The sequence below is a fragment of the Deinococcus sp. Leaf326 genome, assembly GCF_001424185.1.
Lineage (GTDB): Bacteria > Deinococcota > Deinococci > Deinococcales > Deinococcaceae > Deinococcus.
In genome coordinates, this window is record NZ_LMOM01000032.1 from 171,604 (window position 1) to 226,524 (window position 54,921).

The following is a 54,921-nucleotide window of genomic DNA, read 5'->3' on the forward strand; positions in this document are numbered from 1 at the left end:
TCAGGCGAACAGGGTTAGGCGACGCTTGCACCAGTGACATGGGCCGTGACCTCCTCGAGAGAAATGGGGGCGTGAAGTTCCTTGACGACCGCGCCGTCCCGGAAGACCAGGACCCGCCCGGCGAGGCCCAGCACCTCGGGCGAGTCGCTGCTCGACAGCACGACGGGCAGACCCGCGCGGCTCAGGCCGGCGATGACCTCGTAGATCTCCTCGCGCGCGCCGATGTCGACGCCGCGCGTGGGCTCCTCCAGCACGAGGACCTGCGGGCGCGTGGCCAGCACCCGGCCCAGCACCACCTTCTGCTGGTTGCCGCCCGACAGGGCGCCCACGCGGTACTCGGGGTTGGCGGGGCGGACGTGCAGGTCCTCCATCCAGCGCCGCACCAGGGCGCGTTCGGCCCCCGGCTGCACGACGCCCAGGCGCGTGACCTGCCCGAGGCTCGACAGGGCAATGTTCTCGCGGATGGTGCCGTCGAGGACCGCGCCCTCGGTCTTGCGGTCCTCGGGCACCACCCCGATGCCCACTCGCCGGGCGTCCTGGGGCGAGCGTACCCGGCGGCCGTTCCAGGTACTGCGGCCCCCCACGCCCATCAGGGCGCGCGTGGCGGCGGTGCGCCCACTGCCGATGATGCCCACCAGACCCACGATCTCGCCGCGCCGCAGCGTCAGCTCGAAGGGGGGCTGGGTCTCCGGCGCCACCTGCACGGTAAAGGCGACCTCCGGCTGCGCCGGATGCACGCGCGACTGCACCTCGACGTGGCGGCCGACTATCCACTCGATGATCTGGGCGGGTGTGGTGTCCCGGACGGCCGCCGTGGCGACCTTCCGGCCGTCGCGCAGCACGGTGACGCGGTCGGCGATGCGGAAGACCTCGGCGAGGTGGTGCGAGATATAGACCACCGACACGCCGCGGGCCCGCACCTGCCCGATGAAGGTGAAGAGCTGCTCGATCTCGTGACTGGTCAGCGGCGCGGTGGGTTCGTCGAGAACCAGCACCTGGGTATCCCCGATCAGGGCGCGGGCAATGGCGACCATCTGCCGCTCGCCGACGGTGAGGGTCCGCACCGGGCGGCCCAGCGGCAGCCGGAGACCGAGGTCGCCCAGCTGTGCCTGCGCCCGCGCCCGCAGCTCGCGGTCGTTCGCCACTGGCCGCATGCTGCCGAGAAACAGGTTTTCCTCGACGGTCAGGTCGGGAGCGAGGCTCAGTTCCTGGAACAGCATCCGCACGCCCTGGCGCGACGCCTCGGCGACGCTGCGGAAGCGCACCGGTTGCCCGCCCAGGGTGATCTCGCCCCCGGTCGGCGGCTGCACGCCCGCCAGAATCTTCATCAGGGTGCTTTTGCCTGCTCCGTTCTCGCCCAGCAGCGCGTGGACCTCGCCGGGGAGGATGTCGAGGTCAATGCCGTGCAGCACGGTCACTGGCCCGAACTGCCGGGTGATGCCCCGCATACTCAGCCGGGGGGTAGGTAGATGGGGCGCCGTCATCAGAAATTCACCCCGCAGTGCAGGATCACGTTGGCGTAGGGCGTCGCCTCACCCGTGCGCACGACCGCGAGCGCGCTGGGCAGAGCCGCCTTGAGCTCCTCGTGCGAGATCTCCGCGGGCCTCTTTGCCGGCGCGCCGTCCAATACGCTGCATAGCTCGGCGTACCACCCGGGAGACTCCTGGCGGGTCTCGGCCGCCACGGTCGCGCCCTCGATCACCAGTTCGCTCAGTACGGCCCGCAGCACGTCCAGCAGCGCAGGCAGGCCCGCCGTGACCCCCAGTTCGATGCACGGCGTTCCAGCAGGAATGGGCAGTCCCGTGTCGGCCAGCACGATGGTCTGGGTGTGCCCGGCCCGCGCGACCAGGGCGCTGAGTTCCGGATGCAGGAGGCCGCTGCGCTTCACGCCGCGCCCCCTTGCAGACCCCGTTCGATCTCTTCACGCGAGGGCATGCTGGGCTGCGCGCCCTCGCGGGTGCAGGCCAGCGAGGCGGCCACGGTCGCCCGGCGCATCGCCCCTTCCAGCGGCTCGCCGCCCCCCAGTGCTCCGGCCAGCACCCCCACATACGTGTCGCCGGCACCGGTCGAGTCGACGACCTTCACGGCCGGCGCCGGGACCCGGATCAGCGCTGCACCGTCCAGATCGCTACTCAGGGCCGCGCTGCCTTCACCGCCCAACGTGACGAGCACTGTACGTGGCCCCTGGGCCTGGACGCGGCGCAGCTGTTCCTCCAGGTCGCCGGGGCCGCTCAGCGTCTCCAGCTCGCCCTCGTTGACGACGAGCACGTCCACGTCGGCCAGCAGGCCTACGGGCAACGAGGCGGCGGGCGCGGCGTTCAGGATGACCCGGACGCCCTGCGCCTGTGCCGCACGGGCGTAGGCCTGCACCGTCTCCAGAGGAATTTCCAGTTGCAGCACGAGCACGTCGGTGCCCTGGAGGGGCGGGAGCTGAGTGGAGGTCAGGCCCGCGTTTGCCCCCGAGGCCACGGCGATGACGTTCTCGCCGGACTCGGCCACGGTGATGAAGGCCGCGCCGGTGGGCAGGGGCAGCGTAAGGCAGAGGTCCTGGACACCGCTGGAGCGCAGCGAGTCGCGTAGGACGCCGGCGTAGGGGTCATCTCCCAGAGCGCCGAAGAACTGGGTGGGGAAGCCGGCCCGGGCGCAGGCGACGGCCTGGTTGGCGCCCTTGCCGCCAGGGGCGGTGCTGAACCCCGGCCCCAGGACGGTTTCGCCGGGGCGAGGAAGGTGAGAGACGCGGGTGATGAAATCGAGATTGGCGCTGCCTGCGACGAGAATCAAGGGGACCTCCGGGAGGACGCGGGGGCGGTGGAGCCGCGCACGATCAGTTCGGTGGGAATGCGGGCCAGAGAAACGGGAGGGTGGCCGGGGTGGAGGGCCTGTTCGACCGCCTGCCGGGCGAGCGCCTGCGTGTCCTGGCGCACGGTGGTCAGGGCCGGCGAACTCAGGGCCGCCCAGGAGATGTCGTCGAAACCGGCCAGCGAGAGGTCGCTGGGCACCCCCAGGCCCCGGCTCTGGGCGGCGCTCAGCGCTCCGAGGGCCAGGGTGTCGTTGGCGGCTAGCAGGGCGGTCGCGCCCGGGTGGGCGTCGAGCAGGGCGTGGGCTCCGGCGCGGCCGTCCTCGACGCCGTAGCTGCTGTAATGCAGCGCCGTGGGCGGAAGCTGGACGCCGGCGCGGCGGATTTCCTCGAGCATGCCCTGAACCCGCTCGCCCGGCTCGCCGTGACGGTCGGGACCGGCCAGAATAACCACCTCGCGGTGTCCCAGAGCCATGAGGTGGGCCGCGGCCAGACGCCCGCCCTGCACCTTGTTGCTCTGGACCGTGAGATGGCCCCCGACCTCGCGGTCGATCAGGATCAGGGGCAGGGAAGCCTGGAGGCGCTCGGCAGTCCCGACCGCCGGCACCACCAGTAGAGCGTCGACCCCCCGCCGCGCGAACGTGGTCAGGGCCTCGGCCTGCACCCCAGGATCGTCGTGGGAGTCCGACAGTAGGACGGCGTAGCCGCGCCGGCGCGCTTCCTGCTCAATGCTCTGGGCGAGTTTGGGGAAAAAGGGGTTCGTGAGATCTGGAATCAGCAGTCCGAGGGTCGAGCTTTTGCCCGTCCGCAGAGCCTGGGCGGTGTGAGACGGCTGATAGCCCAGGGTGCTGATAGCCGTGCGGACGCGCTGCTCGACCGCCGGGCTGACCGGCTTGGTCCCGTTGACGACGAACGATACGGTCGCTGTCGAGACGCCGGCCGCACGGGCGACCTGGACCAGAGTGACGGCGGATTTGGGGACCATAGACGACCTCAAAGTGGGTTAAACGTTTAACCCGGATAGAGAGCATGGTTTCATCTTTCAAACCGCCGACAGACGCGATAGACAAGTGGAACGAGACCCTTAAGGTCACCAGAGGTTTAAACGTTTAACTGGAGTTTACGGACCTGGGCCAGCGTCGTCAAGACCCTGGGAAGCGCAGATCCCAATGACGTTGAGTGCGCTGGGATGGGGCGGCAGTGAACAGAGATGAACTGCGCCCCTCCAGGCCTTGCAGGGCTCATCTTGAGAACCGGCAACCAGCGGCCAGACGGCAGAAAATGGAGACGGTAGGGCGAGATACCGTCTCCAGCACAGGTTGTGACTACGAATTGTCAGGAATTCAGCTCAGACGCGGGCAGGGAAGGCCAGGTAGCCCTCGAAGAGGCGGCGGTGGAACTGCCGGCCCTGGCGCTCGACGAGCGTGCCCTGCATCAGGCCGTTCTGGGTGGTGACCTGAACTTCGCAGCGGCCGTCGTTCAACAGGCAAGCCTTGTTCAGGGCTTCCAGGTCCGCGAGCGACCCCCCCTTGGGAAGGCCAGTCGTGTCGGCCGAAATCGTGAGCCGCTTGTTGGGTGCAACATGGTACCGGCCTTCGAGGATAAGCATCCGTACACTCTAGACCCTCCCGGCAAAAGCAATTGGTGCCCTCCACCTTCTCGGCCAGCCCTAGACCGGGTGCCGTGCCTTCACCACTCTGCTTTCAGATCAGGCCGGCCGCGGGCAGCGCTACGTCAATTGGCCTGGTCGCTCAGCATTATAGCCGGGTAGAATTGACGAGCAGATTTTTATCCAGGTAAAATACAGCCATGCAAAACGATACCTACACAGCGTTTCAGGGTCACCGTCTTCTCGTGCAGGGTCCGCTTGGCGAGGTGTTGCGGCAGGCCAAGCCCTGTCTCGACGCAGGCGAAAACCTCCTGATCTTCGAAGACCGGACGGGGAAGCAGGTCGATTTCGACGTCCGGGGAACGGAGGAGGAGATGCTGGCCCGCGAAGCCCCCGAGGCGCCCCGTCCGGGTCCCGGTCGGCCGCGGCTGGGCGTCACCGCCCGCGAGGTCACCCTGTTGCCCCGGCACTGGCAGTGGCTCGACGAGCAGCGTGGCGGCGCATCGGCGACCCTGCGCCGCCTCGTCGACGAGGCCCGCAAGGGAGACGCTCAGCGGTTCCGCGCCGGGCAGGCGGCGGAGGCGGCGGGCCGGTTCCTGACCGCCATAGCCGGGGATCACCCCCACTTCGAGGACGTGACCCGCGCCCTCTACGCCGCAGACCGGCCCCGGTTCACGGCGCTGATGGCCGACTGGCCCACCGACGTCCGCACGCATGCCCTCACCCTGGCATACGACGCCTTCCCCCCAGTCGAGGATGGGTCGGCGGCACTGGCTGATTCCTGATCTTTCCAGGGTAGCGGGGACGCAGGTAGGCGATCCCGAGAGAAGGAAGCGCGCCGGCGCAGCGGCCTTCGGGCATAGTGGGGCGCATGTCTGTGCTGAAACTGAGCAGTGAAGTCTGGGGCCGCAGTCCGGCCGGCCGTGACGTGCAGCAGTTCACGCTGGCCTCGCCCACCGCCGAGGTCCGCGTCATGACCTACGGCGGCGTCATCACCAGTGTCCGCACGCCCGACCGCCGGGGCGAGTGGGGCGAGATCACGCTCGGGCACAGCGGCGCGGCCCCCTACTTCGACCGGGCCACGGCGTCCTTCTTCGGGGCGCTCATCGGGCGCTACGGTAACCGTATAGAGGCGGGGCGCTTCACGCTGGACGGTCAGGCCTATCAGCTGCCACTCAACGACGGCCCCAACACGCTGCACGGCGGGCCGGGCGGGTTTGACCAGCACGACTGGGACGCCCGGACCGAGGTGGCGGACGACGCCCTGAGCCTGGTCCTCACGCGCCGCAGTCCCGACGGCGAGGAAGGCTTTCCCGGCGCGCTGGACGTGTCGGTCACGTACCGCCTGAGCGCCGACGGCACCCTGGACCTGCTGTACCGCGCGGCGACCGACTGGCCCACGGTGGTCAACCTGACCAACCACACCTACTGGAACCTGAGCGGCGACCGGGACGTGCTCGGACACGTGCTGGAGCTGCCTGCCCGGCGCTTTGTGCCCGTGCGCGCCGACATGATTCCGACTGGAGAGGTCGCGGAGGTGCAGGGAACGCCGCTGGATTTCCGGGTGCCGCAGGCGGTCGGCGCGCGCATTGGGGAGGCGCATGAGCAACTGCGCCTCGCAGGAGGCTATGACCACACCTTCGTCCTGGAAGGCGAGCCAGACGCCGTGGGCCTGCGCCGGGCTGCCCACCTGAGCGAGCCGGTGGGCGGCCGGACGTTGGAGGTCTGGACAAGCGAGCCCGGCGTGCAGTTCTACAGCGGGAACTTCCTGACCGGGCAGCCAGGACGCGCGGAGCAGCCGTACCCCAAGCACTGGGGCCTGTGCCTGGAAACCCAGCATTACCCCGACAGCCCCAACCAGCCGCAGTTTCCCTCAACGCGACTAGACCCGGGGCAGGTCTACCACTCGCACACCCGCTACCGTTTCGGGACCACCGGAGGCTGACCCGGCCCGTCCGGAGTCCGTACTACACTGGGGCCACGATGAACAAGGAATATGGAAGCGGCGCCGAGGCGCTGCGCGGCGCCGTGCAGGACGGCCAGACGGTGGCCGTGGGGGGCTTCGGGCTGTGCGGCATTCCCGAGGCCCTGATCGTGGCCCTGCGTGACAGCGGCGTGCGCGACCTGACGGTGGCGAGCAACAATGCGGGCGTCGACGACTTTGGGCTCGGGCTCCTCCTGCGCACCCGTCAGATTCGCCGCATGATCTCCAGCTACGTCGGCGAAAACAAGGAATTTGAGCGCCAGTACCTCGCGGGCGAGCTGGAGCTTGAATTCACGCCCCAGGGTACCCTGGCCGAGAGGTTGCGGGCCGGCGGCGCGGGCATTCCCGGCTTCTACACGAAAACCGGCGTGGGCACGGTCGTCGCCGAGGGCAAGGAGCACAAGGACTTCGGCGGCCAGACCTACCTGCTCGAACGCGGCATCGTGGCCGACCTCGCGCTCGTCAAGGCCTGGAAGGCCGACCGCGCCGGGAATCTGGTGTACCGCAAAACCGCCCAGAACTTCAATCCGGTCGTGGCGACCTGTGGCCGCCTGACCGTGGCCGAGGTCGAGGAGATCGTCGAGGTGGGAGAACTGAACCCCGACCACATCGTTACTCCGGGGATCTACGTGCACCGCATCGTCGTGAACGCGCAGCCCGAGAAGCGTATCGAGCAGCGCACCGTGCGCGCCGCGGCCGCGGGGAGTGCGGCGTGAGCTGGTCGCGCGACGAGATGGCGGCGCGGGCGGCGCGCGAACTGCGCGGCGGGATGTACGTGAATCTGGGGATCGGGCTGCCCACCCTGGTCGCCAACCACATTCCGGCGGGGATGGACGTGACGCTGCAATCCGAAAACGGCCTGCTGGGGATCGGGCCTTTTCCGACCGAGGCGGAGGTGGACCCGGACCTCATCAACGCGGGCAAGCAGACGGTGACGGCGCAGCCGGGGGCGAGCTTTTTTTCGAGCGCCGAATCCTTCGCCATGATCCGGGGCGGGCACGTGGATCTGGCGATTCTGGGGGCCATGCAGGTGAGCGAGCGCGGCGACCTCGCCAACTGGATGATTCCCGGCAAGATGGTCAAGGGGATGGGCGGCGCGATGGACCTCGTGGCGGGTGTGCGGCGGGTGGTCGTGCTCATGGAGCACGCGGCCAGGGACGGAGCGCCCAAGCTGCTGCGCGAATGCACGCTGCCGCTGACCGGCCAAGGCGTGGTGCACCGAGTCATCACTGAACTGGGGGTTCTGGACGTGACGCCGGCGGGATTCGTGCTGGCCGAGCTTGCGCCGGGTGTCACGCGGGCCCAGATCGGGGCCCGGACCGGCGCCGAGATCCAAGATTCCTGAAGGCAGCACACATCACATACATCTTTCGGTGGATGCGATGAGAGAGAATTAATGCACAGATAAAGTGACTTGTGGCAGACTTCCGGCGATGCCCAGCCAAGCCGAAGTTCGCCCGCCCTCCGGAAGGTCCGAGTAATGCGTCTCCGCCCCCTGCTGGCGGTTCTGGGGCTGGCCCTGGGGGGCCTGGCCACAGCCGCCGGCTACACGGTGCAGACCGGCGATACCCTCTACAACGTGGCGCGGCGCAGCGGCAGCACGGTCGAGGCCATCATGGCCCTGAATCACCTGAACAACAGCAACCTGCAACTCGGGCAGGTGCTCACGCTGCCCGGCGGCCTCACGTCCCTGCCGCCAGCGCCTCCTTTAGGCAGCCTGGGGCCGGTCGCCCTGCCGGGGTCGATCGGTCTCGCCGAGGGTCCGGCCGCGCCGGTGACGAGCGTGCAGGGAATGGGCGCGGCCCAGGCGGCCCCGGTGGTCCTCTCGGCCGCGCCCATCCGCACGCCCCAACGGCCGACGAGCACGCGGCTCGAACGCGGCCTGTTCACGCCCTCACGCCTGCCGGTCGCCGGGGGCACGACCCTGCGCGCGGCCTCGACCGGAGCGGGATCCGGCGCGCGGCCCCAGAGCGTGTACCTCCAGGTGGGCTACGAGGCCCAGACCTTCAACAACTGTGGCCCGGCCAGTGTGGCGAGCGTGATGCGCGCCTTTGGGCGTCCGGTGTCGCAGCGCGATTACCAGCAGGTTCTGCGGCCCACTGGCGGTTACACCCAGACCCGCGACGTGTCGGACCTGCTCGTCCGTCAGGGCCTCCAGGCCCCGCTGCGCCGCAGCGGCACGGTCGAGGCGATCAAGGACGAGCTCGCCGCCGGGCACCCGGTCATCGTGTTGCAGTACCACAGCGTCTACGGCAAGACTCCACACTTCCGCGTGGTGCGCGGATACGACGAGACGCAGGGCATCCTGATCATGAGCGATTCGATCAGTGGCCCCAACGTCGCTCTGACCGAGCGCGACTTCGACGTGCTGTGGAATATGCAGGGCCGGCAGTACATCCCCGTCAGCCGGGGCTGAGCCGGGCGGCGCAGGGGGGACGGTGCGGCAGCCGTCTCCCCTTCCTTTTGCCCTGCATATGGCCACAGAGCATCCCCGAGCGGACACAATTGACGCGCACGTAAATTCCGGCCTATGCTGCCTTCACATTTCAACTCGTGGAGGCAAATGATGGCCCTGAAGGAACTGTTCGACCTGTCCGGCAAGACGGCGCTCATCACGGGTGGCTCGCGTGGCCTGGGACTCCAGATCGCCGAGGCGCTCGGGGAATACGGCGCGCGCGTGGTCCTGACCGCCCGCAAGCAGAACGAGCTCGACGAAGCGCTGGCCCACCTGAGTGGCCTGGGCATCACGGCGTCGGTGTATGCCAACGACTTGGGCGATTTCGGGTCGCTGGACCCGCTCGTCGATCGCGTCGTCTCAGAAGTGGGGGAGATCGACATTCTCGTCAACAACGCCGGGGCGACCTGGGGCGCGCCGACGGTCGAGCATCCGCTCGACGCCTGGATGAAGGTGATGAACGTCAACCTCAACGGCACCTTTGTCCTCACCCAGAGTGTGCTGCGCCGCTGCATGCTGCCGCGCGGCTGGGGCCGGATCATCAACGTGGCGAGCGTGGCGGGGTTGCAGGGCAACGACCCGAACATGACACCCACGCTGGCCTACAACACCTCCAAGGGCGGCCTCGTGAATTTCACGCGCGCCCTGTCGTCCGAAGTCGCGGCGCGCGGCGTGACGGTCAACAGTATCTGCCCCGGCTACTTTCCGACCAAGATGACGCGCGGCACGCTGGCCTACGGCGAGCAGGCCATCCTGGACCACACGCCCATGCGCCGGCTGGGCGGCCCGGAGGACCTCAAGGGACTGGCGCTGCTGCTCGCCAGCGACGCCTCGACCTTTGTGACCGGCCAGAACATCGCGGTGGACGGCGGCGTCAGCGCGGTATGAGGGCGGCCCGATGAGGAGGACGCGGTGACGCCCGAGGAACTTCCCGCCCGCATCGGGCAGGAGATCGCCCTGTCGGCCTGGGTGCCGGTCACTCAGGAGCGCGTGAACGCCTTTGCGGAGGCGACCGGCGACCACCAGTTCATCCATACCGACCCCGAGCGGGCGGCGGCCGGTCCCTTCGGCGCGCCCATCGCCCACGGCTTCCTGACCCTGTCGCTGCTGGCGGGCGAGTTCTCGGTGCAGGGCGGCGGCGTGAGGATCGAGAACAGCCGCCTGACCGTGAACTACGGCCTGAACAAGGTGCGCTTCGTCGCGCCCGTCCGGGTCGGCGCGCGCCTGCGCAACCACGCCGTGCTCCGGAGCGTGGAACCGGGACCGGACTACGTCCAGATCACCGTGCAGAACACCATCGAGATCGAAGGCGAGGCGAGACCCGCCTGCGTCGCCGACAGCATCTTCCGGGTGTACCTCTAAGGGACCCTGCGGCACTGGAGGACTTTCTATGACCCTGTTCGACCTTTCCCCCCGCACCGCCGACCTGCACGCGCGACTCCTGAAGTTCATGGACGAGCACATCTACCCCAACGAGCAGGAATTCGAGCGCCAGCGCAACGAGGGCAACCGCTGGGCGCACATCCAGCTTATCGAGGACCTCAAACCCAGGGCGCGGGCCGAGGGCCTGTGGAACCTGTTCCTGCCGCCTGCCAGCGACCCGGCCGGAGAGTTCGGAGCGGGCCTGAGCAACCTGGAGTACGCGCCGCTGTGCGAGGTCATGGGCCGGGTCTGGTGGGCGCCCGAAATCTTTAACTGCGGCGCTCCCGATACCGGCAACATGGAGGTGCTGGCCCGCTACGGTACGCCCGAGCAGCAGGCGCAGTGGCTCGTGCCGCTCCTCAACGGCGAGATCCGCTCGGCCTTCTCGATGACCGAGCCGGACGTGGCGAGCAGCGACGCGACCAACATCCAGTCGAGCATCGTGCGCGACGGCGACGAGTACGTCATCAACGGTGACAAGTGGTGGTCAAGCGGCGCGGGCGACTCGCGCTGCAAGGTCAGCATCTTCATGGGCAAGACCGACCCCGGCGCCGAGCGTCACCTCCAGCAGTCCATGATCCTGGTGCCGCTGGACACGCCCGGAGTGACCACCGAGCGCCCCCTGACCGTGTTCGGTTACGACGACGCGCCGCACGGCCATATGCAGATGACCTTCCGGGACGTGCGCGTGCCCGCCAGTAACCTCCTGCTGGGCGAGGGCCGGGGCTTCGAGATCGCGCAGGGCCGGCTGGGGCCGGGGCGCATCCACCACTGCATGAGGTTGATCGGGCAGGCCGAGCGCGCACTGGAACTCATGGTGGCCCGTGCAGGGCGCCGCGTGGCTTTCGGCAAGCCGCTGGCGGCGCACCAGCATGTGCAGGAACTCATCGCCCAGAGCCGCATGGAAATAGACCAGGCGCGGCTGCTGACCCTGCACGCCGCTCACATGATGGACACGGTGGGCAACAAGGCGGCACGTGGCCAGATCGCGGCGATCAAGGTGGTTGCGCCCAACGTGGCCCTGCGGGTCATCGACCGGGCCATCCAGGTGTACGGCGGCGAGGGCGTCTCGCAGGACACGCCCCTGGCGATGATGTACGCCCAGGCCCGTACGCTGCGGCTGGCCGATGGCCCCGACATCGTGCACATCGGCACGGTGGCCAAGGAAGAACTGCGCCGTCAGGGCGTGGACCTGCGGGCCGGGCGGCCGCGTACCGATTCCGCCCCCAAGGGAGCGAACTGATATGGAATTCAACGGCAAAGTGATCGTCGTGACGGGAGCGGCCTCGGGCATCGGACTGGCGCTGGCGACCCGGTTCGTGGCAGAGGGGGCGACCGTGATCGCCTCTGACCGCAACGCCGACGCGGGCGCGCAGAAGGCCACCGAGATGGGCGCGCGTTTCGTGGCCGCCGACATCGGACAGGAAGAGGGCGTCAAGGGACTGATCGACGACGTGTTGGCCAAGGAAGGCCACATTGACCTGTTCTGCTCCAACGCCGGAATCGCGGTCGGGGAAGGGCCGGAGACGCCCGACAAGACCTGGGACCTGATCCACCGCGTCAACGTGATGAGCCACGTCTGGGCCGCGCGCCACCTGCTGCCGCACATGCTGGAGCGTGGCGAGGGTCACCTGCTGAACACGGCGTCGGCGGCGGGCCTGCTCACCGAACTGCACTCGGCTCCCTACGCCGTGACCAAGCACGCGGCCCTGGCCTTTGCCGAGTGGCTGGCCGTGACCTACGGCGACCGGGGCATCCGGGTGTCGTGCCTGTGCCCCGAGGGCGTCTGGACCCCGATGATCCAGAACGCGCCGATCCTGCAGCAGACCGCCATCAGCACCGACGAACTCGTCGAGAAGACGCTGGAGGTGCTGCGCCGCGACGGCTTTCTGGTCACCACGCACCCGACCACGCTGGTCTCGTTCCAGAACAAGGCGAACGACTACGACGGCTGGATCGGTAAGATGCGCCGGCTGCGCCTCAAGGCGATGGCACTCCTCGCGGGGCACGGGACGGCTCCTGCTGGCGCTGCACCTGTCTCTGCCGCTGCTCCGGGTGAGCAGGGGTGAGTCAGCCCCAGGACACCGCTCCCGTGCGGGCCGGCGAGGAGCTGCCGCTCGACCGCCTGCGCGACGCCCTGCGCGGCCAGGTCGCCGGGGACGTGGCCGCGCTGGAGGTGCGGCAGTTCCCGGGCGGGTTTTCCAACCTGACCTACCTGCTGCGGGCGGGCGACCACGAGTATGTCCTGCGCCGCGCGCCGCTGGGGCCGGTTGCCAAGGGAGCGCACGACATGGCGCGCGAGTTCCGGCTGCTGGAGCGGGTCAGCCCGGTGTTCCCGGCTGCGCCCAGGCCTGCGCTGCTCGTCGAGGATGAAGCGGTGCTGGGCGCCCCTTTCTATCTCATGGAGCGGCGCCGGGGCGTGGTCGTGCGGTCGCGGCTGCCGGACGCCTACGCGGCGAATCCGGACGCCCCCCGACAGCTCTCGGAGGCGCTCGTGGATACGCTCGCCGCCCTGCACGCCGTGGACATCTCGGCAGCGGGACTTAGCGAGCTCGGCCGCCCCGAGGGGTTCAATACCCGGCAGGTGTCGGGCTGGGCCGGGCGTTGGCGGCGCGCACGCGACCTGCTGCAAGGCTCGGGCGACCTGCCCCCGCCCGCCGAGCTGCGCGACGAACTGGTCATCGCGTGGCTCGAGGCCCATACGCCGCCCGAGAGCGCGCACACGCTGGTGCACAACGACTTCAAGCTCGACAACCTGATGTTCGCCGAAACCGACCCGGCGCACGTCACGGCCCTGCTCGACTGGGAGATGACCACGGTGGGCGACCCCCTGGCCGACCTGGGCCTGAGCCTGACCTACTGGACGATGCCCGAGCAGCCCGGCGGGGCGCGCAGCCGCGTGGGCGCCGCCGCCAGCGACCAGGGCTTCCTGACCCGCGAGGAATTTCTGGCGCGCTATGCCGGGCGCAGTGGGCGCGACGTGAGCAACGTGGCGTGGTACGAGGTGCTCGGGCACTTCAAGCTCGCGGTCATCGTCCTCCAGATTTTCGCGCGCTACCGCGCTGGTCAGACCACGGACCCCCGGTTCGCTCCGCTGGCGGCCCAGGCGAAGTGGCTCATCGGCGAGGCGTGGCGCCGCATTGCTGCGGATGCGGGAGGCGAGGCCGCCTTCCAGCCGACCGATGAGTGAACTGATTCTGGTCAGGCACGGGCAGGCGACCCCCTTCGAAGCCGATACGGACCGCCTGTCGGCGCTGGGCGAGGCGCAGGCCCGCGCGGTGGGCGAAGGGCTGGCGGCCCTGGGTACCGTGCCTACCCATGTCCTGCACGGGCCGCTCGTGCGCCAGCGCCGCACGGCCCTGCTGGCTGCCGGGGCGGCGGGCGGCGACTGGCCCGGCCCCCAGGAGGACCCCCGACTGGCCGAGTACGACGGTGACGGTCTGGTTCGCCTCCTGGCTCCGCTGTACGCGGCCCGGAACGCCGACTTCGCCGCGCAGGTGGGCGCCTTCGAGGCGCGGCGGGCCGAAGGTGGTCCGGGCCGCAACCGCGCCTTTCAGGGCGTGCTCGAAACCCTGGCGGAGGCGTGGCGCCTGGGCGACGTGACCCACCCCGGCGTCGAGGGCTGGCCCGAGTTCCGGTCCCGGGTGCGCGCGGCCTTCGCGGACGTGCTGGCCTTGCCCTCCGGCAGTACGGCCGTGGTCTTCACGAGTGGTGGCGTGACCGGGCTGGCGGTCGCCCTGAGTCTGGACGCCCCCGATACGGCCGCCCTGAAGCTCAACTGGCGCGTGAAGAACGGTAGCCTGACCCGCCTGACCTTCGGTGGCGGTCGCGTCAGTCTGGACACCTTCAACGAGACGGCCCACCTGCCGGGCGACCTGTCGAGCTGGCGCTGAGACGGTGATGGGCGAGGCTGGGCTGCGGTGTTTCTGCCGCAGTCCAGTTCGCCTCGGAATATGTTCGGGCTGGAGCCATTGTTCGGCAGCGGCAGCCACGCTTATGAACCACAGCGGCGTGGTGCCAAACGGGACCAAGCGCGGGAGAACCTGTCGTTGGGTGGCTGGATCTCATCCCCAGACCAGACGACGTACCCAGACGGCATTTCACCTTTGAAACCGCTTTCAAGGCTATACTCCGGGCATGATCCGCAATGTCACCCTGGCAGAAGTGGCCCGCGAGGCCGGGGTGTCCCCCAGCACCGTCTCGCGCATCCTGAACGGTACCGCGCGCGTGAAGGGCGACAAGGAACTGTCGGTGCGCCGTGCCATCGACCTGCTGGGCTACCGACCCAACGCCTTCGCGCGTGGACTGGCGACTGGAGCATCGGGAAGCATCGGGGTCCTCACCCAGGACATCGCCAGTCCCTTCTACAACGACGCCCTGAGCGGCATTGAGCGCGGGCTGATGGGCAGTGGCTACTCGCCCATCATCATCAGCGGGCATTGGCGGACCCATGAAGAGGAACATGCAGTCGAGCTCCTCCTCGCGCGCCGGGTCGAGGCCCTCATCGTGCTGGGCGGCCAGTTGCCGGACCAGGAACTGCGCGACCTCGCCGCGCGCCTGCCCGTGGCGGTGCTGGGCCGGCCGCTCGACCTGAGCGAATTTGGCGGAGCCAGCATCGCCCTGAACAACCGGCAGGCATCACGTGATCTCGTCACGCACCTGCTCGACCGCGGCCACCGCGTCATCGGGCACATCATGGGTCTGGCCGACCAGGAAGACGCGCAGGAGCGGCTGGACGGCTACCGCGAGGCGTTGGAGTCGCGCAGCGTGGCCTACGTGCCGTCGCTGGTGGTGCAGGGTGACTTCCGCGAGCCTTCGGGTTTGATCGGGATGCAGCGGCTCCTCGCGGCGCACCCCGACATCACGGCCGCGTTCTGCGCGAACGACCAGATGGCCTACGGGGCGCGGCTGGCGCTGTACCGCCTGGGCATCCGCGTGCCCGAGGACGTGTCGCTCGTGGGGTTCGACGACCTGCCGGGGTCGTGCTACACCACGCCGCCCCTCACCTCGGTTCGCCAGCCGATGGAGGAGATGGGCCAGTGGCTCGCCCGCTTCGTGCTGGGACAGCTGGTGGGGGAGGCCGTGCCGCCCTTCACGCCGCGCCTGGAGCTGCAACTGCGCGAGTCGGTGGCGTCCCGGCGTCCGTGAAACCCGTTTCACAGCGGTCCGGTGCCTGTGCAGCCCGGACCGCTCTTTTCTGTCGCGTCGCCTCGACACAAACTTCGCCTTGAAAGAACGTTCTTTTCGCCCTGAGACGACACTTTTGGGTAAATGACCTGACTGTCTTCTGACGCTAAGACGATCTGGAACGTTTCAGGCGTCCCGCAGCGTGAAAGACGTTCTTGACAACGCTTTCAAGACGTCTTAAGCTCTCCCTAAGCTCAACCCAAGTGTTCCGCCGCGCAGACGTCCGAGTCTGTGTGCTTCTGTCCTGGCCGCCGGTCTTCCGGTTGGTCCTCGCCCGGCCGCCTGTTTACCTGGCCCTTCCCGCTCCCGAATCTGGAGGATGTCCCCTATGCGTAAACTGCTCATGGTGTCTCTCGCGCTCGTTACGGCCGCCGCGCTCCCCACCGCCTCGGCCCAGACCAAGAAGACCATCACCATCGGCGTCTTCCCCGACCTCGACAGCGTGGTCAAGGCGGCGCTGCCGGGCTTCTACAAGCTGTACCCGAACGTGACGGTCAAGGTGAACTCGCTGGCCTACGCCGACCACCACACCGCGCTGACCACCGCGCTCTCGACCGGCAAGGGCGCCAACGACGTCGAGGCCGTGGACTTCGGCTACATCGCCAAGTTCGCCGAGGGCAACGGCCTGGTGGACATTGCCAAGGCGCCCTACAACGCCTCGCAGTACCGCTCGCAGTTCGTGGCCTTCACCTACCCGCAGGCCATGACCCAGGACGGGCGCATGGTCGCCATGCCCACCGACATCGGCCCCGGCGCCATGTTCTACCGCTCCGACATGCTCAAGAAGGCCGGCGTCAGCGCCACCTCCATGAACCAGAGCTGGGAGAGCTACATCGCCAATGGCAAGAAGGTCGTCGCCGCCAACCCCGGCAGCTTCCTGATCCCCGACGCCGGCGAAGCCGCGCAGATCATCCTGCGCACCGGCCTGAAGTCGGGCGAGGGCCTGTACTTCGACAAGACCGGCAAGGTGCTCGTCGGTCCCGACAACGCCCGGTTCGTGCGCGCCTTCACGGTCGCCAAGCAGATCCGCGACGCCAAGCTCGACGCCCGCGCCGGCTCGGCCTTCTCGCCTGACTGGACGACCGCCTTCCAGAAGGGCAACCTCGCCACCGAGTTCTCGGGCGCGTGGCTCGTGGGCCACATGCAGAACTGGCTCGCCAAGGACTTCAGCGGCAAGTGGGCCTCGCAGAACCTGCCCGGCGGCACGTTCGCGAGCTGGGGCGGCTCCTTCTACTCTATCCCCCAGCAGAGCAACAACAAGACCGAAGCCTGGAACCTCATCAAGTACCTCACGACCAACTCGGCCCAGCAGGTGCTCGCGTTCAAGACGACCGGCGCCTTCCCCGCGCTGCGCTCGGCCGCCAACGACGCCATCTTCAATGAGGGCGTGCCATACCTCGGCGGCCAGAAGGCCCGCGTCCAGTGGCGCCAGGCGGCCCTCAAGATTCAGCCGCTCGATGTCAACCGCCTCGACCCCATCGCCGAGCAGATCGTGAACGACTCGCTGGCGACCGTGCTCGATGGCAGCAAGGACGTCAACACGGCCCTGACCGAAGCCGGTCGCCTGATCGCCCGCCGCGCGCGCTGAGCCCGGCCGGGGCGCCGGGGGGAGGTGGGGCGACGTTCGCTCCGGCCTCTTCTCCCGGCGCCCCTTTTTTGTTCCGGCGCAGGGCATAGGCCGCGCAGGGGAGACACATGCTCGCAAGTCCGAAATCCAGTTCCGGCTCCCGGCCGCCGCGACGTGCGGGCGGCTGGACCGAGTTCCAGCGGCGGTACGCGCCGTACATCTTCATCAGTCCCTTTTTCGTCCTGTTCTTCATCTTCGGGCTGTTTCCGATCCTGTTCAATGCCTACCTGTCGTTCCAGGAATGGCAGCCCGGCACCGGCCTGGGGGACATGAAGTTCGTGGGGTTCCGGAACTACACCGATAACCTCACTGACCCGACCTTCTGGCTGTCGCTGAAGAACACCGGTATCCTGGCTGTGCTCTCGGGCCTGCCGCAGCACCTGCTGGCGATTCCGCTGGCCTTCGCCGTGTACGGCGGTCTCAAGAAGCTCCAGAACCTCGTGACGGCCGTGTACTTCCTGCCGTACATCACGTCCATCGTGGCGATCTCGGTGATCTTCTTCACGCTGTTCTCGTGGCAGTACGGGGTCATCAACGCGGCGCTGAACGCCCTGCACAACGTTCCTCTGATCGGCGGGCTGTTTCCGGCCGAGAAGATCAACTGGCTGGGCCAGAAGGAATACGTGCAGCCGTCCATTGCCCTGGTCGTGATCTGGCGCTACACCGGCTGGAACATGCTGCTGTATCTGTCGGGCCTCCAGGCGATTCCCAAGGAGCTGTACGAGGCGGCCTCGGTGGACGGCGCGACCGGCTGGCAGAGCTTCCGCTACATCACGTTGCCGCTTCTGCGCCCGATCATGTTCGTGGCCGTGACCCTGAGCCTCATCGGCGGGCTGCAACTGTTCGAGGAACCGTTCATCCTGACCAACGGCGGGGGCGGCGCGGGCCAGGCGGGCCTGACCACCATCATGTACATGTACCGCACCTACGCGAGCTACTCCGACGCGGGCGTGGCGGCGGCGATGTCGTGGCTGCTGTTCCTGGTGATCGGCGCGCTGACGCTGGTGAACAATCGTCTGTTCGGCCGCAGTGGCATGGCCGGGAAGGACTGAGATGACGACCGTTTCCCCCTCTGCCGGGCAGCCCGAACAGGCGCGGCCCACCCAGGCGCGCGGTTTCCTGCCGGGCCTGCCCCGCTTCGCCGCCTACCTCATCATCGCCCTGGGCGCCCTGCTCACCATCGCGCCCTTCTACTTCATGTTCGTGTTCGCTACGCACAGCCGCACCGAGATCTTCCAGCTGCCGCCGCCCACGTGGTTCGGCAACAACCTGGAGACCAACTATCAGAGCCTGATGGAGCGCGTGCCCTTCTGGCGCAACCTCTGGAACAGCCTGTATCTGGCGGTCATCACCACGGCGACCACGCTGTTCTTCTGCACGCTGGCGGGCTACGCCTTCGCCATGTACGCCTTCAAGGGCCGCGACGTGCTGTTCGGGCTGCTGCTCGCCACCATGCTCGTTCCGGGCACCCTGAACATCGTGCCCTTCGCGCTGATCATGCAGGCCCTGGGCTGGATCGACACGCCGCGCGCCCTGTGGATTCCGGGGATGGCGAGTGCGTTCGGCATCTTCCTGATGCGCCAGTACATCGGCTCGGCCATTCCGCGTGAACTCGTCGAGGCCGCGCGCATCGACGGCGCGACCGAGTTCGGCATCTTCCGCAAGATCATCGTGCCGCTCACCGGCCCGGCGATGGCGACCCTGGGTCTCGTGACCTTCGTGCAGTCGTGGAACGGCTTTCTGGGGCCGCTCATCATCTTCCGCTCGGCCGAGACCTACACGGCGCCGCTGGCCCTGCGCACCCTTCAGGGCATCGCCAACACCGACTGGGGCGCCCTGATGTGCGGCGTGGCCCTGACCGTGGTGCCGCTGCTCATCCTGTTCGCCATCGCCTCGCGCCAGCTTATCGAGGGCCTGACCGCCGGAGCTACCAAGGGCTGAGCCCCGCTTCCGGACGGATCGCGCCCCTGCCCCCCGGTCTTCCTCTCGCTCGAACTTTGCCGCGCCTCCTGCCCGTCTCTGGGAGGCTGGTCCCACCGCCCCACTACGTCCCCAACCCGAACGCCCTTGCAAGGAGCCCCACCATGACCACCCTGACCACGCCCACCGGTCCCCTCACTGCCGAGGCCGCCAGCCGCCTGACCCGGCGCGATTTTCCGCAGGGATTCACCTTCGGGGTCGCCACGTCGTCCTTCCAGATCGAGGGCGCGACCTCCGAGGACGGACGCGGCCCGAGCATCTGGGACACGTTCTGCCGCGAGACCGGGCGCATCCGCGACGGCAGCAACGGCGACGTGGCCTGTGACCACTACCACCGCTGGGAAGAAGACCTCGACCTGATCGCTGGCCTGGGGGTGGACGCCTACCGCTTCAGCGTGGCGTGGCCGCGTATCCAGCCCACGGGCAGCGGGCCGGCGCTCACGGCGGGCCTGGACTTCTACGACCGCCTGACCGACGGCCTGATGGCGCGCGGGGTCGAGCCGCACGTCACGCTGTACCACTGGGACCTGCCGCAGGCCCTCCAGGACGCGGGCGGCTGGGTCAACCGCGACACCGCCCACCGCTTCGCCGAGTACGCCGGGATCATGGCCGAGCGCCTGGGCGACCGCGTCCGCAGCTACGCCACCCTGAACGAGCCGTGGTGCAGCAGCATCCTGAGCTACCTCATCGGCGAGCACGCGCCGGGCCTGCACGACCGCCGCCTCGCGCTGGCCGCGGCCCACGGGCTGCTGCTGGGGCACGGCCTAGCGGTGCCTGAGATCCGCCGTCACGCGCCGGAGTCGCAGGTGGGCATCGTGCTGAACCTTACGCCCCAGACCCCCCTGAGTACCAACCCGGCCGACGTGCGGGCCGCGCGCCTGGCCGACGGGATGGCCAACCGCCTGTTCCTCGACCCCCTGCTGCGCGGCGAGTACCCGCAGGACGTGTTCGACGAGGCTGGGGACGACGCCCCCGAGGTGCAGCCCGGCGACCTGGAGACCATCGGCGCCGCCTGCGATTTCATGGGCGTGAACTACTACTCGCGCGGCGTGGTGGGCGCGCAGGGCAGCGCCGTCCCCGAAGGCGCTCCCGTGACCGACATGGGCTGGGAGGTCTACCCGCAGGGCCTGACCGACCTGCTCGTCCGGCTCAAGGCCGATTACCCCAACCTGCCCCCGCTGATGATCACCGAGAACGGCTCGGCCTACGCCGACCGCCTGGAGAACGGCGCGGTGCATGACCCGGAGCGCGTCGCCTACCTCCAGACCCACCTCGCGGCCCTGCTGGACGCCGTGCACGCCGGAGTGGACCTGCGCGGCTACTTTGCCTGGAGCCTGATGGACAACTTCGAGTGGGCCTGGGGCTACGAGAAGCGTTTCGGGCTGGTGTACGTGGACTACGCGACCCAGGAACGTGTCCTGAAAGACAGCGCCCGCTGGTACCAGGGTTTCCTGGGCGGCCGCTGACCCCGGCCGGACCGGTCACGACGGAGGGGCGCCTGGTCGCCCCTTCGGCGTTCTCTTCCCGCATTTCTCACCCACTTCCGGAGGACCACCGATGAAAACGCTGCTCTGCGCCAGCCTGCTGGGCGCCCTGCTCCTGAGTGCCTGCACGGCCCAGACCTCGCCCACCGCCCAGACCGTCTGGAGCGACGAATTCAGTGGAACCGGTCTGGACGCAGCCAAGTGGACCCCCCAGATCGGCAACGGCATCATGTCGGGCACCGAGTACGTGGCTGGCTGGGGCAACAACGAGCTGGAGTACTACACCGGCCGCCCCGAGAACGTGCGGGTCGAGAACGGCGAACTGGTCATCACCGCGCGCCGCGAGAGCTACAGCGGCCCGGCGGGCAACGTCACCGCAACCTTTCCCTGGACCTCGGCGCGGCTGCGCACGGCCGGCAAGTTCAGCCGCGCCTACGGCAAATTCGAGATCCGCGCCAAGTTTCCGCGCGGCAAGGGCATGTGGCCTGCCATCTGGATGCTGCCCGAAGACCCCAGTCCCTACGGCCTCTGGGCGGCCAGCGGTGAAATCGACATCGCCGAGGGTTGGGGCAGCAAGCCCAACAACGTGGCGCACACCATCCACTACGGCGGGCAGTGGCCCAACAACGTCTATTCGGGCACGACCGTCGACTACCCGAACGGGGGCGCGGCGGACGAGTGGCACACCTACACCCTGGAGTGGACGCCCGGCGTCCTGAAGTGGCTGGTCGACGGTCAGGTCACCCAGACGAAGACGAGCTGGTGGAGCGCGAAGGGGGCCCCGCCCGCCGGCGACGCCGACCTGTACCCCTGGCCCGCACCCTTCGACCGGCCGTTCCACCTGCTGCTCAACCTCGCGGTAGGGGGAAATTTCGACGGCAACCCCGACGCCACGACCCCCGACACGGCCGAGATGCGGGTGGACTACGTGCGCGTCTGGGCCATGCCCGGCGAGACGGCCAGCCCCAGCCCGCGTTCCGAGACGCGCTTTCCCTGGACGCCGGTCCCGGCCCGTGCTGCGCAGCCGGACGGCAACCTCGTGTACAACGAGTCCTTCGAGTGGCTAGATAGCGACCCGCGCGTCACCGCCGACGCCACGCACCTCGACGGCGTACCGCAGTCGGCCTACTGGACGCTGTACAAGAGCGACGGTGCCGTGACCCTGAGTAGCGACGCGGCGCAGGGCCGGGCGCTGAGGGCAGACATCACCAACGCGGGCGGCGTGAACTACGCCGTGCAGTTGCGCCAGGACGGTCTGAACGTCGAGGCGGGCAAGAAGTATGAGGTCAGCTTCGACGCCTGGGCCAGCGCGCCACGCTCCATGATGGTCAAGGTCGGCGGCGGCCAGGACCGGGGCTTCGCGGCCTACTCGGGCGAGCAGACGGTGGCGCTGGGCACCGAGAAGAAGCGTGTGACCCTGGCCTTCGATATGAAGGGCATCACCGACGCGGCGGCGCGCCTGGAGTTCAACCTCGGCAACGCGGGCATCAACACGGTCTGGCTCGACAACGTGTCGGTGCGCGCGGTGGGCGAGGTGGCCGGCGCGCGGCCCCCGGCGGCCGACGGCAACCTGCTGTACAACGCGGCCTTCTCGCCGGCCGTGACGGGTGACGCCGGCATTCCCGGTGTGGCGGGCAGCGCCTACTGGTCGGTGTGGGAAAACGGCACGAGCGGCCTGACTCCCAGTGTTCAGGACGGCGCCGTTTCTCTCAAGGTCGCGCACGTGGACCCGGCCAACAACTGGCACGTGCAGCTCAACCAGGTAAACGTGGCCCTGGTCGCCGGCCGGAAGTACACCCTGACCTTCACCGGCCGGGCCGACAGCCCCCGCAAGGTGGGCGTGGTTGTGGGTGAGCAGGGGGGCAGCTACGCCCGTTACCTGGATGCCAGTGCCGACCTGACGCCGACGGCTCAGCCCTACATCTACACCTTCACCTCGCCGGTCACGAACCCCAGCGCGCAACTGCAGATTCTGGGCGCGTCGGGGCAGGCGGGCGACGCCTACACTCTGACCTTCCGCGACTTCCGGCTGGCGCCCGCGAACTGAGACGGCCTCGGGGGCCGGGGGACCATCACCCTGTTTCCCGTCCGCGCCTGCCCCTCCTTCCTGAGCCCCCGGCGAACCGTGTCTCCCGCACGGCCCGCCGGGGGCCTATCCTTGGGCGCATGGTCGCTTCCGCCTCTCTGCCCCTGAATCTCCTGAGCATCCAGTCGTGGGTCAGCTACGGCCACGTCGGCAACGCCGCCGCCATGTTCCCGTTGCAGTGCCTGGGGATCGAGGTCTGGGCCGTGAATACGGTGCAGTTTTCCAACCACACCGGCTACGGCGCCTGGACCGGGACGGTGTTCGCCCCCGAACTCGTGGCCGAGCTCCTCGACGGTATCGAGGCGCGCGGCGCCCTGCCGAGCTGTGACGGTGTTCTGAGCGGCTACATGGGGTCCGAGGGTACGGTCGCCGCCGTCGTCGCGGCCGTCGCCCGCGTGCGGCAGGCCAGCCCCGGCGCGCTGTACTGCTGCGACCCCGTGATGGGCGACGTGGGGCGCGGCGTGTTCGTGCGTCCCGAACTGCCCGAACTGATTGGCGCGCAGGCGATTCCGGCGGCCGATATCGTCACGCCCAACCAGTTCGAACTCGAACTGCTCACCGGCCGGAAGGTGGACACGCTGGAGCACGCCCTGGAGGCGGCGCGCGCGCTGCGTGATCGCCTCAACCCCGGTGGGCCGCGCATTGTGGTCGTGACCAGCCTCGTGCGGCAGGACGCGCCGGAGGGCGTGATCGAGACGTTGGCCGTCACGGGTGAGGGCGCGTGGCTGTGCCGCACGCCGCTCATCGACCTCGACCCGCCGCGCAACGGCACCGGAGACGCTATTGCCGCGCTGTTCTTCGGCCAGTACCTGCGCTCCGGGGGCGACGTGGCCCGCGCCCTGTCACTCTCGATGAGTGCCCTGTACGCCCTGCTAGAGCTGACCCACCGCCTCGGCACCCGCGAGATCCAGCTCGTGGCCGCGCGCGACGAGTATGCCGCGCCGGGGCGGGTCTTCGGGGCCGAGCAGATCGGCTAGGCCGGGGCCGGCGCGTTGGCCCTCCCCAGGGGCCTTTCCACACATTGCGGGGGCACTCGCGGTCTGGGCTCGATCGCCGCGCGACCATGCCCCATGACCAGCGACCTTCCGGCCCACGCCTTTCGCCGCGTGGACGAGACGCCCGACGAGGCCTTCTACGCCCAGCCCCGCTTCGTGACCCATATCGACGACGGGGCGATTGCCGCCGTCACGGAGCTGTACCGTGAATATTTTCCGGCAGGCGGCGACCTGCTCGACCTCATGAGTTCCTGGGTCAGCCATCTGCCGCCCGAGGTCGAGTACGGCCGGGTGGAGGGCCTGGGCATGAACCACCGGGAACTCGCCGCCAACCCGCGCCTGAGCGGCTACGCGGTGCAGAACCTGAACGCAGACGCGCAGTTGCCCTACCCGGACACCAGTTTCGACGGCTGCGGCCTGTGCGTGTCGGTGGACTATCTCACCCGGCCGGCCGAGGTGCTGCGCGAGGTCGGCCGGGTGCTGCGGCCCGGCGCGCCGGTGGTCATCACCTTCTCCAACCGCTGCTTTCCGACCAAGGCCGTGCGGGTCTGGCACGAACTCGACGACGCCGGGCATCTCGCACTCGTCGCGGAGTTCCTGCGGCAGGCAGGCAACTTCACCGGAATCCAGACCCTCGACCGCAGTCCCCGCCGCGCCGGGCGCCTGAGCGGCGATCCGCTCTACGCGGTCGTGGGTCGCGCGGCCGGTACGCAGTAAGCCTGGGCTGGGAAGGCGCTCATAAAGGCCCGGGGCGCCGGCCAACGCTTTAGATCGCCGCGCCCATCAGTCTCCGGTCCCTACACTGCCCGGATGTCCGACGACCCCGCTTCACGTACTGCCCTCATCGTGGGGTCCACCGGTCTTTCGGGCCGCACGCTGGCCCAGCTGCTGACGGAACGCGGCTGGACCGTCTACGGCCTCGCCCGGAAGCCTGCACAGGATATTCCGGGCCTGTTGCCGGTCGCCGCCGACCTGCTCGACCCCCGTACCCTGGGTCCGGCGCTCGCGGGGGTGCGGCCCACCCACGTCTTTTTCACCTCGTGGTTGCGCCAGGAGACCGAGGCGCTGAATATCGATGTAAACAGCGCGATGGTCCGCAACCTGCTCGACGCCGTGCGGCCCCAGGGATCGGTACAGCATGTCGCGCTCGTCACGGGCCTCAAGCACTACCTGGGGCCGTTCGACGCCTATGCCCAGGGCGAGAGCTTGCCGGTCACGCCTCTGCGTGAGGACCAGCCGCGCCTGGACCTGCCCAACTTTTACTACGCCCAGGAGGACGAGGTCTACGTCGGCGCCGCGCGGGACGGCTTCACCTGGAGTGTCCACCGGCCCCACACCCTCATCGGGAAGGCGGTGGGCAACGCCATGAACCTGGGGACCACCCTGGCCGTCTACGCCTCGCTGTGCCGCGCCTCGGGGCAGCCCTTCCGGTGGCCGGGGTCGGGCGCCCAGTGGTCGGGCCTGTCGGACGTGACCGATGCCCGTGTGCTGGCCGAGCAGCTCGTGTGGGCGGCCGAGACGCCCGCCGCGCATGACCAGGCCTTCAACGTGGTCAACGGCGACGTGTTCCGTTGGAGCCGCCTGTGGGGGCGGATCGCCGACTGGTTCGGCGTCGAGGCGGCCGGGTTCGGCGGCGTGGTGCATACGCTGGAAGCTGAGCTGGCCGGGCAGGGGCCGGCATGGGCCGCTCTGGCGGCGCAGCATGGACTGGCCGAGCCGGACCTGAACCGCCTCGCCTCGGCGTGGCACACCGACCTCGACCTGAGTCGCCCCATCGAGGTGATGACTGACATGTCCCGCAGCCGCGCCCTGGGCTTTTCGGTGTACCAGAACACCGAGGAGTCGTTTTTCGACCTGTTCGAGCAGCTGCGCCGCGACCGCCTGATTCCCTGACCGGACCCTCCCCTTCAGGCGGTCTGGACCGGTGGGGCCAGGACCGCCTGAGCACGGGCCGCGACGCGCTCGACGGCCCGCAGCAGTTCGGGCGGGCCGTCCACCCGGATCTCGCAGCCCAGACCCAGCAGGAAGCCGGCGAAGGCGTCGAGGTGGTCGCGCTGACCCCGCAGGCGCGAGCCGCCGCCCTCGGGCAGAAGTTCGGTGCCCCAGCCCGAGAGCTGGGCCCGCAGGCTCTCGGGCGGAGCACCCAGCCAGACGCTGACCCCCTGGGCCTGAGCTGGGGCCGGCAGCGAGGCGCGCAGCCACGCCACGGCGTCGAAGTCGGCGGGCGGGGTAAAGGTGTCGTCCAGCACCCGCACCCCGGCCATGCGGTCGAGCCGGAAGGACCGGCGCTCGCCGCGCAGATGGCAGTGCCCGACCGCGTACCAGCGGCCGTCGAAGTGCACGGCGCGGTACAGGTCGGCCCGCCGCACGCTGCCCTCGCCCCGGCCCGAGCGGTAGCTGAACTCGATCTGCCGGCCCTGGCGCATCGCCGTCAGGAGGGTGCCCATGTGCGTGGCCTCGACCGTCACGACCCAGGGCGCGGCGTCGAGCTGCACGGCCTGGCGCAGCGCCCGCACCTCCTCCCGCAGGGTGTCGGGCAGCGTGCGCGCCAGCTTGGCCGCCGCGAGATCGGCCGCCGGGGCGAGATCGCGCAGGCCCAGGTGTCCCAGCGCCAGCAGCCCGAGCGACAGGCTCAGGGCCTCCTCGCCGCTGAACATCAGGGGCGGCAGCCGGAAGCCGGGACGCAGGCGATACGCGCCCCCCACCCCCCGCCGGCCCTCGACCGGAATCCCCAGGTCCTGAAGGCGCGCCACGTAGCGCTGGACGCTGCGTGGGCTGACCTCTAGCACCCGGCTCAGTTCGGCGCCGGTCACGCTCTCGCGCGACTGGAGCAGCTCCAGCACAGACAGCACGCGCATGGACGGGTCGTACATGCGCCCAGCTTGCCACACAAATACGACAGGTTCTGACGGGAACGCGCATTACGTTGTGGGCGGAGGAAACCCCATGACTACGCAAACCAGAGAAGTGCCCGCCGCCATCACGTTCGCCGGATTCCAGGACCACTGGCTCGGACACCGTCGCCTGACCCGCCGGGTCATCGCCGCCTTTCCCGAGGATCAGCTCTTTACCTTCAGCGCCGCGCCCCCCATGCGGACCTTCGGCGAGATGGGCGGCGAACTGCATTTCGTCAGCGCGATGACCCTGGACGGGCTGCTGACCGGCGAATGGAAGGAACCCGACTGGGCCACCGCTCCCCGTACCCAGTCCGAACTGCTGGGCGCCTGGGACGCGCTGAGCGCGCGGATCGAGGCCGAGTTCGGGCAGATCGATCCGGCGACCTTCAGCCGGATGTCCGCATTGCCCTGGGGCGAGATGCCGGGCTGGGCGGCGGCCATCTACGCGGTGGACAACGAGATTCACCACCGGGGCCAGGGCTACGTGTACCTGCGTGCCCTGGGCACCGAACCGCCCCCCTTCTACGAGCGCTGAGCGGCGTTCACGCGGGCCTGGACGCTGGGGGCGAAGACCTCGGCCTCCCCGGTCGTGACCGCCCGCAGCACGAGCTCGGCCACCGACTGCGCCGAGTCACCCTGGCGGTAGCCGGCGGCACGCTCGGGCGCGGCTCCGACCGAGTTGTGCCCAAACTCAGTGTCAGTCATGCCGGGGTAGACCACGCCGACCGTGATCCCGAGCGGCGCGAGCTCGGCGCGGGCCACGAGCGAGAGGTTGTTCAGCGCGTGTTTCGTCGCCCTTTTTCAGTAACCCTAGGTCTTGCTGGTCGTCTTGCGGGTGGTGGCCTTCTCGTCCTCGGCCGCCGCTTCGGGCTCCTCGGCCTTCGGCTCCGGCGCGTCCGTGATCTCGAGGGCCAGAATCTGACGGGTGTTGAGAACGACCTTCTTCGTGACCTCGCCCTCAGCATTCTTGAACTCCAGGAGGAACGCGGCATCCTGCTGATTCTGGGCAGTGGTGAGCGCTTGGTACTGGTCGTCGGTCAGGGTGTAGGTGCGGGTCTTGCCGTCTCCGGCGATCTCGACTCGTTTCATTTCGTGCCTCCCAGCTTGAGAACTTGGTACGCCTGCTCCACCACGTAATCGACCAAAAGCTTCTCCAGCCGGTCCACCTCGGGCGAGTCCACCAACGCTTTCAGGATCGGCCCGGCGAAGGGGATCAGCTCGACCTTGTCGTCCAGGGCTTCGACGAATGCCAGCACGCCCGCTGCGACGGTGGCGTGGTTGGCGGTGCCGTCCTCGGGGGTGGCTGCGGTGGGCTGCTGCTTGATGAGTTCGATGGCTTTGGCGAGGGCGGCCTTAGAAAGCAGTTTGGAGAGGAAGGGGGGGATTCCGTTCATGGGTGTACCTCCGGGTTTGATGGTGCGCTCAGGGGGCGGACAGGCTGGCACGCCTACTTGCGCAAGGAAGCCAGCACATCCGGCGGGATGTACGCCTTGTCCGTCCCCCCGATCAGGGTCACGGTCCCGATCTGTAGATTCGTCTCCGGGTTGAACAGGCGCAGGGTCCGGTCATCCTTCACACTGGGCAGGTGGGCCGGCACGTCCGCATTCGTCAGAGCGCGCACGCGCTCGATGAACGCCGCCCACGGCCAGCCGGTGCCGGGACAGTTCTTCCGGGCCGCCCGGTCAGGGTTGACCTCGTTGTGGCCGATGATGTGCGCCCGGTCCACAGGGATGCTCCACCGGCGGCAGATGTCGGCCACCAGTTGCGCGCTGGCTTCGAGCTGCGACGCGCTGGGCTGCCAGGGGTTCGTCAAATTCTGACGGCCCTCGTGCTCAATGCCGACACTGCGGCAGTTCATGGCCCAGTCCCCGGAGTGCCAGGCGGTCGCGCGCTCGTTGACGGACTGCCCCACCCGGCCGTCAGCGGCGATGGTGTAATGGGCTGAGGTGTCGCACTTGGGGTCTGCGAACCAGGCGAGGGTGCCGGCGTAGCTGCCATCGGCTACATGGATGACTACGCGGTCTATGGGGGCGGTGCGTCCGGCGGTGTAGTTGCCGGTGTGGGCGGGGCGTTGCTCGATGTTCACAGGCGCACCGCTAGCCTGCCCTGGAGCAAGAGAATGTGCCGGTACGCCGTGTGCAGGACGGCCACCGCCGCCCACAAGATCAGCGCCCCGGAGAATCCACGCCACACCGTGCCCCAGCTCGCGTCCTGCTCCTGGTTGGTCAACGCGGCCATGACAGAGGGGTAGTCCCCGGCGACAGTTGCCAGGTAGATCAGGAAGCCGACGAATACGATGCCGGTCAGGGTCCACCGGGCGGCGTGGGGTGGCTGCATGTCTCGGAAGAGCAGGTAGGTCTGGACGCAGAGTGATCCTGCCCCGGCGAAAAACCCGAGGGTCATCAGGAGGGCGAGGATGTCAGTGAGGTCAGGGCTGCTCATGTGCGGGTGCCTCCTTTGCCAGATCTTCCTCGACCTTGCGCCGGGCGTCCCTGGCGCGGATGGTGAGGAACAGAGCGCCGAACGTGGTGCCGAGAAAGCCGATGATGCCCATGTGGGTTTCCCCAGTGATGGCGTAGCGGGCGATGACGATGAGGTTCATCAGTCCGAAAATCCAGGTGATGAGGACCAGAGGGTCGTTGAGGTTCTTCACGGCTACACCCGGCCATTGAGTGAGGTCTGATCCATGTGCACAGGCTGACGCCGGTGACATGGCGGGCTGGCACAGGGTGGGCGGTCATAGGGTCAGTCTGCGGTGGGGGTATTCGGGGGGTAGCACGCCCCCAACCCCACCGTCCCTTCATCAGCGCGTCACGCGGTCCAGGTAATCCAGCTTCTGAATCCGCCGCTCGGCCTCCTGCTCGATCCGTCCTTCCTTCGCCCGCAGTTCCGCCGGACTCGCCCCGCCGGCCTCCATCTGCTCGTACTCCTTCTTCTGCCCAGCCAGCCAGTTCTGATAGCTGAGCTGCCCCACCGACAGGGCTTGGAGTGCCGTCCCCTGCACCCGCTGGTCGGCGTTCACAGCCCGGATGGGGAGGAGATAGTTCAGGGCAGTCCGGGCCATGCTCGGCGGGGCCTCGCTGTACTCGCTCTCCCGCGTGCCCTTGAGTTCCCGGTCAAGCGCGGCAAAGCTACCGTTCTGCATGTAGAGCAGGTAGGCCCGGCCCTGCGGCGTGTCGGCCAGCGTCTTCGCCAACGTAATGTCCTTGCTGCCATCGTTGGGCAACTGGGCCGCGGCGAGGACTGAGCGGACGAATGCCTGCGCCCGGCTGCTCCCCGGCGCGTAGCTCGGGTTGAATTGCTGGTGGAAGGTCTGCGCCGCAATCATCATGGTCCGCCGCGGGTCAAGGGCGTAGGCCTCCACGAACCCACCCTTACCCCCGTTGAGCACGCTGTCATAGATGTTGCGACCAAAGCGGTCCTGCCCCCACTGGAGGGTCACGGCCAAGTTGGCGTACCAGGGCAGGCCCACCGCGCCCACCTTCGTCCCGGACCAGTCAAGCAGTTGGGGGAGAGTGTTGGTCGGATCCCAGTTGCGGGGATCAAGGTAGAGGCGGGCCCCGCTGCGCTCGTCGGCCCCGAGGTTGATGTACCCCCCATCGCGGGCCAGCAGGCGGCGCGTGTTGTCGGCCGGGTCGTTCGGGTTATCGCTGGCCGGCGCAACGCGGTGGTACGCAGCGGCAATGCCGGGTTTGCGGAGGACCGTCACGATAGACCGGGGCCCGCTCATCGCAATCCAGTTGAAGAACGGCCAGTACCGCCGCACCACGCGGGCATAGGCCGGGACCAGCCGCATGTCCAACATGACGTTGTTCGTGTAGGCCGCCGCCGCCTTCGGGTTGTCCCCCAGGGCGATACGGTGGAAGTACAGGCTCTCCCGCTGTAGGTCGCTGACCATGCTTCGGAACTGGAACAGGTAGCCGCTTCCCAGGTGCGCCACGTCAGCAGCCACGCCGGCCGCCCCGGTCATGGCTTGCGGGTTGAGCCCCGTCCCGCGCTCGCGGAACCGGAGCACGCCGTCCACGACCCGTTCCATGCGGGACATGTCGGTGTCCCCATCGATGCGGGAGGCCAGCCGGGTCAGGGCCTCGCGGTTCGCGCCGATGTTGCTCTCGAGTTTCGCGCTCTGAATCCCGCTCTCCCGCATGACCTTCAGTTGCTCCGGGCTCGCCGTTGCCCGGCGGATGATCCCTTCGACCATCGCGTCCGGCGTCACGCCCCACATCGCCATCTGCAAAAACTGCCCAATCTGGTCGTTGACGATGCTCGAGGGGCTGCCCAGAAGCTGCGCGTTCATGCTTGACCACAGGCGGTCATAGACGCCCAGCCCGCCCCGCTGCAAGGTCGCTGCCCCCACTGCCGCGTCGTCCACGCTGCCCGCCCCGAACAGGTCAAAGTACGCCCACCAGGGCACCACGTCGCCCTTCTCGAAGTACCCCTCGACGTTCCGGTCCATGATCTTCCAGCCCGCGTTCGCGCCCGGCTTGCTGACGGCGTTCGCGGCGTTGTTCCTCATCTCCAGTTGGTCGGGGGTGAGGCGGCTGACAGGGGTTAACTGCAACTCCCGCAACTTCTTCTGGGTGATGAGTTGGCCGGTGTCCTGCAAGTAGGCCTTGTACCGGGTGAACGTCTCGGCCCGGACAATGGCGGCGGTGCGGGTGCGGACCTGCTCGTCAAGCAACCGGAGGGCGTTCACGTCCTGGGCGAACACCTGCTGGAACTCCTCACTCACCGTCTCCGGGTTGCGCGTGAGGCGACCCAGGAGCGTCCCGCCGGGCTTGCCCTGCCGCGTGGCGTCCTTGCCCAGCAGGTACTGAGCGAACTCCTTGCGCTCGAGCGTGGACAGGCGGCGCTCAAAGCCGGACTCCGACTGGCGCAGTACCTGCTGGAGATGCTTGGCGCCCTCACGCCCCAGCCCGAACTCCTTGGCCGCGTTCAGCACGCCCTCGAACAGGGTGGCTTCCGGGTTGGCTTCGTAGAAGTTCCTGAGATGCGTTGCCACGGCCGGGCCGTCAAGGTTCCGCAGGTTCTCGGCGCGGCGGTAGCGGGCCAGGGCCAACCGGTATTGGAACACCTCGCCCTTCGTCGGCGGGGTGCCGGTGAGTGCTTTGACGCGACCGGCGTAGTCGTTCGCAGCGGCGCGGGAGATGATCCGGTCAGGCTTGACCAAGCGGTCGTAACTGGCGTAGGCGTCCCCGATGGTCCACGCGGTGTCGTCGTACCGTTCGTGCAGGTTCTGGATTTCTCCGAAGTCGTTCCGGAACGCCGAGTCGTTGGCGTCCTTGACCACCTGTTCCCACTGGCCGCGCTGGAACTCCAGGGTGGTGCCCTCGCGGGGGTTGAACCAGTCCGGCACCATCTCCTTTCGGGTGATGACGCGCTCTCCGATCTCGGTTCCGGTGCGCCCGGCGGCCAGCACTTCCTCATCGGGGAAGTAGTGACTGATGGTCGGGTGGCCGAGGGGGATGGTCAGGTTGGGGCGGTCAATGCGGAGTGCCCCGCTGGTGTCACGCGCGAAGGTGGCATTTCCCGCACCGGGGATGCTGTTCAGGACTGCGCGGCGGGTGGCGTTGTCGGGCAGGCTGCCCCAGTCGAGGGCGTTGGCGTCCACTTCTACCGTGCGGTAGGTGGTGGGCACGTCGCGCAGGACCATGCGTTCGGCGGGTGCGGCCGGGAAGGCGATGGGCGTCAGGTCGGCCTGCTGCGTGCGGGTGATGGCCGGACTAGGCAGGGCAACGTAGGGGTCAGAGGTAGGGGAGAGGACGCTTTCCAGAACACTCTGCGGGGTCTTGGCGACAGGGACAGGGGCGGCCTCTGCGGTCAGGATGGGGGCCGGGCCTGCGTCAGTTGGAGGGGGGGTCGGTTCTGTGACGGCCTGCGCTGGTGTGGTTGGCGGTTCCACCCTGACCGGTTCCGCTTCGACCACTGCGGCGGCGGGTACGGGGGCGGGGTCCACCGGATCACGGGCGGGCGGGATGACCTCGGGCTCTCTGATGGGGGCTGGGGTGGTCTCGGCCGGCGGCGTGTTGAGGCGGGCGGCGTCTGGGGCTAGATCAGCGGCGCGGGCGGGAATGACGGGGTTATCCCCGAACAGGTTGTCTAGGACCTGCTGAGGGGTGTAGGTCGGGGCGTCAGGGGTCGCCGCTGTGGGAGTGGGAATCTCCACGCGCGCCGCCACTTCCGGAGCGTTCTGGGGCAGTTCACTGCGTCCGGGCGTACCCACCGGCTCAATGGGGCGGGCGGGCAGCGGCACGTCCTGCACGCTGGCCGTCAGTGCCGGGGCCGCCGTCGCCTCGTCCACCTTCGCCAGAGCGGGAATCTCCGGGCCGTCCATCAGGCGGGCGATGACGGCCGTGGGGTCGTTGCGCCCCACGTACTGATTCATCAGAATCCCGCGCGGCCTGCCGTCTTTCGACGTGTACTTGCCGGTCTGGGCCACAAGGTCCGCGCCGGTCTGGGCCTCCTGAACAGCCTTCGTGACCTCGGGATTGACGATAGCGGGCAGCCCACGCGCGGCCAGGTTCTCCCCCAGGTTGACCTGGCTCACGCGGTCGCTGGCCTTCACGGCGGCCACGAACGGCCCTTCCAGATCACGGCCTACACGGGTGCCCAACGTGCCGAGCTTCCGCAGAGCCTCGGCGGCAATCTCGGGTTTCGTGGCGGTCGTGAACACGCCCAACAGGCGGTTGACCTCGGCGGCGTCAGATTTTGACAGGCCTTTGGTGATATCCGTCAGGTACTTGGCGTCCCCGATGGCGTCGGCCTTGATGGCTTGCCCTAGGTCGTCCACGCCCAAGCGGGTCGTGTTGCGGAACTCGTCGCGGGCCAACTGCTCCGGCGTGTAGATGCTGGCTTTCTGGTCGGGGGTCAGGAAGGCATCCCCGACCGTGCCGCCCCCCTCGCGCCGCACCGCGTTCGCCAGAGCGTTCTCGCCGGGCAGTTGGCGGTCGGCCAGTTGGGCAAGTCGCGTCCTGGCTGCCTGCACGGGGCGGCTCCCGGCGGCGCTGCGCACGGCTGCGGGTACGCCGGTGATCTCGTCGCCTGCCCGGATCAGGGCGTCGCCGCGCGTGTTCGCCAGCTTGAGGGCGTCCCGGATAGCAGCTGACCCTTCGGCGGTCCTGGCAAACGTCTCGACCTTCGCCAGCCGCCCGGCGGTGGCCGCGCCCTTGGCAATCACCCCAGCACCGGTGAGCAGGACGCTGGGGTCGGCCAGTAGTTCGACGGCCAGTGCCACGCTCTCGTTGCCCTCGTACTTGGTCCCCTTGAGTAGTTCGGCCCCAGTGACCCCACGCGCGCGCGCGCCGGCCCAGCCGGGCAGATACTCGGCCAGCCCGTAGGTGACGTGTCCAGCGGCCGCCTGTGCGCCGCGCTGGGCTGACCCGCCTTGCCCGCGTACTTCCCCGATGACGCCTTTCGTCAGATCGCTCAGGACCTGGAAGGGTTGGAGGGCCACGCCCACCTTGTCCAGCGCGCGGGTGCTGGCCTGCATGTCGGCCAGCGCGGCGGCCTCCTCGTTCGTCAGGCTCTTGCCCGCCCGCCACTTCTCGACGGCGGTCTGGTACAGGCGGGCCGTGTTGAGGGCGGCGTTCGGGCTGCTGTAGGGCGTATCCGCCCCAATGGCAGGGGAGGCGGGTAAGTAGCGGTCACTTGCCCGGCCGGCGGGTGCGGCGGGCGTGCTGGGCAGGTAGCGGTCAGAGGCGCGCGTCATTTGCGCGCCTTCGCAATCACGGCGTCGATCTGCTCACGGCTATAGCCTGCCTTGACCATCTGTGCATCTACGGCGTCCAATTGGCTGCGGTTCGCCGTTTGGAAGGCGCGGGTCAGGTTGGCCTCAAGGCCGGTGTTCGGCTTGAACGCGGCGGGCTGGGGGGGCGTGTTTGCCCCAGCGTTGCCTCCTGTCTCCTGCTTGGTATTTCCGGGGAAGCGTCCAAAGCTGACCGTCGCCCCACTGCCCGCCCGGGTCAGGTATTCCTCTATGCCCATCCGGTTGACGTCGCCTTGGATGGTCTGCCCTTGAAATCCCTTGCTGCTGTTCTGAATGATCCCGCCATTCCCGTCATAGACCCCAAGGTGATCGGTCTTGACATTGCCGTAGTACAGGAACACCGGGTCGCCTCGCTGAAGTTCTCCCACACGCGCCATTGCGGCCTGTGGGGTCATGTCGGTAGCGGTCAGGGCGCCATTTTTGCGGAAGCGTGCGAGGGTATCTCCAGCAGTAGGGCCGAAATACTGGTTGAACTGCTTGCCGTACGGGTCTACTCCCATGTCCTTTGCAATGGCCTGCCGTACGAACCGACTGCAATAGGACATGTTGGGCGGGTTGAACACGGCGTCACGAGTGAACCCGGCTTTGATGAGATCGGTTCCGGGGGTGCCGATGGAGTCAATGACGCTGCCCTTGGTGGCCGCCCCTGCCCCACTCATACCGTCCGTGACCACCTTGTCACCCGAGGCGCGGCGGTTGATGGCAATGTCCATCAGGTTGTCCCGCTGCTTGATCAGGTTGTTCAACTTGGTCTGCTCGGCCGGCGGCAGTCGGGTCTTGTCGAACGCCCCGGTGATCCCTGTGCCCTGTTTCGTCAGACTGTCGATCTGGGTCTGTAGGCTGTTGGCCTGTTTGAGCGCCTGATCGGCCTGCGTGTAGTAGACGCCCGCCTGCTTCTTCAGCTTGTCGATGGGGTCGCCCGGCTTGCTCGCGGCCACCACCGGGTTGTAGAGGGGGTCGTTCGGGTTGCTGGCCCGCTTGAGGGCGGTGGTGGCCGTGAGGTTCTGGACCGTCGCCATGTTCACGGCGTACTGGCCTTTCGCGCTGCTGACGTAGGCGGCGGTGCGGGCGCGGTCGTTCTTGATCTGCTCGGCCACCTGCCCGGTGTTCGCCCATGCGTTCGCGGTCTGGGCAGTGGTCAGGCCGGTGCGGGCGGTCGTGTTGAGCACGTTGGCCTGCCCCTGGGCGGCGTCGATGGGCAGCAGGGTCGCGCTGCGGTTGGCGGCGGCCCGGCTCGCGGCGGCAGAGGCGTCACTGGCCCCCGCCTGTGACAGCGTGGCGGTGGTCTGCGCCCCCTGTTGCCGGACCTCACCGGGCAGCAGACTCTGGGTCCGCGTGGTGTCGGCCAGTTCCCCGGCAGTCTGAGCAATGGTCAGCCCGCGCTGGGCGTTCTGGCTGAGGGTGTCGGACTCGGTGTTCGTGATCTGCGCGCCGGCCAGATCGTTCTTCAGTTCCTCGCCCCGCAACCCTAGCCCGTACTTGTACTGCGCCTGCCGGAGTAGGTTCAGCATCCCCTGATCGTTCAGGCCCAACTGATTCTTGATGCGGGCCACCAGTCCGGGGTTGCTCTGGGCCACCTGGGCATAGCTCAGGTCAGCGGGCAGGCTGGCGAGCAGGTCAATGCCCTCAAGGCCCGCCTTCTGCTTGGCTACGTCTACCTCGACGCCGATCTGGCCTGTCTCGGCGCGGGTCTTCTGGGTCGTCGCCTGCGTCTGGACGGTCTGGGCCTGGGTCTGGGCCGTGCCCGCCTGCGTGCTTGCCAGGGTGGCGCCCTGCTGGGCCAGCTCGCCGGGCAACTTCTCATTGGTCGCGTTTGCGTTCGCCTCGCTGTTCAGGGCAGAGGCGCGGCTGGCGGCGGCCGTCGCGGCTTGAGAGTCCAGGTCGGCGGCCAGAGAGGTCTGAAGTCCCGAGGCGTCGAACCCCTGCACCACGCCGGGTGCGAACTTCTGGTAGACGGGCAACTGGGCCAGGATGATGGCCGGGTCTTTCGTGTCCAGCACCTTCTGCCAACTCGTGCTGTCGTACAGCTTCGGCGTGAGGCTGGTAAAGGCGGCCGTGAGGGTCTGGGCCTCCTCGTCGGTCAACGTGGGCCGGGCGAGCAGGTTGGTAATGGTCAGCATGGAGAGGCGCTGATCTCCGGTGAGGTCGGTGCGCTTCGCCAGTTCGTCAAGTTGAATCTTCCAGCCCTCCGTCCTGACCTTGAGGGCCGCCGCCTGCTGAGCTTCCAGGCGTGCCGCGTACTCGGCGCGGGCCGCGCGGGCGTACTCGACCCCACCCCGGCCATAGCGGGCTTGTAGATCGTCGTCAGAAAATGACGCGAGCTGGGACGGGGGGATGTCCTGCACGCGCGCCGCGGTAGGGATAGGGGCGGCCTGCACGGGGGCGGGCTGAGTCGGTTCCTGCACCGGGGCATTGGTGGCCGCCGGGGGGAAGGAAATATCCATAGGGGCGGGCACGCTGACCTGCGGCGCGGGTGGCCCCTGCATGGGCGCAGTGGCCTGGGGCAGCGCCACGTCATCACCCTCCCCGATGAAGTTCAGGAACTCGCGCTTGGCCGCGTCGTACCCCTCGCCGGTCCCGGTCGTGGCGATGACCTTCGACCACAACTTCTGGACCTGCTTCTGCCGGCCCTGCGTGGCCTCGAACATGGCAGGGTCGTACTGAGGATTCGGCCGCCCGTCCTTGAGGGTGGGGGCATAGCGGGCCAGATCGGTGTCGATCCCCTGCTGGAAACTGTTCCGGCTGGGGGCGAGTCCGTTGCGGAGTTCGTTCTCCCGCTGTCCAGCAGCGTCAAGGCTGGCCGTGCGCTGCTGATTGATCGCCACGTCCCCGCGCTGGTCCTGCCACTGCTGCTGGTTGAACCCAAACTGCTCCTGCTGCAACCCGAACGTCTGCCCGAACTGAGCCTGCTGCGTGGCCGCCTGCTGCTGACGGTAGGCGTTGTCCAGGGCCTGCTGCTCAGCCTGCCGGCGTAGAGCCTCCTGCTGCTGCTGCTGGGCGAGCACTTGGTCCTGTCGGTTGATGATGTTCTGGACGAACAGGGCAGAGCCCTCGCCCAGTTCCTGCCCCAAGCTGCGCCGGGTCATCCGGTGTACCGCGCGAGGAAGGGATTCACGCCGCCATAGGTTCCGCCTCGGGGGTAACTAACCCCAATGCCGGGCGTCGGAATACCGGTCAGGCCCGTGCCAGGCCCGCCCGCGTACCGCTGCTGGAACAGGTTCCCGGCCGCCGTCCCGATACCGCCAAGGGCCGCGCCCAACCCGCCGTAAGGGTTCGGGTTGATCTGCTGTTGCTGCTGGCCGTACACGCCGCCCATAGCGTTGCCCTGCTGCATGTACTGGTTCGCAATCCCCTGCTGCTGGCCGTACTGCTGCTGGAGCGCGGCGAGGTAGTTGCCGAGTGCCCCGGACTGCGCCTGAATGCCCTGCTGCTGCGCGCCGAGCAGGTTGCCCATCTGCCCCAGCAAGCCTGCCTGCTGCTGCTGACCGGCCAGCCCCATCTGCCCGAGCTGACTGGCGATGCTCGACTGCATCCCGCCTGCCGCCTGCAAGGCGTTGTTGCTGATCCCGTAGGCGCTCAGCCGGTCCTGCTGCCCGCGCGCCTGGGCGTCGGCGTACAAGCGGGCCAGGGTGCTCGCTCCGAGACGGCTGCTGGCCCCACTGCTGGCGATACCACGCGCGGCAAGGCTGCTGCTCAGTTGCCCTAGGGCATCGTCGCCTGCAAGCTGTGCCTGACGGTTGTACGCGTCAGTGGACGTGGCCCCCAGTACATCGGTCGCGTTCTGGCGCAGGCGGGCCGCCTCGCCGTTCGTGCCGAGCTGGGCTCGCAGATAGCCGCTCGCTTCACTCGTCGGGTCCTGCCCGTAGAGGCGCTGCATCTGCGCCATGAGTGGGGCGTACTGCCCGTTCAGATCAGCGAAGGCCTGACGGTCGGCCAGGAACCCCTGACCGGCCTGGGCGGTCGTGTTGGCAACGCCCTGCATACCGGGAATTTGCTGGTTGGCCTGATCGTACGCGCCCATCTGGCGCTGCTGGGTGGCGTCCATCGCGTTCTGGGTGCGTTGGTTGGCCTGGTTGGATTGGTAGCCGGAGTACGCGGCGGCCCCAGCACCGAGGACGCCAGTAATCAGCGGAACGAGTGGCAAGATGGCGGGCATGGTTCCAGCCTGCGCGGGTTCAGTTCTTCGGCTGGCACACCATCAGGGCCATAAACGGCTCGTCTTCATGACTCCGCAACGTCCACCCGCGGGAGGCCAGCAGGCGCACCAGAGCAGGCCGCCGGCAGAAGGCCAGGAAGGTCTGGTCACTCTGCGCCGTGCTGGACGTGTAGGCCGTCAGCACGTCAAGACTCACCCCTAGCGGTACGCGCCCGTCGTTCGCCCAGTGGACCATCTGCTCTGTGGGGCTGAACCGCTGGAACTGGAACAGGGCCGATGGGGTGCCGTCCTGCCGGATGCCCAGGAAGGAGTCGGCGGGCATGAGGGCCATCAGGCTGTCCATCTGCCCGGCCAGTTCAGGGGGCAGCGTGTCCCCGCCGTTGTACTCAGGCGTGGTCATCAGGTGCCCCCACCCCTCCCCGGCTTGTGGTTGCGCGACTTCGATCATGCATCCCCCCATGCCTGCCACCCGAACTGCATGGAGGTCTGCGCCACCGGACAGGACAGGACGGCAAAGAATCCCGAGGCGGTCAGATCCCGTACGCGCGCCGTGACCACCTCGTCCGCGTTGATGATCGGTGTCACGGTCACGACCGGCGGGGTAGGGAAGGGGGACGCGAACGTGATCTGGATGGTCCAGGCGTCGAACGGGGCAAAGGGTGGCTCGACGACCTGCGCCCGCTTGCCTCTGACCTGACGGCTTCCGGCCAGCAGCAGCACCTTGTCACCGGTGCCGGTGGTGCTGTTCGGCCGGGCTTCCAGGGTCATCTCTGCCGCGTCCGCCCGGCTGCCCAGGGTGTTGCTCAGATCCACAATCCGCCGGAGGTCGCTGAAGATCGTCTCCAGCCTGCGTTCTGCGGCGCGGTTGTCCAGCCGGAACCGCTCAGGATCGCGGGTCGGCTTGAGCTTGGTGACTACGCCCATGCTTCCTTCCCTCCGCTCCCCACGATGCCCAGGGGTGGCCGCAGTACGCAGCGCCGCGTGCCGGTCGCCGGGGTCAGGGTCACGGTCAAGGTCTGGAGTAGGGCCGTATTCGCGCCGAGGCTGACCATGTGGGGTGTCACGCCGGCATGTGCGGGGCGGGCCTGCGGGGCGCCCGGCGTGGGGGCCGCAGTCCAGTCCATCGTGAGGTCCACGCCGTCCACCTGGAAGGTCGTTACGGCTTCCCCGTCACTGTCCACCGCGCCCGCTGCGCCGCGCCATGAAGGACGCCACCCCACCACCCCGAACGGGCCCGCCTTGAGGGTCATGGGCAGCAGGTCGGGGCTGTCGAACACGAACACGCCGGCGTAGTCGCCGCCCTGCTGCGCGATGGTGGCGGGTGCGCCGCCCAAGTACAACAACCGCTCACTGCTGCCGGTCATCTCCCGCTGGGTCCACCCCTGTTCCAGCAGGTGATACGTCAGAATCTGACGGCCGTCCGTGATGAAGTACAGCTCCCGCTCGAAGTCCACCGTCGCGGTCACGCTGGCGAGGGACAGGTCACGCAGCAAGTCCCGGATGGGATCCCCCACGTTCTGCACGTTCCCACCGGAGACGGCCAGCACGTTCCCTTCGGACAAGTAGAACATGGCCCCACGCACGGCCTGCACGCTGCGCGGGGCGAGGGTGCCGATAGAGTCGCCCAGACTTTCGAGTTGCCAGGTCTGGTCGTCGTTCCCGCTGATGACCCATAGCTCACGCTCCCCAAACACGTAGAGGTATCGGCCAACCGACTTGATGGCCGTGATGCTGGTGCTGACCCGGAAGGGCAGGTCAAAGTAGTAGTCGCTGCCATAGGCCGGCAGAACGGTATCGGAGAACTGTCCGGCCACATCAGAGAAGTAGATGCGGTTCCTGGGCGGGGTCAAGGTGCTGGACTCGCCCGCGCTCTGGCTGGTCGTGACGTTGCTCGCCGTGTACCAGACCCGCCCGTTGTGGAACTCGGCCATGCTGACCCGCACCGTCATCTGCTCCTGGTCAATGGCCCCACCGGTCAGGGGCAGGGGGGCGTCGTCGGGGTTGATGAGGCGCGTGCCTGTCGAGTTCGTGACGTACGGGATGAACTGCTCCCCAACCTTCCGGTAAATCTCGACGTGATAGGGAAAGTTCCGGAACTCGGCCACACCCGGCGTGTTGATTGTCAAGGGCACGACATAGGGATGCGGCGGCCCTACCCGGTTGATTCCCTGAATAGGAACGATGCGGTACACCTGCGGGTTGGTGTCGCTGAGTGTGTAGTACGGGCCAGTGGGCTTCGTGCCAGCCCCACCCCATGCTGTCACTTTGGGGAGAACCGACACCACCTTGTCACCGGCCAGATAGGTCTGTTCGTCGATCTGCACCAGGCGAGGGGCCAGGAGTACGGCGTCCCGGAGGCTAGTTGAGGGGGGGAGGTCAAGCACCTGCGCGCCGCCGTCCGCCCCGGTCAAGACGACCTTGAGGTCGGAGGCGCGCTGAGCGTACAGGTACTGGCCTTCGCCACTCCACAGGGCGTACAGGGCATCCGCGAGCAGGCTGCGGGCCTGGGGCGCGCACGCCCACCCGCCGGGCCGCAGCAGGGCATTCAGCAGGACGAACGGGGCCGGGACACTGCCCCGCGCCGCGTAGGTGTTAAGCCCCGCTGCCTGCTCGATCTGGGCAATGGCGGGTTCCTTCACATGGGCCTCGGGGGCATCATCCCCATAGGTGCCTGCTGGGCAGGTTGCGGCATTCCACCCATCCCCATAGGTGGCTGGCCCGGCATCCCACCCATGCCCTGCCCGCCCTGCTGGAGTAGCGGGAGGAGCATCATCAGGAGCTGGAGAAGTTGCGCCGGGTCGCCCTGGCCCTGCGGCTGCTGGGGCTGCATGGGCGGGGCGGGCATCCGGGCGGGAGGCTCGTTCGTCGTCGGGCGGGCGATGCTGTTGCCGTTCAGTTCCATCTCGTTCGTCTCCCCAGGGCGCTGCCCATGCGTGTTGAAGTCGTCAGGACACCCGCACTGCCCCGGTCCCGCAGTTCTTCGAGCCGGAGCTGATACCGCTGCCACCACGTCGGGTCGCCCGCATTCCGGCTGCCGCCCTGCGCGCCGAGACTGTGGGCCGCGTGGTACGCGATGAGGTCGTGGTGCGTCTCGTACCGGTTGCCCCAGGGCACGCTGGCGTCCGTTGTCAGGTCCCCGCCGTCCACGAACGCCAGGAAGCCCACCTCGACCCCAGCACCGGGGGAGGGCCACACCCCTACGATGCCCGCCCCCAACACGCCCTCGTCGACGATCAGGCCGCGCGGGGCACCACTGGCCGCCGCGCCGCGCTGGTCTATGTCGTACATCTGGCCGTAGTTGATGACCGGATAGTCAAGGTAGCGGCCCCCGACCCGGATGCGGCCGGACACGTTGACCAGATCAGGCACGGCCAGCCGGCCGTCCGCGTCGGTGATGACGGTCACGTCGCGCTGGATCAGGCCGAGCTGCCCGGCGAGACTGCGGGCGCTGCGGCTGATTTGGTTGTTGAAGGTGTCGTCGGTGTAGGCTCCGCTGCCCGCTTCGGCCAGCAGGCGGCGGGTCAGGATGCGCAGTTCGGCCCGGTTCACTTGTCCAGCCCGATCTTGAGGCCGAGTGCGGCTAGCCCGGCGGCGGTGACGCTGAGGTCCATCACGTCACCGGGGACCACGCTCACAGGTGAGAACCCGGTCACGGTCCCGTTGACGTTGCCGCCGGGGTAGGTGACGGTGGCGACTACGGTGCCGTTCTTCCGGATCTGCACGATGGTCTGGGTGGCCCCAGCCACGGCCAGCTTGCCCGGCAGGATGGTGCCATAAGTGCCAGCGCGGGTGATGGGTACGGCGTCCACTACCCCGATGGCAAGCGTGGTCAGGATGCTGCGCAGTGCGATAGGGGTAACGCTGGTGGGGTGCTGATGGTCGCCCAGGACGATCACCTGCTGACCCATACCGCCCCCGATGGCCCCGCCGGGCGCGTCGGCGGCGGGCGTGCTGTCCTGATAAGGCCAGTAGTTCGCTGTGGCAAACCACGTCTTGTTGCGGTCGTTCCGAAAGGTGAAATTGACCGTTCCTGTGTTGATGGTGATATTGGGCGTGCCTTCCAGGAGGGTGTCGCCGGGCGCTGACTTGATGGTCATGACGGCGGGGGGGTTGTTCTTGTCGGCCCGCTTGATCGTGAGCGCCTTACCGGAGGCTGTGCTGGCAGGATGCAGCGTGATCGTAATGGCTCCCCCAGAGCAATCCACCATCAACACGTCGTCAGATTCTGACGTGGTGGTATTGGCCGTCACCGGGCGAACGTTGTGAGTCGGCCCGGTGACGGCGGGCGTGGGCGGGGGGGTGACAGAACCGGAGGGCATCAGAAGCCTTCCAGCAGGTCCACGCCCCCACCTGCGGTTGAGTACCCCCAGAGTCCGTCTGCGGCGTCAAGCGTGAGGGTTGCGCCAGCGGCCAGCGTGTACCCGGTGGAAGCATTCGCGCCAGGCCCCCCTAGGAATAGGGGCGCACCACTGGTGTTGTTCACGAACACGGTCAGGCGGGTGCTGGGGGGACGGTCAGCGCCTGTGCCGATGAGCCGCGTAGGCGTGGCGGCGGGTAGCGTCACCCGCGACCCATGCGTCCTGCTGATGACGTGGTTCATGGTGCCAGTGTTGGGGACGGAGTTTATGCGGCTGGCACAGTAAAAAGCCACCCCGTAGGGTGGCTGGGCATTGGGTGGTTCACACACCCGCGTAGAGTTCAGACGCCGGGCGAGCCGTAGAAGTAGCGGGGGTCCTCGACGAACAGGCCGTACCGCATCCGGCCCTGCCACTGCCACTGGTCCGGGTTCTGGCGCTGAATCTTCTCAGGCGCACCAGGGGCCGTCCGCATCAGCACGATCATGCCGCTTTCCGCCTGACCCACCGTGGGGCGCATGAACCACGCGCGGCGGTTGGTCTGGAACGGCACCGGCACCACGTTGATGTTGAACAGGCCACGCGGCCCCACCGGGTTGATCACGCCTTCGTTCTTGTTGTCGGCCACGCTGGCATAGCTCTTGACGAGCTGATGCGCGTAGGCTTCCAGGTCTGGATGGACGAACAGATCGAAGTCGGTCACGTTCAGCAGGGGGTGCAGGTCGCCGCCGTCATCGTAGATGCCGCTGCGGAAGTAGCTGATGGCCTGGCTGATGGCCGTTTCACTCAGGGCCACCGCCGTCGCCGGGGTGTTGCCGTAGCTCAGCCCGCTCAGGCCCGCCGGGTGGGCGGTGCTCAGCAGGGGTACGCCGTCGCGCACATCGCGCAGGGTGTTCAGGGTGAACGCCGTGTTGATGAACGTGTCGGTGATGTCGAGTTCCAGCATCTTCGGCCCGCGCTCAGCGAACTTCGGGGCGAGGCTGGTCACGTAGCCGTACCCGTTCGCGGCGTCGTCTTCCATCTGCTCACGGCTGACGGCCATGATGCCCTTGACGAGCTTGATGGGCACCTGCATGTCGCGCACCTTCTCGGGGCGGACGACGGGCGCTTCCTGGATGCCTTCGGCTACTTCGCCCCAGTTGCCGCGCAGGGTGGTGATGGTGCCTTTCCAGTACCCGCGCGTGGTGGGAATCTCGCGGGTGAGGCGCTTGAGTAGGGTGTTCGGTCCCTTCAGGTACTCGATCTGCTTGTCGAAGTACCGCTTGTTGAAGTCGCCGTTGAACTGATCGGGCAGTGTGCCGGTGGTCCAGACAGGGGTTGCCATAAAGTGTCAAATCCTCCGCGAAATAAAGTGCAAATCGTTAACGGGCGAGCAGTTGAACGAACAGACCCACGTTGGTATCCCCGACCGCGCCGCGCGCCAGAGTCGTCCCGTTCACAGCCACCGTGCGGAACACGGCGTTGGTCGTGTCGGTCAGCAGCACCGTGTGGAATCCGGTCGTGGCGTCCTTGCCCAAGCCGTAGGTCACGCCGGGCTTGATGAGTGCGGCGGTCGCGGCGGCACCGGTGGCCGTGACCTCGAAGATCATGGTTCCGTTCGGGTCCACGTACGGGATCTTCAGGTCCACGCGCATTCCGCTGTCCTGCGCGGCCAGCTTGTTGCGGGCAGTAGCGGCACCTGCGCCCACAGCGGTCTCGACGTAATCGCCGTTCGCGTCGGGGCTGATGAGGTTGCCCAGCTTGAAGGACGCGCCGGCGGCCTGCTTGCCCAGAAGGCCGTGATGCTGGCTGTACTCGGTGTGTTGCAGGATGCTCTTAATGGGGAGCGTTGCCATAAGTTTTCAGTCCTCCAGAGGGTGAAATGTTTACAGGGCCAGTCTGTGTCACTGGCCCTGTCCGTCTAGCACGCGATTTTCAGAGGTTGCCGAGCTTTTCCAGCGTGGTCGTTACTTCCGTGGTGAAGTCCACGTCCGCGTCGGGGTTGATCTTGCGCTGCTCCTTGCGGCGGAAGGATTCGCCCAACTTGCGGTTCTCGGCGTGAATCTCGTCTACGAGTTCCTGCGGTGCCCACATGAGGGTCATGCCCCCAAGGGTCTGTACTCGGTCGGCCTTCTTGTCGAACTCGATGTACACGCCGAAGTCTTTTTCCTGGGGGAAATACTGACCACGCCCCATGACCTCGACTTCTTTGGGGTCCACGAGTTTGTACCCGTCCGCGCGGTAGTCGCCCACGGTGCCGTCGCCTACGCCTTGACGTGCCCAGAGGCAGGTCCGGCCGCTGCCCTTGCGGGCCTGTGCGTAGAGTTGGCTGTTCCGGCCATCGGCCACGCCCTTGCCGAAGGGGTTGCGTTCACGCTGGAAGCTGGCAGTGGTCGGGGGGGTAGGGGCGGTCATCATTTACCTCCGTACTTGCTGGGGTTGTTCCAGGCGTCTTGCATGGCCTGTTCGACCCAGGCGGGGTTGCTCCAGTTCTGCGAGCTGGCGGGCAGGCTGGAGGTGCCACCTCGGCTCACGCTGCGCACGGCGGGCGGTGCATCAGGACGTACGGGAGCATTCGGCGGCGCAGCCTTACCGGAGAGCACGCGGGTTCCCACTGCCGCCCGGATCAGCAGGTTGCGGAAGACGGGATCGGCCAGCGCGCGGGCGCGGGTTGTGGCGTCGGCACCCTGTAGGGCCTCGTTCGCCACAGCGTCTAGTGCCTCATCGCTCACGAGGTCGCCGTGCTGCCGGCCTTCCTGCCGGTACTGCTGTTCCACTTGGCCGATCTGCTGGGCGGCCTGATACTCGGCGCGGATGTTGGCTTCGCGTTGCTGCCAGCGGTGGCTTTCGCTCTCCTGGTCAAGTTGCCGCCGGAACTGGCGCAACTCGGCGCGGGCCTGCGCGTCATAGGTGGCCCGGTCCTCGAGGTCGTCCAGCTTGGCCGTGTTCTCGGGGCGGTCGTACGGGTCCACCCACGCCGGGGGCGGGGCGGGCTGGTTCGCACGCTCGAACTGCTGGCGTTGCAGCTCGGCGTTCTGGCGCATCTGGTCGGCCAGATCGGCCACAGCCTTATACGGGTCGGGCGCGGGCTGAACGGGGGGAGTCTCCGGGACTTCGGGAGTCTCGGGAACCTCCTGTTCAACTTCCAGTTCTGGAGTCTGTGGCTCGAACTCGCTGTCCATGAGATTGTCGTCGGGTAGCATCATGTGCCCTCATGGTTCATCTGAGGAGCAATTCGGCTGGCACGCCCGAAAAGCTATTCCGCCGGGTCCTGAGCCCACTCCTGCAAGCGGTCCCACAGGTCCGCCATCCCGTCCGCCTTGCCCTTGAGGAACGTCACCTGATCAAGCGTCGTCGCCCCCGGCTTGATGCCCTCATGGACGGCCAGGACCGCCATCTGGACCTCTTCGCCCACTGGCCCTTCCAAGTAGCGCAGCGCGTCCCGCAGAGCCCGGCGGCCCTCAGCGGAGAGCATTGACCTCTCCCTTGCGCCTCTTAGTTTCTAAAGAATCCGACTCCGCTGCACCGAGCAAGCTGAGCAGGGGAAGTGTGGTCGGGCCTGGGTCCGGCTGCTTGAAACGCCGTTGGACAATCCGATCAAGCACGCGGATATAGAGAGTTTCGCGCATCAGTTGAACCCGCCCGCATCAGGCAGAGGATTGCCCCCCGGCACGCTCGTCACGGTCCCGTCACCCCGCACCGGCTCATTCATGCTCATCCCCATGCCCTGCTGGCCCTGCGCCTGGGGATTCATGCCCAGCAGCATCTGACTCGTTACCATCGCGTTCTCCCCAGTCGGGATGACGTTCGGGTCACGCTGCGGACTCTCACCCAAGAGTTTCACCCACTCCTGCACCCCTAGCGCCTCCAACCTCATCCGGCGGGACTCGTACAGGGCCACAACCGCAGGCTGCCCGAGTCGAGAGTACGGGGCCAACTTCTGCCAGTAGTCGTCCACGATCATCATGGCTTCCTGGCTGGCCTGCATCCGGAGCATCTGGTCCGCCTGCGAGGTCATGCCGCGCGGCGCCCACCGCAAGGCATCCCACTGGGGCTGGGTGATGAAGTATTCCGTGCTGCCGTGCTGCACTGTGAAGCTCTGGTCGCTGAAGGGGCGGGCGATGTACTTGCGGTAGATTCCCGCATTCCGCCGGAGGAATACCGACAGGTCCTCCCGGAGCTGCTGCAACATCATGTTCTCTTTCCCGCTGCGTCCCTCCTGGGCCAGCCGGTGCTCTGTGGCAGAGCGGTACGTCTGCATGGGCGTCATGGTGATACTCGCAACGTTGGCATACTGCTCGTTCTGGTTCATGCGCTGCGTGATGGCGGGCGGGGTGGGGTTGATGTGGATGGCCCGCACCGCCTCCGCTGTCCCGCGCCGCCAGAAAATCTCACCCGGTCGGGGCCGCACCGCGCCGCCGCGCTGCTGTGCACGCGCCTTGAACAACTTCCCGGCGCTGCTCATCTCGTCCATCTCCCACATCGGGGCGGTGGCCGCGAAGTCCGCTTCGGCGGCGGCCGAGTTGAGCATGTCGTTGGCGAACTGAATGTCCTTGAGCGTGTTCGGGAACCCGACCCCGTACGCCACGTTGGAACTGCGGTCAATGCGCAGCAGCGTGAACGGGAACCCGTCCCCCCACCGCTCGGCCCGGAGCGGCAGAATGTCTGTCTGCGCCTGCCGGGCGCACACCACGCGCCACATCTCGGACTCCTCGTTCGGCCGGGGCCGCACCCGAATGTAGACCTCGAGCAGGTCCACGTTCGCGCTCTCGCGGCTGGCCCACCCCTCGTTCTGAGAGAGCCAGAGGTTTTCCTTCTCGACCTCGGCCCCGTCCTGCGTGGCCCAGGACGCCCCACTGCCCAGCTTCTTCACGGCCTCCAGGTCATAGACCCCGGCCAGGGCCTGATCCCGCACCCACCGCAAGGGCTCCGTGAACTGCTGCGCGACCATCGTGCATTGCTCGATGTTTCGCGGGGCGTGCGGGGACAGCAGCAGGTCTTCGATACTCACGACGTCTGGGTCCAGGCGGCCGTCCACCACGCCGTCGCGGAGCACGCCCGTCCCGGTGATGACGGTATCCAAGAGGGCAGAGGACAGCGTGTTCGGGAAAGACACGTCGCGCAGCTCCTGACTCAGCGCCAGGGCGGCATGGTGGGCCACGTCGCCCGCCTCACCACCGTCTACCTCGGCAGAAGCGAAGGGCTCGACGTTCAATGCCCCGAACAGGGAGGCGTGCGCCTGGTTGACGCGGCTCATGGTCAGGGGCGTCCGGATGACCGTCATGTCGGCCATCGGCAGGTCTGCGGGGTCGTACGGCTCCATGCGGAAATCCCGGCGGGCCTGCTTGGCGAGAGCCACCAGACCCGCGCGGGCGCTCTCGGCGTCCAATACCTCGGGCGTGATCGCCAGCCGCAGGCGTTTTACGGTGTCGTCGTCGGGGAGGGCTTTGCCGCTCCGGGCGGGGCGCAGGCCCGGCCTCAGTTCGGGGTAGTCCTGGCCCTCATCCCAGAAATCGCGGTCGCCGTAGGTCATGCCCTCATGCTGGGGGGCGGCTCAGGGACGGCTGGCACGCCTATTCCGCCCCAGCCACCCACGCCGCCCACGCCACCTTCAGGGTCTGCCCGCTGGCCGGCGCAGGCTCGGCGCCAATCACGAGATTCACCCCATCCTGACCGCTGACGAATACGCGCTGCCCCGCCGCCGGCGTCTGCATCATGGTCAGCAGCACCCGCTCGGGGGGAGCGAACAGGCCGTGCGGCACGATCACGTTGCCGCTACTCGTCACCAACGCCGTCCCGCTGCTGCGGTTCAACTTGTTGTTCTGGTCCAGCACGCGCCCCGTCATCCGACTGTTGACCCCGACCAACCCAATGGCCCCCGCATAGTTGCCCGTAATCCGGGTCGTCCCGTACGTGTTGTAATCGCTCGTCCCGGACTCCCGGATGGCCGGCGCCAGCCCGCCCCCACCCGCCCGGTCGCGCGCCTCAGCCATGTAATGGATCGTTTCGCCCTTCTCACAGAAACTGCTGTTGTCGATGAAGATGTCCGGGTAGCTGAACGTGTCGGCCGCCTGCCCGGTCTTGCCCGGCCAGTTGATGCGGTTGTTGTCGGCAAACGTCGCCCCCGACGCGATGACCACCCGTGCACCACCCTGGAGGCGGATTGCCCCACGCGCGCACCAGTAGGCGTGCAGCGCCCCGATCCGGCCCCGGCTGCCGTTGACCGTGATGCCCCATCCGGACGGGATGTTCTCATAGCTGCCGTCAATTCGCACCCCGGCACCGATGTAGAAATCATTCGCGTTCGCCGTGCACCAGATGCCACCGTTGCCGGTGCCTGCATTGCTGGCGCTGGGGATGACGTCCAGGTCGTCCACCTGGATGTTCGGTGCGTCCAGCATGAGGCTGTAATCGCGGGAGTGGCCGTAGAAGTAGCCGCCCATGACGCGGCTGTCGCTCGCCTGAATCCACAGGGACGCCCCGGACAACACTCCGACCTGCACGAGCGCGCCATAACACTCGGCAGTGCCACTCGAGCGGATGTGGATACCCGCCACGCTGCCGTAATACGTGGTGGTCGGGATGCCCTGGGCGTTGGTCACCCACTCGTAGTTGTAGACATCCACGCCCTGAATCTTGAGGAAGGTCGTGTCCCAGTATTCGATCTGGGGGACGGTGGTCACGACCTGCTCACGCCAGAAGCGGATACCCCGGAGCACGATGTCCTTATGGACCTGGCCGTTGTTGGCGCACTGGAGCTGCTTGATGTCCTGGGTGGTGCGCAGGGTGGCGGCGCCCTGGTCGCTGTAGAACACGATGCCGGGCGGGTGGTTGAGCGTGCCGTCATGGCTGTAGTCCCCGCCGGGCAGGTAGACGGACGCAATACCGCGCGCTGCGGCGCAGTTCAGGGCGCGCTGAATGCCGAGGGTGTTGGCGGCCGGGGTGCCGCCGGGGCGTGCGCCGCCCCACTGGGCGTTCAGGACGAGGCCAGAGATGTTGCGGCGCAGGGTGAGGTTCGCGGCGGCGTCGAAGGTGATGACGTTGTCGGCCGTCTCGCGGGCCACGACCGTGAAGGTGCCGCCCTGGTATTGGTCCTGCACGATGACGGTCTGTCCGGTGATGAGGGGCACGGAGGCAGCAACCGCGAGGGTGGCGAACTGGAGGCGGGCGGTGGCGGCGTCCACGATGCCCCCGGCAATCTGGCGGGTGTCGGCCTGGCTGCCGTATTGCCCGCCCTGGGTCTTGCTTTCTGCGATGTTGCCGCCCGTGAGGGTGCCGGAGAGCAGGACGGTGCGGACATAGCGCACGGGGGCGCTGATGTTCTCGGGCTGGTCGCCGGGGCTGACGGTGACGTAGGTTTCCCAGGAGGTATCCGGGGGGGTGAACAGGTGGTCCGGCTTGCTGCCATCGGAGACGGCGTTGCTGATCTGGATGGCGACAAGGAAGTCGGGGCCGATGAGGGTCACTTTGACCCCTGTCACTTGGTCGTTGGTGGCGCGCGTGGGGCCGGTAGCTGGCCCCGTGACCGGGTAGGCGTTGAACGCGGGGTAGCTCGACGGCGTCAGCATGAGGGCAGCATGGGGGAGGGCTGCGGGCAGGCTGGCACACAAGAAAACCGCCCCGGAGGGCGGCTATTTGCTCGGGGTACAGGATTCGAACCTGTGATGCCTTGCGGCATTAGCGCCTTGAGGGCGCGTAGCGTACACCACACCGCCTATCCCCATATGAGCCGCTGTTCTTCCCCACTCCCTACCGAAGTAAGGCTCGCGTCTAAGTGGTCTCAGGCAAGGAGGGATTCGAACCCTCGGATAAGGGGACCTCGTGTCTGCGCCCACGTCCCCCACACACATCGCAGATTGGTTTAAGCCTCTCACCCACTTGCCTGGGTCGGACGGGAACTCCCATCCCCACGCGCATTCTACCATTTTTCAGCGTCTGGAGCGGTGAACGGTCAGCATCAGGTCATCCAAGTTCTCGCCCATCATCGGGTTGGCATCCAAGTACGTCGCCAGATACTCCCCCGCCTCCGTGATGTGGCTGGCGTTGTTCTTCTCCTTGATGTACGCCCCCGTCTTCTCCGCGCCCTTCGCCACCGTGCAATTCCCCATCATCGCCGCGTAAAACGTCGGACACGCCCCCGCATCCACCTGCAACGCCGGCCGCCCATCCTCTTGAATCCGGTGCAAATTCAAGTTCGTCAACGCCTCGTACCGGATCGCCGCCCCCTGACTCCCCTTCACCACGAAAAAGCCCATCTCCTGCAACACTTCCGCACTCGTCCGGTCGTCCGTCTCGCTCCGGGTGTCGAACATGGACGGGTCAAGGACCAGAACATGTTCTTTCTGCCAGTGCGTCGTCAGTGGATCCGCACTCAGCACCCGGCGCAGGGCCGTCGCGTGCGCCCGGACGTTCGTACTCACGCCCGGCGGGGTCGCCAACTCCCGCACCGTCACCACCCGCCCGGAAGGGTAGACCAACGCGGTCAAACTCGCCGGCCGCCGCCCCCCGTCCATGCCGATGATGAGCTGCGCCCCCTCCGAAGACTTCGGCCGCTCCTCGAGCCGCTGCCGCGTGTAGTCGAACGACGGGTAAAACGGCTCCCCAATCGGCGCGTCGTACTGAATCAGCACCTCGCGCATGTTCTTCCGGCGGTCCCCCGTCTCGATGTTCCGCTGGATCCACTCATCACTGCGCTTACTCGGGTCGGCATAGTGCCAGATGCGCAGGTGCGTGTACCCCTGGACGCTCAGCCACATCTCGACCCCGTAGGGGAGGTCTTTGACGCTCCGTTTTTCGTACGGGATGACCTCCACCCCGTCCGCCGTCTCGACCACCCGCCCGCCGAATCCCCCAAACTCCTCCGGTTGGTGGGGTGCCTTGCCGATCATCTTCAGGGCGTAGTCGTCTTCGCCCGCATTCGCCGTGCTGTAGAGCACCTGCCGGCCGTTCTGCCCCACAGATTTCTGCGCACTGTTGATGTTGTCGGCCAGCGCCGCGTGAAACCACGCCTCGTCCTCAATGGCCCGCGTTCGGGTGTCGCCGCGCCACTTGTTCGGGCCCCCCACGCCCGCCGGGATCCCGTACACGTACCGGTAGCTGCTCGAGAAGTACGGCCGTAACTCGATCTCGTTCACGCCTTCCGCCCCGGAGGACTTCCGGTAACGGTTGCACAGGGTCAACGCGACCTCGTACGCCTCACTTCCGTACTCCGCTGGGAGGTCCGTGCGCGTAGGGGGAGTTTTTGGCGTCATCGAAAGGTCAAATTCCTCCGCGATGGCCTTCACCCAGTCGGTCGGCGGGTGCGCCCGCAACTCTACCCAGGGCATCATCAGGGTCATGGGCTGGCCCTCGAGGACGTAGAGCATGTACTTCTCCATCTTCTTCGCCGTCTCGCCCGCGTCCATGTGCTGATAGCCCGCGTTGCTCGCCTCCACGAACATCGCCTCATGCATGGTCAGGGCGCAGACAATCCACGTCGCCATCATCTGCCGGGACTTGTCGATCTGGAGCAGGTTGACGCTGTACCACGCCCACGTCATCCACTCGAGGTGGGGGAGGTTGGGCAGGGGCAGGTGCTCGCGGGGCTGGCCGGGCTTGGCGTCCTCGTCTCGGGTACGAACGCAGTCTTTCGCCCATGCCCAGGCGTCGGCGGCGTAGTGATCCCACAAGGTTCTGTAGGGGGCCAGGAAGTCGCGGAGTTTTTCCGGGGTGACGGTCATCAGAACAACCCGCCCATGCCGGACACCATGCGCCGTAGATCCTTCACAGCCTGCTCAATCGTGAACTCCCACAGCGCCGACTCTTCTCGGTCTGCGGCAGTGCCAGGCAAGCGGTTCTGTGTGACCACATTCCGGTAGAGGTCGAACACGGCCAGCTTGACGTGCAGAAGTTCATGGATCAGAGACCGTTCGATCTCTTCCTTACTATCGTGGTGCGCCGGGTCAAGGGTGATCTCTGCCACGTCATAGGCCACTTGCCGGGAGCACTGCGCTGACCAGTCGGGATTGGAGCAGGGTCCGTAGGTCACGCTGATGCTCCAATGTGGGCAGCCGAGACGCTGGATCCAGAGGGGGAGCAATTCCTCTACGTACTCCCGCATCTGCTCGACGGTCAGGTGGACCTCATCCCCACTGCTGTGCACAACCTCCGACTTCTCACTCATACGCTCAGGCTCGGGCAGAGGGGGAGGGGAAGTGGCACGCCCTCCTGGGGGATTTTGGGTCGGTGAAATTTGAGGGTCCATCTAGATAGACGCGGGCCGGGGGGTGCCCCAAAGGGTGCCGGCGGGGGGTGGGCACCTGGGCTTGCGGGTGGGTTGGGGAGGGGTCGGCCCTGCACACTAATGACAATTGGTGGACAACACTTCCGGTTGTGCAGGGGATCAGCCCCCACTTTCCCGCACCCTCAAGCCCAGCTCGACCACCCTGCTCCGCTCCTCCGGGTCCATCCGTCGCCACGTCTTCGCATCCCCAGGGCTGAGGCGGATGCGGGTCGGCACGCTCTCCTTGCCGTCTAGGACAGGCTCCCAGGACTGCGGGGACAGGTTGGCAAGGCTGGCAGGGGACATAGCCCTGGGCTTGAGGTCAGGGCCACGCTTGGGGGTCTTGGGGCGTCTGGGCATACCTACTTGTAGTTGTGCAAGGGAAATAGGCTGGCACGCAGGCGGGTGAGAGTGAAAGAAGTGATGCCGCCTCGGGAGGAGGGGGTACGACAGGACAGGCCGTTATGGGATTCCCCATATCGTGTCTCAGACAGTGGGAATGCCGTTACGGGCATTCCCGTTTCGTGTCCTGTACAGCGAGAATGCCGCCTCGGGGGAGAACCCTGAGTACGGCATCAGAGAATCAGTGGTCAGGAGATGTCGTCAGTCCCCTCTTGCCAACGGTCATGGAAGTACTCCAGGTGACGCTCTGGTCGCTGTGTCACGTACATCCCATTGCCGGGGAGGAACACGTCACGGTGCAGGCGGGCCAGGCGGGCGTACTTCGTGGGGCTGTCGTGTCCATCCCACTTGCGGCCTTGTTTGCGGGGGACGTGTTCGAACAGGTGGAGGTCGTCCTTGGCGATGTGCCAGGAGACTTGGCCTGTGGGGAGGTCAATGATGATGACGTTGCGCCAGTTTTCGTCCCAGTAGCCGTCACCTTCGTGGTCTTCGATGCTGCTGGGGTAGATGACGGCGAGGGCGGCGATGAGCTGGGAGCGTTCGGTGTAGAGGGCGTCAAGTGGATCAGGGCTGGTCATGCCTTCTCTCCTGGCGTGGGCAGCGGGCTGGCGAGCATGGACAGGCCGGGGTAGGAGTCGGTATCGCTGAGGGTGGTGCCGCCTTGGGCAGTGATGCGGCGGGATTGCTCAGCCATGAGTTCGAGGATGTTCTGGGGCTTTCCTCGGTACAGGTCGGCGTAGCCGGTGCGGCGTTGCTCCAGGACAAGGCGGTGGAACATCCCTTCCAGTAACACGCGGAGCATCCGTCCTGCTGTCGCTGGGTCGTTGAGATTGCCTCTGAGGTCTTGGGTGTGCCACATGGGCTGGCCGTCTTCCAGGGAGTAGCACCACAGGGCCAGTTTGTCGGGGAAGTGGATGAGGGTGGGAATGAATCCGTGCTGCTCGAGGGCGGTGCGGTAGAAAGCGGCGTCAAAGCGGATGGGTGGGACGGTGATGCTCTCGGGTGCGTTCATGCCTTCTCGCCTTGCATGGCGTCGTACTCGGCTCTGTTGGCGGCGATGTAGACCCAGGGGCTTGTGGGGCCGTAGCCGACATGGAACGGGATGCGGCTGAACGGCTTGCCGTCGAGGTGAAGGAGGGTGAAGTCCTTGTGGTCGGGGCTGTCCTGCTTGAGTTCGACGAACCCGGCCATTTCCCACCAGATGATCTGGCCGGTGGCTGGTGTGGGGGTGCGGCTTCTCAGGACTTCGACGGCGTGGCGGAGTTCGGCTTGGGTGCGTTCAACGATCTCGGGTGCGGTCATGCCTTCTCTCCTTCGTCCTGGGCAGGGGTGAGGGTGGCGAGCTGGCGGGCTTCCTCGCGGCGCATCTCGTCCCGGACCTCATGGGTGGCCGTGCGCTGGGGCTGGGTGATGAGGGTTCGTATGCGGCGGAGGGCGTCACAGTAGCCGGTGGCATAGAGCGTGTTGTAGGGGGCGAGCA

At 67.6% G+C, this 54,921-nt stretch carries 56 protein-coding genes, 2 tRNA genes and 1 pseudogene (2 of these 59 cut by a window edge); 21 read left to right on the plus strand and 38 right to left on the minus strand.

The genetic code is table 11. The features are described 5' to 3' along the window. The 6 genes from ASF71_RS11475 to ASF71_RS11500 all read right to left on the minus strand — a co-directional run. Positions 1-40: the start of an ABC transporter permease gene (locus tag ASF71_RS11475; RefSeq protein ID WP_056299832.1), read on the minus strand. The gene continues 914 nt to the left of window position 1, outside the view; 40 of the gene's 954 nt are visible here — the first part of the coding sequence; it begins with the start codon at positions 38-40; its stop codon lies beyond the left edge, outside the window. Next, entirely contained in the window at positions 15-1,484 is a 1,470-nt protein-coding gene (locus ASF71_RS11480; protein ID WP_056299834.1) for a sugar ABC transporter ATP-binding protein, read from the minus strand. The genes ASF71_RS11475 and ASF71_RS11480 overlap by 26 nt, the downstream gene beginning before the upstream one ends. Next, positions 1,484-1,888 carry a D-ribose pyranase gene (rbsD, locus tag ASF71_RS11485; protein WP_056299837.1) on the minus strand — a complete coding sequence of 135 codons (405 nt, stop codon included), beginning with the start codon at positions 1,886-1,888 and terminating at the stop codon, positions 1,484-1,486. Before rbsD ends, ASF71_RS11480 begins: the two co-directional genes overlap by 1 nt. Further along, positions 1,885-2,781, minus strand: coding sequence for a ribokinase (locus ASF71_RS11490; RefSeq protein ID WP_082505953.1), 897 nt, complete (start codon positions 2,779-2,781; stop codon positions 1,885-1,887). Before ASF71_RS11490 ends, rbsD begins: the two co-directional genes overlap by 4 nt. Then, on the minus strand, positions 2,778-3,782 hold the full coding sequence (locus tag ASF71_RS11495; RefSeq protein ID WP_056299841.1) for a LacI family DNA-binding transcriptional regulator: 1,005 nt from the start codon (positions 3,780-3,782) through the stop codon (positions 2,778-2,780). Before ASF71_RS11495 ends, ASF71_RS11490 begins: the two co-directional genes overlap by 4 nt. Before the next feature lie 363 nt (positions 3,783-4,145). Next, positions 4,146-4,406 (minus strand): hypothetical protein, encoded by a 261-nt coding sequence (locus ASF71_RS11500; RefSeq protein WP_056299844.1) that lies wholly within the window; start codon positions 4,404-4,406, stop codon positions 4,146-4,148. A 200-nt stretch (positions 4,407-4,606) separates the two neighbouring features. Between ASF71_RS11500 and ASF71_RS11505 the strand changes: the two genes are divergently transcribed. From ASF71_RS11505 to ASF71_RS11600, 20 genes are all read left to right on the plus strand, one after another. Continuing rightward, the gene (locus ASF71_RS11505) at positions 4,607-5,191 is read left to right on the plus strand and encodes a DUF2239 family protein (protein WP_056299847.1); all 585 of its coding nucleotides are present in this window, start codon (positions 4,607-4,609) and stop codon (positions 5,189-5,191) included. Positions 5,192-5,277: 86 nt separating this feature from the next. Beyond that, positions 5,278-6,351 carry an aldose epimerase family protein gene (locus ASF71_RS11510; RefSeq protein WP_056299850.1) on the plus strand — a complete coding sequence of 358 codons (1,074 nt, stop codon included), beginning with the start codon at positions 5,278-5,280 and terminating at the stop codon, positions 6,349-6,351. A 38-nt stretch (positions 6,352-6,389) separates the two neighbouring features. Then, entirely contained in the window at positions 6,390-7,106 is a 717-nt protein-coding gene (locus ASF71_RS11515; protein WP_056299853.1) for a CoA transferase subunit A, read from the plus strand. After that, positions 7,103-7,735 (plus strand): CoA transferase subunit B, encoded by a 633-nt coding sequence (locus ASF71_RS11520; protein WP_056299856.1) that lies wholly within the window; start codon positions 7,103-7,105, stop codon positions 7,733-7,735. The genes ASF71_RS11515 and ASF71_RS11520 overlap by 4 nt, the downstream gene beginning before the upstream one ends. Before the next feature lie 135 nt (positions 7,736-7,870). After that, the gene (locus tag ASF71_RS11525) at positions 7,871-8,806 is read left to right on the plus strand and encodes a LysM peptidoglycan-binding domain-containing protein (RefSeq protein ID WP_056299858.1); all 936 of its coding nucleotides are present in this window, start codon (positions 7,871-7,873) and stop codon (positions 8,804-8,806) included. Positions 8,807-8,956: 150 nt separating this feature from the next. Beyond that, a complete protein-coding gene (locus ASF71_RS11530) occupies positions 8,957-9,733 on the plus strand; it encodes an SDR family oxidoreductase (RefSeq protein WP_056300534.1) in 777 nt (258 codons plus the stop codon). A gap of 24 nt (positions 9,734-9,757) precedes the next feature. Beyond that, the gene (locus ASF71_RS11535) at positions 9,758-10,207 is read left to right on the plus strand and encodes a MaoC family dehydratase (protein ID WP_056299863.1); all 450 of its coding nucleotides are present in this window, start codon (positions 9,758-9,760) and stop codon (positions 10,205-10,207) included. A gap of 28 nt (positions 10,208-10,235) precedes the next feature. Further along, the gene (locus tag ASF71_RS11540; RefSeq protein WP_056299866.1) at positions 10,236-11,510 is read left to right on the plus strand and encodes an acyl-CoA dehydrogenase family protein; all 1,275 of its coding nucleotides are present in this window, start codon (positions 10,236-10,238) and stop codon (positions 11,508-11,510) included. Position 11,511: 1 nt separating this feature from the next. Next, entirely contained in the window at positions 11,512-12,336 is an 825-nt protein-coding gene (locus tag ASF71_RS11545) for an SDR family oxidoreductase (protein WP_056299869.1), read from the plus strand. Continuing rightward, positions 12,333-13,457, plus strand: a complete 1,125-nt coding sequence (locus ASF71_RS11550; protein ID WP_056299872.1) for a phosphotransferase family protein — start codon at positions 12,333-12,335, stop codon at positions 13,455-13,457. The genes ASF71_RS11545 and ASF71_RS11550 overlap by 4 nt, the downstream gene beginning before the upstream one ends. Then, positions 13,450-14,160, plus strand: coding sequence for a histidine phosphatase family protein (locus ASF71_RS11555; protein WP_056299874.1), 711 nt, complete (start codon positions 13,450-13,452; stop codon positions 14,158-14,160). Before ASF71_RS11550 ends, ASF71_RS11555 begins: the two co-directional genes overlap by 8 nt. Positions 14,161-14,404: 244 nt before the next feature. Continuing rightward, positions 14,405-15,415 carry a LacI family DNA-binding transcriptional regulator gene (locus ASF71_RS11560; protein ID WP_056299876.1) on the plus strand — a complete coding sequence of 337 codons (1,011 nt, stop codon included), beginning with the start codon at positions 14,405-14,407 and terminating at the stop codon, positions 15,413-15,415. 367 nt (positions 15,416-15,782) lie between these two features. Next, positions 15,783-17,042 (plus strand): ABC transporter substrate-binding protein, encoded by a 1,260-nt coding sequence (locus ASF71_RS11565; RefSeq protein ID WP_056299881.1) that lies wholly within the window; start codon positions 15,783-15,785, stop codon positions 17,040-17,042. 107 nt (positions 17,043-17,149) lie between these two features. Then, on the plus strand, positions 17,150-18,133 hold the full coding sequence (locus tag ASF71_RS11570; protein ID WP_056299884.1) for a carbohydrate ABC transporter permease: 984 nt from the start codon (positions 17,150-17,152) through the stop codon (positions 18,131-18,133). Position 18,134: 1 nt separating this feature from the next. Beyond that, positions 18,135-19,022 carry a carbohydrate ABC transporter permease gene (locus ASF71_RS11575; RefSeq protein WP_056299886.1) on the plus strand — a complete coding sequence of 296 codons (888 nt, stop codon included), beginning with the start codon at positions 18,135-18,137 and terminating at the stop codon, positions 19,020-19,022. A gap of 143 nt (positions 19,023-19,165) precedes the next feature. Next, positions 19,166-20,527: a GH1 family beta-glucosidase gene (locus ASF71_RS11580; protein ID WP_056299889.1), complete on the plus strand. Its 1,362-nt coding sequence runs from the start codon at positions 19,166-19,168 to the stop codon at positions 20,525-20,527. 91 nt (positions 20,528-20,618) lie between these two features. Then, a complete protein-coding gene (locus ASF71_RS11585) occupies positions 20,619-22,592 on the plus strand; it encodes a carbohydrate binding domain-containing protein (RefSeq protein WP_056299892.1) in 1,974 nt (657 codons plus the stop codon). Between the two features lie 119 nt (positions 22,593-22,711). Next, complete coding sequence (gene pdxY, locus ASF71_RS11590) at positions 22,712-23,608, plus strand: pyridoxal kinase (protein ID WP_056299894.1); 897 nt, start codon at positions 22,712-22,714, stop codon at positions 23,606-23,608. A gap of 93 nt (positions 23,609-23,701) precedes the next feature. Further along, positions 23,702-24,343 (plus strand): class I SAM-dependent methyltransferase, encoded by a 642-nt coding sequence (locus ASF71_RS11595; RefSeq protein WP_082505954.1) that lies wholly within the window; start codon positions 23,702-23,704, stop codon positions 24,341-24,343. Positions 24,344-24,436: 93 nt separating this feature from the next. Next, entirely contained in the window at positions 24,437-25,519 is a 1,083-nt protein-coding gene (locus ASF71_RS11600; RefSeq protein ID WP_056299897.1) for an SDR family oxidoreductase, read from the plus strand. Positions 25,520-25,533: 14 nt separating this feature from the next. Here the strand turns inward: ASF71_RS11600 and ASF71_RS11605 are convergent, their stop codons facing one another. After that, positions 25,534-26,499 (minus strand): YafY family protein, encoded by a 966-nt coding sequence (locus ASF71_RS11605; protein WP_056299900.1) that lies wholly within the window; start codon positions 26,497-26,499, stop codon positions 25,534-25,536. Between the two features lie 73 nt (positions 26,500-26,572). Here ASF71_RS11605 and ASF71_RS11610 point away from each other — a divergent pair, with 73 nt between their 5' ends. Then, positions 26,573-27,058 carry a DinB family protein gene (locus ASF71_RS11610; RefSeq protein WP_056299902.1) on the plus strand — a complete coding sequence of 162 codons (486 nt, stop codon included), beginning with the start codon at positions 26,573-26,575 and terminating at the stop codon, positions 27,056-27,058. Here ASF71_RS11610 and ASF71_RS11615 read toward each other — a convergent pair. The 31 genes and pseudogenes from ASF71_RS11615 to ASF71_RS11755 form a co-directional block, all read right to left on the minus strand. Continuing rightward, positions 27,046-27,306: pseudogene (locus ASF71_RS11615) on the minus strand (SDR family NAD(P)-dependent oxidoreductase); the annotation flags it as partial. The gene ASF71_RS11610 and the pseudogene ASF71_RS11615 sit on opposite strands and share 13 nt — an antisense overlap. Positions 27,307-27,333: 27 nt before the next feature. Continuing rightward, positions 27,334-27,612: a hypothetical protein gene (locus ASF71_RS11620; protein ID WP_056299906.1), complete on the minus strand. Its 279-nt coding sequence runs from the start codon at positions 27,610-27,612 to the stop codon at positions 27,334-27,336. Then, positions 27,609-27,917 carry a hypothetical protein gene (locus tag ASF71_RS11625; RefSeq protein WP_056299910.1) on the minus strand — a complete coding sequence of 103 codons (309 nt, stop codon included), beginning with the start codon at positions 27,915-27,917 and terminating at the stop codon, positions 27,609-27,611. The genes ASF71_RS11620 and ASF71_RS11625 overlap by 4 nt, the downstream gene beginning before the upstream one ends. A 53-nt stretch (positions 27,918-27,970) precedes the next feature. Next, entirely contained in the window at positions 27,971-28,609 is a 639-nt protein-coding gene (locus ASF71_RS11630; RefSeq protein WP_056299912.1) for an N-acetylmuramoyl-L-alanine amidase, read from the minus strand. Further along, positions 28,606-28,965, minus strand: coding sequence for a hypothetical protein (locus ASF71_RS11635; RefSeq protein ID WP_056299915.1), 360 nt, complete (start codon positions 28,963-28,965; stop codon positions 28,606-28,608). The genes ASF71_RS11630 and ASF71_RS11635 overlap by 4 nt, the downstream gene beginning before the upstream one ends. Next, positions 28,952-29,176, minus strand: a complete 225-nt coding sequence (locus tag ASF71_RS11640) for a hypothetical protein (RefSeq protein WP_056299918.1) — start codon at positions 29,174-29,176, stop codon at positions 28,952-28,954. Before ASF71_RS11640 ends, ASF71_RS11635 begins: the two co-directional genes overlap by 14 nt. A 150-nt stretch (positions 29,177-29,326) precedes the next feature. After that, positions 29,327-34,231, minus strand: a complete 4,905-nt coding sequence (locus ASF71_RS11645; protein WP_056299922.1) for a hypothetical protein — start codon at positions 34,229-34,231, stop codon at positions 29,327-29,329. Then, the gene (locus ASF71_RS11650) at positions 34,228-37,374 is read right to left on the minus strand and encodes a hypothetical protein (protein WP_056299925.1); all 3,147 of its coding nucleotides are present in this window, start codon (positions 37,372-37,374) and stop codon (positions 34,228-34,230) included. Before ASF71_RS11650 ends, ASF71_RS11645 begins: the two co-directional genes overlap by 4 nt. Beyond that, the gene (locus ASF71_RS11655) at positions 37,371-38,444 is read right to left on the minus strand and encodes a hypothetical protein (RefSeq protein WP_056299929.1); all 1,074 of its coding nucleotides are present in this window, start codon (positions 38,442-38,444) and stop codon (positions 37,371-37,373) included. Before ASF71_RS11655 ends, ASF71_RS11650 begins: the two co-directional genes overlap by 4 nt. 19 nt (positions 38,445-38,463) lie before the next feature. Next, a complete protein-coding gene (locus ASF71_RS11660; RefSeq protein ID WP_156372746.1) occupies positions 38,464-38,844 on the minus strand; it encodes a hypothetical protein in 381 nt (126 codons plus the stop codon). Positions 38,845-38,888: 44 nt separating this feature from the next. Next, on the minus strand, positions 38,889-39,368 hold the full coding sequence (locus ASF71_RS11665; protein ID WP_056299936.1) for a hypothetical protein: 480 nt from the start codon (positions 39,366-39,368) through the stop codon (positions 38,889-38,891). After that, positions 39,359-41,083: a hypothetical protein gene (locus tag ASF71_RS11670; RefSeq protein WP_056299940.1), complete on the minus strand. Its 1,725-nt coding sequence runs from the start codon at positions 41,081-41,083 to the stop codon at positions 39,359-39,361. Before ASF71_RS11670 ends, ASF71_RS11665 begins: the two co-directional genes overlap by 10 nt. Then, on the minus strand, positions 41,080-41,346 hold the full coding sequence (locus ASF71_RS11675; RefSeq protein WP_056299943.1) for a hypothetical protein: 267 nt from the start codon (positions 41,344-41,346) through the stop codon (positions 41,080-41,082). The genes ASF71_RS11670 and ASF71_RS11675 overlap by 4 nt, the downstream gene beginning before the upstream one ends. After that, positions 41,337-41,993, minus strand: coding sequence for a hypothetical protein (locus ASF71_RS11680; protein ID WP_056299947.1), 657 nt, complete (start codon positions 41,991-41,993; stop codon positions 41,337-41,339). The genes ASF71_RS11675 and ASF71_RS11680 overlap by 10 nt, the downstream gene beginning before the upstream one ends. Beyond that, the gene (locus tag ASF71_RS11685; protein ID WP_156372747.1) at positions 41,990-42,763 is read right to left on the minus strand and encodes a hypothetical protein; all 774 of its coding nucleotides are present in this window, start codon (positions 42,761-42,763) and stop codon (positions 41,990-41,992) included. Before ASF71_RS11685 ends, ASF71_RS11680 begins: the two co-directional genes overlap by 4 nt. Beyond that, a complete protein-coding gene (locus tag ASF71_RS23720; RefSeq protein WP_156372748.1) occupies positions 42,763-43,044 on the minus strand; it encodes a hypothetical protein in 282 nt (93 codons plus the stop codon). The genes ASF71_RS11685 and ASF71_RS23720 overlap by 1 nt, the downstream gene beginning before the upstream one ends. Positions 43,045-43,142: 98 nt before the next feature. Then, positions 43,143-44,123 (minus strand): hypothetical protein, encoded by a 981-nt coding sequence (locus ASF71_RS11690; RefSeq protein WP_056299953.1) that lies wholly within the window; start codon positions 44,121-44,123, stop codon positions 43,143-43,145. 37 nt (positions 44,124-44,160) lie between these two features. After that, complete coding sequence (locus ASF71_RS11695) at positions 44,161-44,634, minus strand: hypothetical protein (RefSeq protein WP_056299955.1); 474 nt, start codon at positions 44,632-44,634, stop codon at positions 44,161-44,163. Between the two features lie 79 nt (positions 44,635-44,713). Next, on the minus strand, positions 44,714-45,193 hold the full coding sequence (locus ASF71_RS11700) for a hypothetical protein (RefSeq protein ID WP_056299959.1): 480 nt from the start codon (positions 45,191-45,193) through the stop codon (positions 44,714-44,716). Beyond that, entirely contained in the window at positions 45,193-45,984 is a 792-nt protein-coding gene (locus tag ASF71_RS11705; RefSeq protein ID WP_056299962.1) for a hypothetical protein, read from the minus strand. The genes ASF71_RS11700 and ASF71_RS11705 overlap by 1 nt, the downstream gene beginning before the upstream one ends. Positions 45,985-46,034: 50 nt before the next feature. Next, positions 46,035-46,253 (minus strand): hypothetical protein, encoded by a 219-nt coding sequence (locus tag ASF71_RS11710; protein ID WP_056299965.1) that lies wholly within the window; start codon positions 46,251-46,253, stop codon positions 46,035-46,037. Positions 46,254-46,406: 153 nt separating this feature from the next. Further along, positions 46,407-48,311 (minus strand): hypothetical protein, encoded by a 1,905-nt coding sequence (locus ASF71_RS11715; protein WP_056299967.1) that lies wholly within the window; start codon positions 48,309-48,311, stop codon positions 46,407-46,409. 40 nt (positions 48,312-48,351) lie between these two features. Then, positions 48,352-50,346, minus strand: coding sequence for a hypothetical protein (locus ASF71_RS11720; protein ID WP_056299970.1), 1,995 nt, complete (start codon positions 50,344-50,346; stop codon positions 48,352-48,354). A 72-nt stretch (positions 50,347-50,418) separates the two neighbouring features. Continuing rightward, a tRNA-Glu gene (locus ASF71_RS23725) sits at positions 50,419-50,500 on the minus strand. A gap of 59 nt (positions 50,501-50,559) precedes the next feature. Continuing rightward, positions 50,560-50,662, minus strand: a tRNA-OTHER gene (locus ASF71_RS23730). Positions 50,663-50,706: 44 nt separating this feature from the next. Beyond that, positions 50,707-52,497, minus strand: a complete 1,791-nt coding sequence (locus ASF71_RS11725) for a hypothetical protein (RefSeq protein ID WP_056299973.1) — start codon at positions 52,495-52,497, stop codon at positions 50,707-50,709. Continuing rightward, the gene (locus ASF71_RS11730; RefSeq protein WP_056299977.1) at positions 52,497-52,940 is read right to left on the minus strand and encodes a hypothetical protein; all 444 of its coding nucleotides are present in this window, start codon (positions 52,938-52,940) and stop codon (positions 52,497-52,499) included. Before ASF71_RS11730 ends, ASF71_RS11725 begins: the two co-directional genes overlap by 1 nt. A gap of 689 nt (positions 52,941-53,629) precedes the next feature. Continuing rightward, positions 53,630-54,019, minus strand: a complete 390-nt coding sequence (locus ASF71_RS11740) for a hypothetical protein (RefSeq protein ID WP_056299985.1) — start codon at positions 54,017-54,019, stop codon at positions 53,630-53,632. After that, entirely contained in the window at positions 54,016-54,453 is a 438-nt protein-coding gene (locus ASF71_RS11745; protein ID WP_056299990.1) for a hypothetical protein, read from the minus strand. The genes ASF71_RS11740 and ASF71_RS11745 overlap by 4 nt, the downstream gene beginning before the upstream one ends. Beyond that, positions 54,450-54,743, minus strand: a complete 294-nt coding sequence (locus ASF71_RS11750; RefSeq protein WP_056299995.1) for a hypothetical protein — start codon at positions 54,741-54,743, stop codon at positions 54,450-54,452. The genes ASF71_RS11745 and ASF71_RS11750 overlap by 4 nt, the downstream gene beginning before the upstream one ends. Further along, positions 54,740-54,921, minus strand: the 3' portion of a protein-coding gene (locus tag ASF71_RS11755; RefSeq protein ID WP_056299998.1) for a hypothetical protein. The gene runs 49 nt beyond the window's last position; only the last 182 of its 231 coding nucleotides appear in the window; its start codon lies off the right edge, out of view; the stop codon is at positions 54,740-54,742. The genes ASF71_RS11750 and ASF71_RS11755 overlap by 4 nt, the downstream gene beginning before the upstream one ends.

Coding starts and splice junctions, on each gene's coding strand:
- ASF71_RS11720 (WP_056299970.1), bottom strand. CDS start 50,346: ATGCTGACGCCGTCGAGCTACCCCGCGTTCAACGCCTACCCGGTCACG.
- ASF71_RS11665 (WP_056299936.1), bottom strand. CDS start 39,368: ATGGGCGTAGTCACCAAGCTCAAGCCGACCCGCGATCCTGAGCGGTTC.
- ASF71_RS11620 (WP_056299906.1), bottom strand. CDS start 27,612: ATGAAACGAGTCGAGATCGCCGGAGACGGCAAGACCCGCACCTACACC.
- ASF71_RS11710 (WP_056299965.1), bottom strand. CDS start 46,253: ATGCTCTCCGCTGAGGGCCGCCGGGCTCTGCGGGACGCGCTGCGCTAC.
- ASF71_RS11700 (WP_056299959.1), bottom strand. CDS start 45,193: ATGACCGCCCCTACCCCCCCGACCACTGCCAGCTTCCAGCGTGAACGC.
- ASF71_RS11510 (WP_056299850.1), top strand. CDS start 5,278: ATGTCTGTGCTGAAACTGAGCAGTGAAGTCTGGGGCCGCAGTCCGGCC.
- ASF71_RS11705 (WP_056299962.1), bottom strand. CDS start 45,984: ATGATGCTACCCGACGACAATCTCATGGACAGCGAGTTCGAGCCACAG.
- ASF71_RS11525 (WP_056299858.1), top strand. CDS start 7,871: ATGCGTCTCCGCCCCCTGCTGGCGGTTCTGGGGCTGGCCCTGGGGGGC.
- ASF71_RS11580 (WP_056299889.1), top strand. CDS start 19,166: ATGACCACCCTGACCACGCCCACCGGTCCCCTCACTGCCGAGGCCGCC.
- ASF71_RS11635 (WP_056299915.1), bottom strand. CDS start 28,965: ATGAGCAGCCCTGACCTCACTGACATCCTCGCCCTCCTGATGACCCTC.
- ASF71_RS11500 (WP_056299844.1), bottom strand. CDS start 4,406: ATGCTTATCCTCGAAGGCCGGTACCATGTTGCACCCAACAAGCGGCTC.
- ASF71_RS11505 (WP_056299847.1), top strand. CDS start 4,607: ATGCAAAACGATACCTACACAGCGTTTCAGGGTCACCGTCTTCTCGTG.
- ASF71_RS11555 (WP_056299874.1), top strand. CDS start 13,450: ATGAGTGAACTGATTCTGGTCAGGCACGGGCAGGCGACCCCCTTCGAA.
- ASF71_RS11515 (WP_056299853.1), top strand. CDS start 6,390: ATGAACAAGGAATATGGAAGCGGCGCCGAGGCGCTGCGCGGCGCCGTG.
- ASF71_RS11530 (WP_056300534.1), top strand. CDS start 8,957: ATGGCCCTGAAGGAACTGTTCGACCTGTCCGGCAAGACGGCGCTCATC.
- pdxY (WP_056299894.1), top strand. CDS start 22,712: ATGGTCGCTTCCGCCTCTCTGCCCCTGAATCTCCTGAGCATCCAGTCG.
- ASF71_RS11610 (WP_056299902.1), top strand. CDS start 26,573: ATGACTACGCAAACCAGAGAAGTGCCCGCCGCCATCACGTTCGCCGGA.
- ASF71_RS11745 (WP_056299990.1), bottom strand. CDS start 54,453: ATGAACGCACCCGAGAGCATCACCGTCCCACCCATCCGCTTTGACGCC.
- ASF71_RS11600 (WP_056299897.1), top strand. CDS start 24,437: ATGTCCGACGACCCCGCTTCACGTACTGCCCTCATCGTGGGGTCCACC.
- ASF71_RS23720 (WP_156372748.1), bottom strand. CDS start 43,044: ATGAACCACGTCATCAGCAGGACGCATGGGTCGCGGGTGACGCTACCC.
- ASF71_RS11570 (WP_056299884.1), top strand. CDS start 17,150: ATGCTCGCAAGTCCGAAATCCAGTTCCGGCTCCCGGCCGCCGCGACGT.
- ASF71_RS11695 (WP_056299955.1), bottom strand. CDS start 44,634: ATGGCAACGCTCCCCATTAAGAGCATCCTGCAACACACCGAGTACAGC.
- ASF71_RS11730 (WP_056299977.1), bottom strand. CDS start 52,940: ATGAGTGAGAAGTCGGAGGTTGTGCACAGCAGTGGGGATGAGGTCCAC.
- ASF71_RS11585 (WP_056299892.1), top strand. CDS start 20,619: ATGAAAACGCTGCTCTGCGCCAGCCTGCTGGGCGCCCTGCTCCTGAGT.
- ASF71_RS11540 (WP_056299866.1), top strand. CDS start 10,236: ATGACCCTGTTCGACCTTTCCCCCCGCACCGCCGACCTGCACGCGCGA.
- ASF71_RS11595 (WP_082505954.1), top strand. CDS start 23,702: ATGACCAGCGACCTTCCGGCCCACGCCTTTCGCCGCGTGGACGAGACG.
- ASF71_RS11645 (WP_056299922.1), bottom strand. CDS start 34,231: ATGACGCGCGCCTCTGACCGCTACCTGCCCAGCACGCCCGCCGCACCC.
- ASF71_RS11685 (WP_156372747.1), bottom strand. CDS start 42,763: ATGCCCTCCGGTTCTGTCACCCCCCCGCCCACGCCCGCCGTCACCGGG.
- ASF71_RS11560 (WP_056299876.1), top strand. CDS start 14,405: ATGATCCGCAATGTCACCCTGGCAGAAGTGGCCCGCGAGGCCGGGGTG.
- ASF71_RS11650 (WP_056299925.1), bottom strand. CDS start 37,374: ATGACCCGGCGCAGCTTGGGGCAGGAACTGGGCGAGGGCTCTGCCCTG.
- ASF71_RS11660 (WP_156372746.1), bottom strand. CDS start 38,844: ATGACCACGCCTGAGTACAACGGCGGGGACACGCTGCCCCCTGAACTG.
- ASF71_RS11625 (WP_056299910.1), bottom strand. CDS start 27,917: ATGAACGGAATCCCCCCCTTCCTCTCCAAACTGCTTTCTAAGGCCGCC.
- ASF71_RS11480 (WP_056299834.1), bottom strand. CDS start 1,484: ATGACGGCGCCCCATCTACCTACCCCCCGGCTGAGTATGCGGGGCATC.
- ASF71_RS11605 (WP_056299900.1), bottom strand. CDS start 26,499: ATGTACGACCCGTCCATGCGCGTGCTGTCTGTGCTGGAGCTGCTCCAG.
- ASF71_RS11715 (WP_056299967.1), bottom strand. CDS start 48,311: ATGACCTACGGCGACCGCGATTTCTGGGATGAGGGCCAGGACTACCCC.
- ASF71_RS11725 (WP_056299973.1), bottom strand. CDS start 52,497: ATGACCGTCACCCCGGAAAAACTCCGCGACTTCCTGGCCCCCTACAGA.
- ASF71_RS11690 (WP_056299953.1), bottom strand. CDS start 44,123: ATGGCAACCCCTGTCTGGACCACCGGCACACTGCCCGATCAGTTCAAC.
- ASF71_RS11565 (WP_056299881.1), top strand. CDS start 15,783: ATGCGTAAACTGCTCATGGTGTCTCTCGCGCTCGTTACGGCCGCCGCG.
- ASF71_RS11675 (WP_056299943.1), bottom strand. CDS start 41,346: ATGGAACTGAACGGCAACAGCATCGCCCGCCCGACGACGAACGAGCCT.
- ASF71_RS11545 (WP_056299869.1), top strand. CDS start 11,512: ATGGAATTCAACGGCAAAGTGATCGTCGTGACGGGAGCGGCCTCGGGC.
- ASF71_RS11575 (WP_056299886.1), top strand. CDS start 18,135: ATGACGACCGTTTCCCCCTCTGCCGGGCAGCCCGAACAGGCGCGGCCC.
- ASF71_RS11740 (WP_056299985.1), bottom strand. CDS start 54,019: ATGACCAGCCCTGATCCACTTGACGCCCTCTACACCGAACGCTCCCAG.
- ASF71_RS11655 (WP_056299929.1), bottom strand. CDS start 38,444: ATGCCCGCCATCTTGCCACTCGTTCCGCTGATTACTGGCGTCCTCGGT.
- ASF71_RS11750 (WP_056299995.1), bottom strand. CDS start 54,743: ATGACCGCACCCGAGATCGTTGAACGCACCCAAGCCGAACTCCGCCAC.
- ASF71_RS11495 (WP_056299841.1), bottom strand. CDS start 3,782: ATGGTCCCCAAATCCGCCGTCACTCTGGTCCAGGTCGCCCGTGCGGCC.